This window comes from Paenibacillus glufosinatiresistens (genome assembly GCF_031470375.1).
In the GTDB taxonomy this organism is placed as follows: domain Bacteria; phylum Bacillota; class Bacilli; order Paenibacillales; family Paenibacillaceae; genus Paenibacillus_AQ; species Paenibacillus_AQ glufosinatiresistens.
The window spans coordinates 57,672-110,172 of the sequence record NZ_JAVFHT010000013.1; the positions used below are offsets into that span (position 1 = coordinate 57,672).

Genomic DNA, 52,501 nt, shown 5'->3' on the forward strand with positions numbered 1-52,501 from the left:
CCCGTGGTCCCGTTCTCTTCGCGGGTCGTGCAGACCCGCTCGGACTTGCCCTGGGTATTCGTCGCGGTTCGGCAGGTCTCATAGGTACGGATGTAGCCTCTGGAGACGGCTCCCGAGAAATTCACGGTCCCGCTCTTGGTCCGGGGAGTAAAGGCATTGCCCGGGTTCAGCCAGGCTCTTCCGAGCGGATTGTCTCCGAAGTCCGTCCGCAGCAGCTTCGCTTCAACCACCGGCCTACGCGTAATTGTTGAAGCCGCGTCGTTCACCGGCTGATTGTTCAGCACCGTGAAGCTCCGCAGCAGGCCGGGCGCTCCGTTGCCGACTTTCAGCGCGCCGGTGGCGTTGCCCGACCAGCGGGAACTTCCCGGCAGCATGAGAACCGCCTGAATGGCGGCGCCGTCAGCCAGCGGGAACCGGATTTCCTTTGACAGCACATTGTAGTCCAGATCAACTTTCTGCTTGGCGCCGGCCATAGGCCGGACCTCCTTCAACGTGGACTGGACGGTGTTGTTGGCATAAAGGGCTTCCTTCGGATTCTTGTCCGCATTGACCGTGAACTTGATCCGGACGCTGTCCTCCGGCATGACAAAGGACGCGTAGAGCATCCGCTCATGGTTGCCCGGAATCGTCAGGTCGCCGGATGCCGAGGAAGCATGTCCCCGGTAGTTGGCCTGAACCGCCCGGCCGGACGAGTCGGTAATCTGCCAGGCGTAATCGGTGGACCGCTCGCCGTCAAAGGTGGAACGGACACGGACGCCGACCGTTACCGAATCTCCGGCAAGCGCGCCGGACGGAAGGTTCTCGAAGTGCGGCGCCAGATCATCCGCCTGAAGAATGAACGGAGCGATCGGAATGTCCAGATAGGTGATGCTGCCGCTGGAATGATCGATAAAGATCCGGCCCGTCCCCCAGGACAGGTACGTCGGCGGCTGAATAATCTGGACATAATCGATCCACTGCCCGCCCTTGGAAGGCGCCGAATTGGCGTCATAGACGACACGGTCCGCATATTCGCGGTTCATGCCGTTATAGATGAATTCACTGTATTTCCTTCCGGCGTAAGCTTCGTTCAGTCCGTAGAGGATCGACTGTTCAAAGCTGCCGTCCGAATCGGCGAGGTACTTGTTCGACCGGTCCTTATACTGGTTGAATTTGTTCCGCTTCGCCCGGTCGCCCAACCGCTCGTCGTTCCACGGCGTCTTGATCAGATCGAAGTTCTGGATCTTCACGCCGCTCCAGCCGGCGTACCAAGGAACGCCTTCCGCCGATACGGACTCTCCGTAGAGGTTGTATCCGGCATACGGATACATATTGTTCTTGTGAACCAGCGGTTCACCGTGGCTCGATCCGTAGATCATTTCAAAGGTGACGTCGCCGGACTGAATCCGCTTCTTCAGCAGATCCTCGCGAAGCCTGCCCTTGCCAGTCTCCTGGGGGTAATAATTCGCGAGTCCGTACAGTTCCTTCATGTCGTTATTAATGTAAGCCCGCACCTCCGCCGGCGTCTTCGGGTAATCTTCCGGCACGCCGTCCTCGGCCTTCACCGGGAAGAACACGCCCGACAACAGCATGCCCGCCGCTACGGCCGGCAGCGCCAGGCACAGCGATCGCTTGATCCATTTTCTCCTCAACATCGGTTCCGTCCTCTTCGTGATATCGTTTAGCCTCTGCCGGAAGTTCTAGCGGGGGTACAGAATAATGGCAACATCTTCGTATTCCCGCGATCCTACCAGAATTTTGTAGTCCTTCGACTGGAACGTCTTGTCCGGCAAAATGTCGCTCCGCTGCTTCTTCGTGCGGGCATAATTCATAACCGCAGCCACCACATCGGCTTCCACCTTCTGCTTCAGGACGTTCTCGGCATCCTTCGCCCCCTGGACAGGGTCGGACCCGACATCGCCGAACACGATGGTCAGCTGCAGCAGAACCTGACCGGCCTTCCAGTCATCGTTCTCATAGACGGTCATCCGCGAAGCGGTAATATAGACGGGGTCCAGGTTCGGCCCCATCTCGACATAGTTCACCTTGAACCCGTGGACATCGGCGGTCTTGGTTCCCCCGGACGGCTGCGCGGGCTCGCCACCAGCTTCGCTTCCGCCGCTCTTGGTGCTGATGTAGACCGTCTTGACGGAATCGTCCCAGTTGACGCGGACGCCGAGCCCTTCATAGAGAAAACGCAGCGGCACAAAGGTACGGGACTGCTTGAACACCGCAGCGGTGTCCATGCGCTTCGTCTTCCCGTCCACGGTATAGCTCGACTTGCCGATATAGACCTCCATCGTCTTGCCGTTCAGAAGAATGCTCGCCTTCTTGGCCGGGCCGTTCCACAGCACCTTCGCGCCCAGCGCTTCAGTGACGAACCGCACCGGAAGCTGGACCCGCTGCTTGGAATCAATGAACGGCTGCGCGTCCGGGAAGTACACCTTGTCTCCATCCACCACGACCCGCAGAGGCAGGCTGGCGGCCGACGCCTGGAACGGAACAGCAAGCAGAGCGGCCATGAGAAGGACCGCCAGTATTTGTCGCAGCTTCGCTGCTTTAAGCATTTTCATGAATAAGAGCTCCTCTCGGAATGGGATTGTCTTCCGGGCCTAGGCACGGGCCATGGCCGACAGCTTCGCTTCGGTGCTGCGGTACGTATTTACCGAGTACTTGACGCCGTCCGACTGCTGCTTGAGCGTCTCGGAGACGCGGCGTTCCTGGGACCGGATCTCCTGCTGGGTCTGTTCCAGCTCCCGGAGCGCAGACTGCACATAAGATTCCGGGTAGGCTCCTCCGACGCTGGAGGATACCCCGGAGGCCACACTTCGGATTCGGGCGACCAGATCCGATATTCGCTCCTCCTTCTGCCTCAGGAGCTGATGAAGGGCTTCGATCCGGCTGACGGTCGCCTTGATCTGCGCCGACCGGACCGCTCCGGCCGCCGAGACAGCGTACTTCGCCACGGTCTTGATCTTGGCCTTCAAGCCCCCGATCAGCTTGTTCTTGAATGTGCGCACCCCGTCCACCACTTCGTCCTTCTTGCGGGTGATGGTTGACTTCACCGACTCGAAGATATCCCCAAGCTTGCGGGCCACCTGCTCCTTCATCCGGATGAACTTTTCCTTCTGGGCTTCCACGAACTGAATGGTATCCGCTACGAACTGCTTGAAGCCTTCCTTGAGCTCGTGGAAGAACTGGGTCACCGCGCTCTTCACCTGACGCGCGAACTCGGCGATCCGGCTTCCGATCAGCTTGGCGGCGTCCACCGCCTGGAAATACAGCCCGGTGATTACCTCCACCGCTTCGTTGAAGAAGGTCTCGACGAGCTCTGCGACATGCGCGACGCCTTCCTTGATCCAGGGAATGACTTTGTCGATGACAAAGCCGATGACATACAGCGCTGCCACAACTTTCAGCGCGCCTAACAGGACCGCCCACGGACCGGCAAGGGCGATTCCGGCTACGGCCGCGGCTCCGAACAGAACATGGTACCATTCGACGTCGCCGTCCCAGATTTTGAAAACCTCCGTAACCAGCGTCTCCTTCAGAAAACTGGGCACCGCTTCCAGTCCGACGGTCACATGGTGCACGAGATTCGGAATTACGGCGCGCATCTGCGAGTCCGACCGGTGGAAGGTGGAGCCGTCGTCCTGCGCGAACGAGAAGAGCGAATGATGCGAGAAGCCGGTCACCGCATCGGAAGTGGTATCAATGTAGATCCCGTCCGACGGGTTCAGGAACAGAGCCGGAACGAGATCATGCTTATTGCGGTACTCCAGAATCTGGCCTTTCCCGTTCATGGCATCAATCTGGCTCCGGTACTGGTCCAGCAGCGCCTTGTTGAAGCCGGGTGCATTGAAGGTGGATACGCTGATCAGCCGGCTGCGCTGGTCGTCCGTCATTACAAAGGAAGAGAAGAGGCTCAGATTGCCGCCAAGCGAGTGGCCGGTGATATACAGGTCCTCTCCGTGCAGGCCGAACTTCTGCATATAGGCTCTGGCCTCTCTCTGCTGAAGCGATTCCAGCTCGTAGGCCGTGGTGCCGTTGTTCTTCCAGTCGTTCCGGTAATACGGATCATTGATCGGCTCGCTCCCCCGGAAGGCAGCGACCTTGGCCCCGTTCTTCGTATCGACGGTAAAGGCGACGAAGCCGGACTGATCCAGCTTGTTGTGCGAGACCACGTCGGTGATCTCCCAGTTCCGGTATTTGTCCGTGTCCATGGACTCCAGAAGCTGAATCCACTGCTCGGATTCCTTCGTTCCGTTCAGCTTATCCGGATAACGGGCCTTGAGCTTATCCAGCCCCTCGCCTGCGGTATAGTAGTCAATCAACTGGCCGACGGTGATTTTCTTGCCGTTATCGAAATAGAGGTCTTCTAGCTCAGAGCCGACACCCTTGGAATCAATGACGTCCAGGTAGACGAGCTGGGAGATCTGCTTGAGTTCCACTTCGGTCAGTTTTTGGTCATCCGCCATGTACGCTCACCTCCAGTGATGCAGGCTCTCCAGCCTCTTCTCTCTCCATTGGTCCAGATACGCCTGAAGCTCCGCCTTGGTCTGCTTCACCCGGCCCGAAGCGTCGATCTCGCAGCCGACCCGGGTAATCATCCGGGGAACACCGGTCTCTTCCTCCTCATTGAAGAACGCATCCACAGAGCTCGCCGACTGTTTCGCCTCCTCCAACCGGCTGAACGCGTCAGGGGTCAGATAGACCCAGGAGATCCTGCTGCTGACATAGCCGCTTGCGGCCAGTTCTTCGGCAAAAGCCAGATACTTCGCAATCTCCGCCTCCTGGTCCATATTTCCCTTCGGATCCACATAGCCGCTGGCATCGAGGTACACCTTGACGAGCAGCGTATTCGACGGATTCTGCTTCAGAAACTCCGGGTAGGTCATGGAGGTGTCGCTGCTCTCCGGATAGGCCAGCCGGGTGTCGTTCACATTCACAATCCGGGCGTCCGGCCAATGCTTGCGGGCCAGCTCCTGAATCTTCGGTTCATTGCTGCGGGCCACGCGCTGATTCAGGTACTGGTCGTAGATCTGCTTCAAATCCTTCGTAATCTCCACCGGCACCTTAAGGGTGGGGTCGGCCTTGGGCCGGGCGATCGCCTTCAAGGTGTTGGGGTTCATCGTCCCCCAGCTTCCTCCGATGCCGTCCAGCACGAATTCTTCGCCGTATTTCTCCTGCAGGGCCTCGACAATCCGGTCCGCCGCCCGTTCGTCCCGGGACTTCCCGCAGCCAAACAGGCTGAGCAGTGTTATGAGAGCCATTGGTATACACACCGTCCTTCTGATTAATGGATTCAATCCGGTCCACTCTCCCTTAAGGCAATCTGGGTGCAAACTGAAGATCCGGCCATACGAACATTCTGCTCATGGATTGCTCCATCAAGCCGGCGAGCTCCTCAGGCATTTGCCGGGACAACAGCTTGAGTCTCGCCGTCATGCCTCCGGTGACCGTCTCCACCAGATCCTCGAGCCGGTCGGCCAGCCTGCCGTGCTCCGGTTCCAGGAGCACCAGTACGACCAGGAACGCCTCCGTTACCCGGATCAGATCCTCCAGCCGCTCGGACGCCTCGCGCATGGCGGCTTCGCTGCGGGACTCGAACAGCTCCGACAGCTCGGTCGGTCCGAGCTTCCTCGCGTCCTCCGACAGGTCCCGCTTCCAGGCGGTCCAGATCTGCTGCACCTCCCGGTCGTAGCCGGCGGCAATCTCCAGCAGTGCTTCCCGGATACCTTGGAGATCGGCCCGCTCGGTCAGCGGCACCAGCGCGTGAACCAGCTCGCGCGCCCCGCTGTTCGCAAGTCCCGCAGCCCGGATGAACGCCTCCGCCACCGCTCTGACGGCAGGCCCTTCCTCAAGCAGCACGCCCAAATGGGCCAGCAGCGCATAGGTCTCGTCCGGCCGGCCCGTCAGCACCCGGCCGGCATCATCGGTCCGGTAGGCGCTTTGGTCCGGCTGGCCGAGCAGCGCAGCCTCCGGCCCTGCCTTCCTGCCCGCTCCGCCTTCCGGCAGAGCGAATTCCAGCGTCTCGCCGTGTGTGCCCAGCGCTGTGCCGGCGCTGCCGGGCGCGGCGATGTTGCGAATGCCGGACAAAAGCGCCCCTTCTTCCGGCAGCAGGTGGGAGACGCCCGGCGCGTCGAAGACGACGCCGGCCGCCGCGCCGCCGGACGAACCGGCTGCGAACAGCGCAAGCGCGCCGCCGAGGCCGAAGCCGGTTACAGCGAGGCGTCCGCTGCCGCCGGCCGTATTCCGAAATTCCACGGACTGCTTCAGCAGAGCGTTCTCCCCGGAGAGGAGGCCTTTCAGGGCGTTCAGCGAGAATTCCGCTGTATATAAGAAGATAAGCCATCTATCGTCATTTTCATTCCTAAAAGCATAGCCTTCGGCTTCCGGCGCGATCCAGCGGTCAGCCAGCTTCAGCCCGTACATTCCGCCGCTACCGGCCGCCGCTCCGGCTTCCGCCGGTTCGCCGCCGAGCAGGTCCCGCACGGTCATCCCTGCCGTTCCCTCCCGAAGAACGGACGGTTCCATAAAGGCCAGCGTCAAATATTCCTTATCGGTCAGCTCCACTTCAAAGCTCCCCCCAGGTTGTGTATCGTCTTCGTCCGCCAGCCGTATACGGCAGGGCAAGCAGACCGTAACGCACCGGTCCGCTTGCCCCGCCAAGGTTGGCACTGTGCTTATTATCTGCTGCGCAGCTTGCTGGCCATTTCCTGCTCGGCCTGCTGCTTGATGTTCGCGATCTGAATCAGGTTCTTGCTGATGTTCTCCACGCATTTCACCAGCTCGTTGAAGCTTGGCATAAGTCCGTCGAACTGCTGAACGAAAGCCGTCTGGGATTCGCCCTGCCACCAGCCGCTTACGGCATGGATTTCTTTCTGCAGATTCTTGATCAAGGTGTCTGCATTGTTCGCTTTGTTGCTGATCGATTTGGCGACGCTTGTCGCCTGATCAGGACTGAATGTCAAATTGTTGCCCGCCATGTGTGTTCACCTCCTTTCAAGGAGTATCCCGGCTGAACGCGGTTACCGCTGCCTGCTCCGGGCTCTCTCTTCCTGTTCCTTGCGTTCCCGTTCTCTCTTCTCGGCCGCCAGCTTCTCCGCGAGCCGCTTCTTCTCGGCCCGCTCCTGCTCGGCCCGCTGCACCTGGGAGGCGACGCGCTCCACGCCGCTCTCCAGCCGCTCCAGACTGCGGATCAGCGCCTTGATCTCGCCGTCGAGCCCCGGGTACTCGCTCTGCAGCGTCTTCGAGGCCGTGCCCGTCCAGAACTCTCCGACCTGCCGGTACTGGGTTCCCAGCTCCCGCTGGACCTGCCGGACATCGCCGGTGAGTCCGCTGATCCTCGACGCATTGCGCCGGATTTCGGAAGGACTGATTGACACAGGCATACCTCCTTCAGGATAAGAAATTAAGTTATCGCAGCACGCCGCACCGAAGTCCGGTGTACCGGTTCTTCACAATCAGATATCCGTCGCCGAGCTCCATATTCCGCTCCTGGGAACCGTAAGGGAAAGAGACGTTATACAGGCTCTGCTCCTTGATTCTCCCGAGCAGCAGCCCGGTCTGTTCCTCCCGGATCACCTTGCCGAGCGTATCCCAGTTCGAGGCCAGCTCCGCGGTGTTGTCGGCGGCGATGACCGAGACCTTCAGCCCCCGGTCCTGCCGGATCATCCGCTCGAGCAGCTCATGCAGCGCATACATATCGTTGCCGGTCAGCTCGCCGAGCTTGTCGATCACGAACACGATCGGGCTCCAGCCCGCCGCGAGCGCGGCGGCGTCTCCTCCCGCCATCCGGCAGGCCAGCAGTTCCGAGCGGCGGGCGTCCAGCTTCTCCCGGAACGCCGAGCTGAAGTCGTAGAAGTCTTCCACGCCGGCCAGGTCGGTGACATAGGGGCGCTTCATCAGCTCGAACAGGCCCATGCCGGACGAATCCAGCGCATATACCTCCAGACCCGGCTCCTTCTCTGCGAGAAGGCTGATCCAGGATACCAGCAGCGTGCTCTTGCCTGACATCGCATCCCCGGCAACCATGAAGACCGGATGGGTCTGCAGGTCGAGGTGGACCGGCTGCAGATCATTGCTGGCCAGTCCGATTCCCAGCCGTGTCCCCTCGCCTTCCAGCGACCGGAGGTCGATCCAGGCCGGCATGACCGGAATCGGAACCGCCCGGCTGTCGAACCGGCCTTCCAGCCGTTCGATCAGCCCGTCCGTTCGCACCTCCCTGAATTCGGGGAGGGCCGTCTGGAATTCGAGCGGCGGCTTGCCCCGGACCAGACCGCGCCCGGCCGTTCTGGCCGGCTCCAGGCCTTCGGTCCGTCCGACAATGCCGTCGTACTCGCTTTTCTCCGTCATCTGGAGGCTGATCGCCATCGTGAAGTTGACCGAGAACTTGTAGCGGACCAGACCGCTGTTCGTCGCCGTGGCGACCAGGTAGATGCCGTACTTGAAGCCTTCCCGGGCCAGCACGACCATCTGCGCATCCATCTCTTCATACGTCTCCGACAGGGCAAAATAATTGTCGATGACCAGCATCACCGCCGGCAGAGTCCCGCCGCTCGCGCGGTAATCCGCGAAGCCCTCGCTGCCCGTCTCCCCGAAGAGCGTCCGGCGCTCCTCCATGATCCGGAACACGAACCGCATGAACTGGTCGATCTTCTCCTCCTGCTCCAGCGTCATGACGCCGCCGATATGCGGCAGCCGCTCCAGCGGTTTCAGCGAACCGCCGCCGAAATCCATAATATAGCCATGGAATTCATCCGGCGTGTAGAGCAGCGCAGCCGACAGCAGCAGCGTTCGCAGCAGCACCGTCTTCCCCGTTCCGGGAGCGCCGTAGACGAACAGATTCCCCTCTGCGGCAAAATCCAGCTCCAGCGCCTCCTGCCGCTGTCCTCTCGGGTCGTCCAGCAGTCCGGCCGGAATCCGAAGCAGCGCTTCCCGGCGCGCCCGGATGCCCTCCTCGCTCTCCGCCGGAAGGAGATCGTCCAGATAGACGGTCTCGGGCAGCGGCGGCAGCCAAGGACCCTTGACCGGCCGGATGCCGGACTGCTCGGCCGTCCGGATCATATGCTCCACCATCGCCTGAAGCTGGGACGGCAGTTCATGGCGGGCGATTTTCTCCTCTTCCAGGGGATAAATCTGTTCGCTTCGACCGGTGACGGACAGCTTGTACAGGCGCTTCGTCCGGTTCTCCACCTTCCGCAGCTCTCCTTCGGGATCATAATCCGCGCCGGAGTAAGCGGACTGGAAGAGCTCGAAGATCTCATCGTTGCCGACCTGAATGTATGCGCGTCCCGGCTCCTTGATCATGGCGGCGTCGGGCCGCTTGATGACATCCTTGCTGTCCGCCTCGTCCTGCACCTTGAGGCAGATCTTGAATTTCGAGTTGCTCCAGATCTGGTCGTCGACGACCCCCGCCGGCTTCTGGGTGGCGAGAATCAGGTGGACGCCCAGGCTTCGGCCGACCCGCGCCGTGCTGACCAGCTCCTTCATGAAGTCGGGCTGGTCCTGCTTCAGCTCCGCGAATTCGTCGGCAATCATAATCAGATGAGGGATCGCCGGCATGCCCGCATGATCGGAGCGGCTGTAGTACAGCTTCTGGTATTTATCAATGTTGTTGACTCCGTGCTCCGAGAACAGGCGCTGCCTTCGCATCAGCTCGCTCTTGATGGACAGCAGAGCCCGCGTCGTCTGGTTGCCTCCCAGGTTCGTAATCGTGCCCACGAGATGCGGCATTCCCCGGAAGGCGTCGGCCATCCCGCCGCCTTTGTAGTCAATCAGCACAAAGGCGATGTCATGCGGATGGTAGTGAGCCGCCTGCGACACGATAATGCTCTGGAGCAGCTCGCTCTTGCCGGAGCCGGTCGTTCCCGCCACCAGGCCGTGCGGGCCGAAGCCCGTCTCGTGCATATCAAGGTGAAGCGGCTCGCCGCCGGCGCGCACGCCGATCGGCACGCTCATGCCCCTGTAGGTCCGGTTCCGCGTCCAGTTCAGCAGCAGATCGGTATCCGTGACCTTCTCCGCTTCAAGCATGTCCAGCAGCGACACCGAGGTCGGAAGCGCGAAGCCCGCGTTCGTCTGCTTGATCCGAAGCGGGGCCAGCTTCCGCGCGGCCAGATCCAGCTCGCCGAGCTGCGTCTGATCCGGCGTGAATGCCGTCTTCCCGCCGGTAACCCGGTCGGCCATTTCTCCATGCTTGCCCTGCAGCGAGACTACAACCTTGCAGTTCATCGGCAGATAGGCGGCATTCGGCGCGACGAAGATCGTCGATACGCCGAGCTTCGAGCTGCCGTTGTACAGGTATCTGCCGATCGGTTCATTCTCCAGCAGGGTGACGTCCTCAACTACGAACAGGTAGTGCGGCAGAATGCCGCCGCCCGCCGCCCGAAGCTCGCGGTCCTTCAGCAGCGCATACATTTCGGAGAGCACCTGATGCGCAATCGCCTGCCCGCAGAGCAGGAAGCGGACATTCATACCGTCGTCCCACAGATGCGGAAGGAATTTCATCCAGCTCCAGCGCTCCATGCCATCGCCGCTTGTCAGAAGTACAATCCGGACATCGTCGTACCCTTGATGGGTAACGAGCTGGAGCATCATAGAGGTCAGCAGCGCCTGCGTCTTGGCCTCTTCCCCGGCCAGGCCGCAGATCTCCGATTCCAGCAGATTGACCGTTATCGGCACGCCCGGAACCTTGGCATAATCCATCGCCAGCCGCTGGGGCTCCATAATCAGCGGATCGCTCTCCAGGATGATCGCCTGCTTCGTATAGCGGATCTCCATTTCCAGCGGAGCGCTTCCGACCCCGATCCGCACCGCCAGGAAGTCGCCATGAACCGGCGTCTTCTCCCATAAGCGACGGTCCCCTTCCATAATCCGGCGCACGCATTCCCCCGGTTCGGGGAACATCCCGTTCATCGCCGCGCTCTGCTGTTCCCGGGCCACGGACAGCTCGCTGCGCGTGTCGGCGATGAATTGCAAGTATTTCTGCTCCCGCTCCTTCTTCTTGCGGGCATACTTGCGAATCTGCGAAATCGCCGTTCCCAGAGAGCCGATCAGCGTCATCACGGTCGTGGCGACCGAGATCAGCAGAAAGAGTGACTGGGAAGTCATTGCAATCAGCACCGTAATGACCAGCATCACAATCGGCGGGAGCAGAATGCCGAACCAGGAGATCTCCGGTTTCTCCTGCAGCATCGGCGGGTTAGGCACTTCAACTTCGCCGCGCGGGATTTCCGGAAGGAACCGCGGCTGACGGCTGAATTCAGTCTGCATCGGCATCCCCTCCCGGGGCCGGCAGCTTCTCCGCTTCTCCGCCCGTCAGCGGCAGCCGATACCACTCGCGGCCGCTGCTGAAGTAAATGTCATCCCCGTCCAGATGCAGATAATCGGCGCTGTCGCCGCTGATCCGAATGCCGGTTCCCGCCGCCGGGTCCACCCGGTACAGGCTGCTCCGGTTGCGCCGGTTGGCGCAGTACAGATAGCGTCCGTCCGTATTGATCGAGGCCGCCGCAATACCGCCTACCGCAGAGGTCTCCCCGCTGTCCAGATCGAGCAGCGTCAGCGCGAATTCCCGTTCCCTGTCCGCATAGGCCACCTTCCGGCCCGCCTGGATCATCCGCCCGGTGACGGCCGGGCTGACCGTCTCGGCCCGGCCTCCCCCGGCCAGAACCCGCTTGATTCCGAGCGGAGTCGAATAGAGCACCGACTCATCATCCAGCAGGAGGAACCCTCCGGCCCTGTCTTCGGACAGCCTGCGGTCATGCCGCCCGTCTTCGGAGCAGCACCAGAGACTTCCGTCCCGCTCATCGAGATAATAGATGAGTCCGCCGCGGACCACCGGCTGCGCGCACGGCTTGTCCAGCACCAGCACATCCCCGCGCGCGGCGGAGACGGAACGGTACAGCCGGTTCCCTCTGCGCTGGTCGCTGTACAGGATGCCGGATTCCCCTTCGTTCATGAACCACATCAGGCTGTCCGTGAACAGGTCGAAGCCGGTCCCGTTATGAATCAGATAAGTGCCGGAGTAGGTCTTGATATCGGTGACGAGCAGCTGGTCTCCGTCTCTGTGAACCAGTCCTCCGTTGTACAGGTTGCCGTTCATGCAATCGCTCCTTCATGAAATGACGGTCAGCAGGGCTCCGTGGCAGACGCCTTGTTCCCCCAGTGTCTTGGCGCTCTGCAGAATCCGTCCAAGCGGTTCGGCCTGCAGCCGCGTCTGCGGCCCCTTGCGGAGCTGAAGCGCTTCCTCCAGCATATCCAGCAGATCGCCGACCGGCACGAACGCCGGCACCTTCAGATCCGCCTGCCTGCCGTCCGCCGTCTGCAGAGTAATCATGATATAGTCCACGAATGACTCTCCCTTAAGTGATCTAGTTGCGGACCGAGAGCAGATAGGTCCGTTCGCTGACCAGCTTGTAGTCGCCGGGACTGCCTGCGGCTTCGGCCAGCTTCAGGTACTTGGTCTTGTACAGGTATTTGGACTCCGCGCGGACGTGAACCCGGGTGACGATCCGGTTCCGGGAATCCGTCGATTCGTCGAATTCAAACCGGACCGTGAACGGATGGAACCGTTCTTTCTCCGAACGGAACGTCACCTCGTCGCCGCTGCTGCCCGACACCCGCAGATGCAGCGCATCTCCGAAAGCTTCGGCAAAATACGCCTTGAACCGGTCCTCGTCCACCCGGGCATCCAGGTCCCGCATCAGCTCATCCTCGAGGCTCCGGTCCCTCGCCGCCCGCAGCGCGTTCGAGACTGCGGAGCTGACCGTCACCTTCTCCCTGAACACATTGGCGAATTCCACCAGCGGCTCAATGACAATGGACGCCATAACGACGACGAGAATAGCGATCGCAATATTTCTCACTGGCTCCCCTTCCCATCAGTCCCTATAGTAATCCAGATCCTTGTAATGCTTCAGGCCCGTGGTCGACATCTTGAAGGAGACGGGAAATTCCCGTTCCAGCTTCTTGCCCCACAAGGTGACCGTGAACGGATAGACCGCCCGGATCTCCACCTCCAGCGGCTCCCCCCGCTGCAGGTACGGCTTGTCGCTCTCGGCGCTGTCGTAATAGACCGTCTCGTCGTCATCCCCGATGGCGCTGCGTCCGTCCGCATTCGTAATCCGAATCTCGATGTCGTCCGCCTTGTCCCGGTAGACCGGACGTTCCTGAAGCTGGTCCAGCGCCTCTTCATAGTAGCTTTCCTTCATATAATTATCTCCGGCCACAACCTGGGAGACGTTATAGGTCTCGGTTATCAGCGTCAAATACCACGGGAAGAAATAGGCCAGATTCAGCAGCAGCAGAATCGCGACCGAGGATAGAATCACGCCGAGCACGCCTTTCGCAACACCACGCATCGCCAGCCTCCGGTCAGGTCGTCATATTCTCAATCTGCTTCATGAACAGATCCCAGACCTCGCTGATCCACGTATTCAAAAAGGTTCCGGTGATCAGGCTGATCGCCGCGCCGATGACCACAATGACCGCCACGGTAGCGGCGATCTCCTTCACTCCGACCGCTCCGCGCTCGTCGGCCAGGAATCTCTGCAATTTCGTATCCGCTGTCTTCTTCATTTCATTGTCCTCCTCATGCTATTGAAACATTTTGATGGAACCCAGAATCGTGAACAGGTAGTAGATCAGGATATAGGCGGCAAGCACCAGGATCAGCGCCATCTGGATGCGGGCCCCGCTTCTCTCCCGCCGCTCCAGCTCTTCTTCCAGCGCCCGCACCCGGAAGCCGTCCAGCTCGTTCTTGAGATAAGCCATCTGGGCGACGTTGTCATAGCCCTTCAGCCGGGTCTCCATAATGTCGCAGAACTTGATGACATAATGCAGAGGCACCCGCTTCTTGAGCTGCTTCAGCGCGAACTCCTCGCCGTACTCGGTGTTGTCGAGCATCACGCCCAGCTCCTCGCCGATGTCGGGATTGGCGTTCGGAATATAGTCTCTCAGCACATCCGCCAGATGGATATTGACCGACTTGATGTACTGGTAGTACACCATGCTGTAGAAGGCCGGAAAGTCGAGGGCGATGTTCTTGTTCTTGCGCTCGATTGCCCGTTCCAGCTCCGATACCGGATACAGCCAGCCCAGGATAACGAAGATGGCGGTCAGATAGCCGAGAACCGGATTCAGCTTGAGCATCAGGGCGGTCAGCAGCAGCGCTCCCAGCAGATAGAGAATCTGCTCCGTCCGGACCTCCTCCGGGCTTTTGTTCAGATCGAGCCGGTCGATCATCTTCTTGAAGCGGGCCCGTTCGGCCGCGCTCAGCAGCGCTCCGGCATATTTGCGGGCGAGACGGAGCTTGAAGCGTCTGACCCGCTGCCTGAACTTCTCGTTCTTGCGCTGCTTGACGTATTGGCGGGCCCGTTTCTTCTGGCTGCGGCTAACCGAGCGCATCATCGGATAGAACAGCACCCGCACCAGATAGAGAATCGACAGCATGGCGGCCAGCTTGGCGAGCAGAATCATTTCGTCCCGCCTCCGCCCATGCTTCCCTGGAGCACCTGGCTTCTGGCGAAGCTCAGGCACACGGCGCTGATCATGACCGTGTTGATCATTTTGCCGGCATCCGTATGAAGCATGAACGCCCGGAAGTCGGGCACGGTCAGCGCATACAGGAAGAACAGCACAATTACGGCCGTCTTCATCAGGAAGCTGCGGTTCATCTTCCGGAAGATCATCTCTTTCTTGAGATTAATCTCGCGCAGCACCGCGTTCTCGTCCACAATGTCCAGGAAAATATCCGCCATGCCCTTCCGCTCGTTGTATTCGAACACAATTGCCTTCTTCGCGAAGTTGTCGAACTTCGGGCCGAGCTGCCGGTTCAGCAGCTGGATCGCCTGCTTGAACGAATAGCCGTTGTTCTCGCAATTGTCGATGAACTGCTGGAAGTACGGCCGCAGGCCGGGGCTGATGTACTCGTCCGTCTCCATCACCTTCTTGATCGCCACCAGCACGCCTTCGCGGGCCAATGGACAGATGACATCCTCCGCATCCATGATCTGTTCGAGCCGCTGGGCCTGGATGGCCCGCGACTGCATCACGAAGAAGGTAAGCAGGCCGATAAAGACCGAGATCGTAATCAGCACCGACAGGGTCAGGCTCTTCATGAACAGCACAATCAGGAGCATGACGATCGCGAAGCAGATGCAGAGAATCGAAGTGAAGCTCTCCAGCGTGAACGGCATGTTGAAATCCAGAATCAGGCCCTCGACCATCCGGTTGTACTTGGCGTAGAGGTTCTCCTTGCGCTTGACGATCCGCTCCCGCTTGACCCGGTCCACATAGCGCTTCGTATTGTAACGGCCCAGATATTCGGCGAGCGTATCGACCTGCTCCAGAATATAGCCCCCCAGCCCCTGAAAGAACCTTACGCCGAACACGGCGTTGAACAGGAGGAAGCCGGCCAGGCCGAGCATCAGACTAATCGTAAGAGGCGTACTCACTGAGCGCATACACCTCCGTTTCATCATCCGCGGGATCGGCCGTGAAGAGCTCAAAGCGGCTCCGTTTGATCCCCGCCTTGATCATGAGCTGCTGCGCCTTCTGCGACAGCTTGCCCACCCGGCGGTGCCGTCCGGCGATCCGGATAATCTTCCGGTCTCCGTCCCACTCCTCAACCACGTCCTCGTACTCGAAGCGGTAGATCTGATTAATGAGCGGGTTCAGTCCGTCGGCTCCGGTGACTTCGGAGATGGACGTGACCTTGCGGGTGCCGTCGGCGAGCTTCTCCTGAAAAATCACGAACTTCACCGCGCTGCAAATATTGCGCAGCGCCAGCTCCGCCGGCTCGTTCGATGCCATCAGATAGGCCGTCAGGAAGCGGTAGATCGCTTCCCGGTCGCCTTCCGCATGCAGCGTCGAGAAGAAATAATGCCCGGTCTGCGCCGCGCGCAGCGCTGTGGCGAATTCCCCCGGCGTCCGCAGCTCCCCCGGACCGATCCAGTGCGGCGACTGCCGCATCGCGTTGATGAGCAGGTTCTCCATCGTCGCCGGGCTGGCATCGTCGTCCTCCGGCACCGATTCGTACTGGAGCACATCGTTCAGAATCCGTCCGTGCTCGCTTCCGCCTTCGCGGCGGATCAGCCGCATCTCCGACGGATTCTCGATTGTGATAATGCGCTGCATCGGATTGATCTCCTTGACCAGGATCTCGTTCAGCGTCGTCTTGCCGCTGCCGGTCGGTCCGACCGTAATCCAGGAGAGGTCCGACTTCGGAATGAGCGACAGCAATCGGTACATATTCGCCGAGAACGACCCGTTCTCGACCAGCATTTTCGGATTGATGCTCTTCTTGCTGAATTTCCGGATCACGAAGGCCGGCTGTCCGTACGGCGAAATATCGGCATGGGTGGCATTGACCCGGTACCCTTCAATCGTGCGGGCGTTGACCATCGGCATCTTCGGAATGAGCCGCATCTTCGATACGCCGATCAGCTTGGCGATAATCCGCTCCATATGCTCCCGGTCGGTAAAATGCTGCTCCCAGGGGATCGACTTGCCGCCGCTCTCCACGAAGATCTGATCCGGCCCGTTCGCCCGAATCTCGTCGATGGAGGGGTCCTCCATCGCCTCGGTAATCGGACCGTAGTGGGTGATCTCATTGATGAGCGCGCTCTTGAGCTGCGGCAGCTCATAATAGCCTTCGACCGAAGGCATCTGCGAATCGACAAATTCGTTGATGTAGGCCTTCGTCATCTCCCGCTTCCGGCCGGGGTCCGTCTCCCGGCGGTAGGCATGGGTCGTAATCTTGGTTATGTATTTCTGGCACAGCTCCAGCGCTTCCTCAAAGCTGATGGTCGTATATTTGGTGGCCAGATCCTCCAGGTTCTCCTTGGGATGGGCCTGGTGCAGCACCTTCTGCTGCATATCGCTGATTTTTCCGCGTGTCAGCAAGGCTGTCCTCTCCCTTATTGGTCCGCCAGCCGGTCGGCCAGTTTCTGAATGTCTCTCTTGAAGTATTTATTGACGATCGGACTGTCCTTGATATAGAGCCTGCCGTCATGGGCGCAGACGGTCGCCTCCTTGACCAGCGGCAGCGCCGCTGCGATCTGGAAGCCCATTTCCCGCATGACCTTATAGTCGAACTCGATATTCTGAAGGTTCATCATGACAACGCTCATGAACTTGGCGGTGCTGATGCCGACCGATTGGGCAAAATCCAGCAATTTGACCATATTGACCGCAGCTTCCATCCGTTCCGCGGCGGTGAAGAAGCCGATGTGGCAGAACTTCATCGCCCCGAGGCAGAATTCCAGCGGCGGGTTGTTCGGAATGTCGATCAGCACCAGGTCGAACATGCTCTTCAGCGTATCAATGACCCGCTCCAGATGGCCGAACTCGAAATCAAAATATTCCTCCATCAAATCCTGCTGGCTGGGCGAGAGCAGATACAGCCGCTCGTACTTCGTCTCTATCAACTCGTCGCGGAAATCGACCTTGTCGCTCTTGAGCAGCCGGAGCAGTCCGCTTCCTCTCTTGGGCGGCGCCGCGTCCAGATACTGATAGAGATTGGGGTAGAATACCTTGAGATCGACGACGCAGGTATTCAGTCCTTTTTGTGAGAGCAGGTAGGCCAGATTGCTGATGAGCAGCGCATTGTCCGTGCAGTCCGTCGCCGGCAGGAAGCCGACCACGCTGTAGATCAGACTGTTCTCCTGGAGCTCGGCTCCGACCAGGTCCTTCGACGAGATCTTCTGAAAGATGCTGTCCAGCCCTATTCGCCGCTTCCGATCCATGACTCCACCTCTTTCTCCAAGGTGGGCAGCTGATCGACAATGACGTCGCTGTCCTTCCGGCTAAGTATCGTAATCAGGAACGAATTCCCGTCCAGGCCCTTATACTTGGCGAACTTGTTGATCTGCTCCGTCGTCCCTTCCAGCAGCAGCGCCCGGGGCTGAATGTTCTTCAGGAACTCCTTGCTCTTCATGACTTCCTGCTTCTTGTTCTCGTCGAGCTTCTGGACTTCCTTATACACCTCGTAGATCGAGTGGCTGTTCGCGTTCAGCATATCTTTGACAATGATGCTGTCGAACAGCACCTCCGTCTTCTTCACCTTATTCGGCGATTGGGAATAAACCGCGTTCGGATTGCCGGTTCCGCCGGCCGAGTCGACGTCGTAGGTCACCCGGATTCGCACCCGGTCGCCCGGCATCAGAATGTCGCCCCCGACCTCCAGGAAGTTATAGGGCAGCGTCAGCACTTCGTTCTTGTCCTCCACCCGGTACAGCCATTCGTTCTTCTGCGGCTTCTCGTCAATCAGCTGATCCTTGTAGAGAACCGTGTTCTTCCGCAAAAAGTTGGCGGTCAGCTTGCCCTTGACCTCTTCCAGATCGTCGGCGAGCACCATGTCCTCGGTGTACTCCCTGCGGATGAGCTTGTACTTCTCAATCAGATGGTCGTTCAATTGAACAAAAGCGGGGATCCCCTCGCTCGGCTTCACCCGAAGCACAGTCACGACATCGCTCGCTTCCTTGCTCGCCTTCGTGATGGCCAGGTAGGAAGCCACAATGATGAACAGACTGAAGAGCAGCGCTGCTCCCCGTTTGAACAGCTGCCGGTTGGGAGCCGCATTTTTGAGACCGCTCAAATCCATTTATCCCGTTCCCTCCAGTAGTCGAAGAAGTATATTGCCGTAGGCGCGTTCGTAATGGGCGCTGGTATACACAAGCGGCACGTCGGACTCGATCTGGGAATCGAACTCGCTGCTGTAGGGAACATGGCCCGCCACCTTCATTTCATAGGTGAAGCCGTCCATCAGCCCCGAAGTCAGCACCCGGGCTACCGCATCCGGCGTGAACATTTCTCCCTGGAAGCGGGACCGGTCGTTGTACCTTGTCACGACCAGCTTCGATTTGGCGTTGAGGTAGGCGACTTGCTCCTTCGGGAGCTTGTTCTCCACATTGCGCAGCGTGCTGAGCACCGAATACAGGTCATTCGGAACGCATAATCCAAAACTGTCGATATGTATCATGATTTCGGTGTACTTCCCCAGCAGATCGAGCGGCAGGTCCAGTACGATCAGGTTAAAACGATTGCGCATCAGCGACAGAAGGGCGGTAAGCCGGGCTTCGGTCACGAACTGCCCGATCAATCTCGCATCGTCGAACCCGTACCCGAGTCCGGTCAGCCAGACATTCTCTTTGATCGGATAGGCGGTCGCCGCAAAATCCTGGGGTCTTGCCAGAGTCCGGATCAGCGAGGCGTTGATGTCGTCGTCCCGCTTTGTCGTTTCGTGGAAGCTTCCGAAGTACATATTCGTGCTCCGGTAATCCATGTCGAGATCCACGATCAGCGCGCTCAGCCCCCGTCTGCCCGCCTCGCTTGCCAGGTTGACGGCCGTGCTCGTCACTCCGCTGCCGCGGTGTCCCGTTACAGCTACGACGCGGCTGATTCCCCGGCTGATCCGGTTAAGCTCCCGGGTCAACGCATCGGTCGGCTCCAGCGTATGGCGTTCCTTGCTCTTTGAACGGAACCGGTCCAGGAACGATTTCCGCGGAGCTGCCGGCTCCCCGGTCGGCCGGGAACCCGCATGCTGCGCGGCATTCAGCGGCAGTGCAGGCTCCGAAGTGGAGTTCTTGCCCTTGGCCGCAGACCGCTGCGGCGTTGAGGCGGCAAGCTCGATTCCACGGGCGAGCAGCCCGGGAGTCATCCGTATGTAATCCCCCGCCTCCACCCGGATCTGCGGGCAGCGGGCAAGCAGCCCCTCCCATTCCCGGGGTCTCCAGCCGTCGCCGGTGAGGACCACGACCGGCACCGGCGCCGGAAGAATGGCGGCCAGCCCGGCGACGAGGCTCTCCAGATCGCGCCTGTCGCGTTCTGCGGCCAGCGTCAGCGCCTCTTCGGTAATCAGAACGCCGTCCGGCCGGAGAGGGGACTCCGCTATGTAACCGATGGCTTCGGCGAGGGTCAACGGTTCTTCGTTAATCAATTCGGTGGAACTGGTTATGTACTGGCGTGCGACGGATCCGTATCCGCCGGCAATCAATAGCAGTCTCACGGGTCCCTCCTTATGTATCCAATCCTTATGTATCCAATCCTGATGCATTCAACTGTGGAACCAAAGCTGGTCCGTCCGTAGGAGCCTTTCTATGGCTCAAGACGGAGAATAAAAAATAAATAACAGAAATAATTGGAAGTTTCTGAATTTTATAATTGTATATTAAACCGCTGATTAATAAATGAAACTGATACTTAAGAACCAATTGATTTCTTTTTTCGGCATTTTCGTGATTCATCTCATAGAAACCCCAAAAAAAGCCACAGTTCGCGAACTGCGAACTGCGGCTTTACACCCAGGAAATATAAATTATCGGTCCAGCCAGGTGCGCATCATGGACAGCAGCTGGGCACTGTTAACCGGCTTCGTAATATAATCCGAGCATCCGGCTTCCAGGCACAGCTCCCGGTCTCCCTTCATCGCCTTGGCTGTCAGAGCGATGATCGGCAGCTCTTCGAAGCGTCCGTTCTCCCGGATGGAGCGGGTCGTTTCATAGCCGTCCATTCCCGGCATCATGATATCCATCAGCACAATTTCGATGTCCGGGGTCTGTTCCAGAAGACTGATTGCATCCTGGCCGTTCTCCGCCGGAATCACCTTCATGTGATGCCGTTCCAGAATCGACGTCAGCGCAAAGATATTCCGGATGTCGTCGTCCACTACAAGCACTTTCTTGTACTCGATCATATCGTCGGAGTTATGCAGTTTGACCAGTCTCTCCTTCGATTCGGCCGGGAGATTCTCTGCCTGCAGGTGCAGGAAGAGCGAGGACTCGTCCAGCAGTTGAACATTGGACTTCACCTCTTTGAGCACGGCCATCCGGGTCAGCTCATCCCACTCATTCTCCTCGTCCGGCGTCAGCTTCCGGCTCAGACGCACCAGAACCGGTACCCGCTTGTTCTTGGCATTCTTGTGCATATCCCGGACGAAGCGGATCAGGTCCATGTCCGGAAGCGCATTGTCGAGAATAACACAGTCAAAATCCTTGGCGTTGATCTGGTTCAGCGCCTTGCGTCCCGTGTCCACGGATGTGATCTTGAGATCGGGATTGTTCAGAAGATCGGCAATCCCCTTGCGCTCTTCCTCGTTGCGGACCGCAACGAGCAGGCTCCGCCCCTTCTTGTCCGCGAATTCGTTCAGCCGGTCCAGCGCATTCTCCAGTTCTTCGTTCGTCACCGGCTTGCGGAAATAATCATGGACTCCCTTCTGCAGCAGCAGCACTTCGTCTTCATCGACGGTCATGACGCAGATCGGAATATGCCGGACATGAATGTCATTCTTCAGCTGGTCGATGACCAGCCATCCGTTGGTGTCCCCGCCCAGATGAAGATCCAGCGTAATGGCGATCGGCTTGTACCGGTGCGCCAGCTCCAGGGCATCCCATCCGCCGGCGGTTATGACGGCTTTGATCCCCTTCTTGTGCAGAAGGTCCAGAATAATCTCGTTGAATTTCTGGTCGTCCTCAATGATAAGGAACACCCGGTCTCCCGGTTCGATCCGGTCGCGGTCGTCCTCCAGCGTCTCCTCCGCCGGCTTGACCAGACTGCTTCTGCGCTTGGACGGCGTAATATCAATCACTTCCGGCATATGCGGTTTCTTGGGTTCCGGCTCCGTGAACTCCGCTTCCGTCGGAAGGTACAGGTTAAATACGCTTCCCTTGCCGACTTCGCTGTAGAGCGTAATTTCTCCGCCCAGCATTTCGGCGATCTCGCGGGAGATGGCGAGTCCCAGCCCCGTTCCTCCGTATTCCCGGTTCGTGCTGCCGTCCGCCTGCTGGAAGGCCTCGAAGATGATCTGCTGCTTCTCGTGCGGAATGCCGATTCCCGTATCGCTGACCGAGAAGCACAGCACAGTTCTGGCCCGGTTCAGCGATTCGCGCTCCGGATTCCAGCCTTCCTCCGCCTTGCGGATCTGCACCATGATCTGGCCTTCTTCCGTGAATTTGAAGGCATTGGACAGCAGGTTCTTCAGGATTTGCTGCAGCCTCTTCGGATCGGTCATGATCCGGGGCGGAACCCCGGGATCGACACTGATCCGATAATCGAGCTTCTTGGCGTTCACCATGTGCCGGAAGGTCCGGTCCAGACCGCCCGTCAGTTCCGCGAGCGGAACCTCGCTGTAGTCCGGCGTCACGGTGCCGGATTCGATTTTGGACAGATCGAGAATGTCATTGATCAGATTGAGCAGCTCCAGACCCGAGTCCTGAATCGTCTTCGCGAACTTCACCTGAATGTCATTCAGATTGTCGTCCGGATTCTCGGCCAGCTGTTCGGCCAGCAGCAGCAGGGAATTCAGCGGCGTCCGCAGCTCATGCGACATATTCGCCAAGAACTCCGATTTGTACTTGGACGTCAGGGCCAGCTGCTCGGCCTTCTCCTCCAGATAACGCTTGGCCACTTCCACCTCGTGGTTCTTGCTCTCGACCTCCGCCTTCTGGAGTACCAGCAGCTTCGCCTTGTCTTCCAGCTCGTCGTTCGTATTGCGCAGTTCCATCTGCTGCTTCTGCAGCTCCTCGGTGAGCGACTGCGACTGGATCAGCAGCTCCTCCGTCCGCTGGTTCGCCTGCATCGTATTAATCACAATCCCGATCGACTCCGTCAGCTGATCCAAGAAGGCGATGTCAATATCGCTGTAGGAACGGAAGGTCGCCAGCTCCAGAATGGCCAGCACCTGATCCTCGAATATGATCGGCAGCAGAATGATATTCAGCGGCGTCGCTTCGCCGAGCCCCGAAGAGATCACCACATAATCGTGCGGAACATTGGTGAGCAGAATGCGCTGCTTCTCGATAAGGCACTGTCCCACCAGTCCCTGTCCGGCCCGGAACTCGTTCGCCAGATGCTTGCGGTTCTGATAGGCGTAGCTGGCGAACAGCTTCAGCACCGGTTCCCCGTTCACCGGCTCGTTGATATACAGAACGCCGTGCTGCATGGACACGAGCGGAGCCAGTTCGGAGAGGATCATGCGGCTCACCGCGTACAGATCGCGCTGGCCCTGCAGCAGCCGGGAGAATTTGGCCAGATTCGTCTTCAGCCAGTCCTGCTCCGTATTGATGCGAGTCGTTTCTTTCAGATTGCGGATCATCTCGTTGATGTTGTCCTTCAGCGTCGCCACTTCTCCGGAAGCGGAGACGTCAATCGTCCGGGACAGATCGCCGTTGGTTACGGCGGTGGCGACGTTCGTGATGGCGCGGACCTGGGTGGTCAGCGTGCTCGCCATATAGTTAACGTTGTCCGTGAGATCGCGCCACGTGCCTGCCGCGCCCGGCACATTGGCCTGTCCGCCCAGCTTGCCCTCCGCGCCGACCTCGCGGGCCACGGTGGTTACCTGGTCCGCGAAGGTCGCCAGCGTCTCGATCATGTTGTTGATCGTATCGGTCAGCTCGGCGATCTCGCCCTTGGCGTCCACGGTCAGCTTCTGCTTCAGGTTCCCGTTCGCGACTGCGGTTACGACCTTGGCGATGCCCCGCACCTGATCGGTCAGATTGGTCGCCATGATATTCACGTTGTCCGTGAGGTCCTTCCAGATACCGCCGACGCCCCGCACCTGGGCCTGAACGCCGAGTTTGCCGTCCGTACCGACCTCGCGCGCCACGCGCGTCACTTCGGATGCGAACGAATTGAGCTGATCCACCATCGTATTGATCGTGTTCTTCAGCTCCAGCAGTTCGCCCTTCACGTCGACGGTGATCTTCTTCGACAGGTCCCCGTTCGCGACCGCCGTCGTGACTCCGGCAATATTGCGCATCTGGATGGTCAGATTGCTGGCCATGTAGTTCACCGTATCGGTCAAGTCCTTCCAGGTGCCCGACACATCTTTTACTTCCGCCTGAGCGCCGAGCTTGCCGTCCGTGCCGACCTCTCGCGCCACGCGCGTCACTTCGGAGGCGAACGTCGAGAGCTGGTCCACCATCGTATTGATGGTAATCTTCAGCTCCAGAATTTCGCCTTTGACGTCTACCGTAATCTTCTTCGACAGATCGCCCTTCGCCACCGCCGTCGTGACGTCCGCGATGTTGCGCACCTGGTCGGTCAGATTCCGGGCCATGTTATTAACGCCTTCCGTCAAGTCCTTCCAGGTGCCGCCGACGCCCTTCACCTGCGCCTGGCCGCCGAGCTTGCCGTCCGTGCCGACCTCTCGCGCCACGCGCGTCACTTCGGAGGCGAACGTCGAGAGCTGGTCCACCATCGTATTGATCGTGTTCTTCAGCTCCAGAATCTCGCCCTGTACATCCGCCGTGATCTTCTTCGACAGGTCGCCGTTCGCAACCGCCGTCGTAACCACGGCGATGTTGCGCACCTGGTTCGTCAGGTTCGAGGCCATGTAGTTCACGCTCTCGGTCAAATCCCGCCACGTGCCGGCGACGCCCTTCACCTGCGCCTGTCCGCCCAGCATCCCTTCGGTGCCGACCTCTCGGGCCACGCGCGTTACTTCGGAGGCGAACGTCGAGAGCTGGTCCACCATCGTATTGATCGTGTTCTTCAGCTCCAGAATCTCGCCTTTGGCGTTGACCGTGATCTGCTTCGAGAGGTCTCCCTTCGCTACCGCCGTCGTCACTTCGGCGATATTGCGCACCTGATCGGTCAGCGTGCCCGCCATGAAATTCACGCTGTCGGTCAGGTCCTTCCAGGTGCCCGACACGCCCTTCACGTCCGCCTGGCCGCCGAGAATGCCTTCCGTCGAGACCTCGCGCGCGACGCGCGTTACTTCAGAGGCGAAATTGCTAAGCTGATCGACCATGATATTGATCGTACTCTTCAGCTGGAGAATCTCGCCTTTGGCATCGACGGTGATCTTCTTGGACAGGTCGCCCTTGGCGACCGCCGTCGTCACCTCGGCGATATTGCGCACCTGGTTCGTCAGATTCGAGGCCATGTAATTGACGCTCTCGGTCAAATCCCGCCAGGTGCCCGATACGCCTTTCACATCCGCCTGTCCGCCGAGAATGCCTTCCGTACCGACTTCGCGCGCCATCCGGGTAACCTCAGAGGCGAAGGTCGATAACTGATCCACCATCGTATTGATCGTAATCTTCAATTCCAGAATTTCGCCCTGCACGTCGGCCGTAATCTTCTTCGACAGATCGCCGTTGGCGACGGCCGTCGTGACTACGGCGATGTTGCGCACCTGATTGGTCAGATTGGTCGCCATGTAGTTCACGCTTTCGGTCAAATCCCGCCACGTGCCGGACACATCCTTCACGTCGGCCTGCCCGCCGAGCTTGCCTTCCGTCCCGACTTCGCGCGCCACCCGCGTGACCTCGGATGAGAACATCAAGAGCTGGTCCACCATCGTGTTGATCGTATTCTTCAATTCCAGAATTTCGCCGCGCGCATTGACCGTAATCTTCTTCGAGAGGTCGCCCTTCGCAACGGCGGTCGTGACCGCCGCGATATTGCGCACCTGGTCCGTAAGATTGGTCGCCATGTAATTCACGCTGTCGGTCAGATCCTTCCAGGTTCCCGACACGCCCTTCACGTCGGCTTGGCCGCCGAGAATGCCTTCCGTACCGACTTCACGCGCCACGCGCGTCACCTCGGAGGCAAACGTGCTGAGCTGGTTGACCATCATGTTGATGTTGCTGGCCGTCCGCTGGAACTCGCCGGTCAGCGCCCGGCCTTCAATCTCCAGTTCCACCTTCTGGGACAGATCGCCCTTGGCCACTGCGTTGATGACGCGAACCATCTCGCTGGTCGGCTGAATCAGATCCATGACCAGTCCGTTCAGCGAATCCGTAATCGTGTCCCAGGAGCCGCCCAGATTCTTCTGGACGAAGCGCTTCGACAGGTTCCCTTCCTTGCCGACCACCTTCGCCACCGTCTCAACCTCGTTGACCATGCCTTCCTGAATCTCCATGATCTCGTTGAATGTATCCGCCACTTTGCCGGCGATTCCCGTCCGGTCATAAGGCATTCTATAGGTGAAATTCCCCTTCTTCATTGCCATCAAGGCGTTCAGCAGCTCCCCGATATCCACTTGGTCGGCGCCGGCTGCTCCGGCTGGATTCTGATCCTTCATCTTCTAGACCTGCCCCTTTGTTGTCGCATAGTAGCTGACGTTTATCCTGCAAAATATAGCTTATATACCCACATTTCGAGCTATTGAAACATAGCCCGGACAACAAAAAAGAGCGCCCAGGAGATTATCGCGTCTCCCTCATGGGGGACCAGCGCTAAAGCGCATACTCTTCCAGAAGCAATCCGTATATCTCCAAATCCACAATACCTTGCCCGGACCAGAGAGCCGCTTGTCTCAACGTTCCCTCATACTTGAAACCATTTCTCAGCAGCACCCGCTTCGACGCGCCGTTTCCCGGCATGACCTCGGCTTGAATCCGGTTCACCTTCACTTGCTGAAACAGAAAGCGCACGACGAGTCCTACCGCTTCCGAAGCTATGCCCTGCCCCCAGCGGGATTCCGACAAGTAGTAGCCCAGGGTTAAAGCGTTCACTTTCTGATGGATCTCAAAAACCTCTATAATTCCTAATAAAGAATCCGGATCATCTGAGAAGAAGATTCCCCATTTCACTCTTGATTTCTTCTGAAAATCACGGCTGAAGTGCCCGATCATCGTCTTCAGCGTCGCTCTGTTGTTCTTGGGAAGAATGCCGCAGTATTCAAATACCTTCTCATTGCTGTAGAGCTCATACACCCCATCCAGATGTCTGTCTTCGATTTCGCGAAGCGCAAGACGCCCGGATTCGATTTCAGGAAAAGCACAGAATAAACGGTCGATTACCACGCTGGATTTCTCCCCTTTTCACTTTCTCGCCCTATAGAAGGAACGATCCTATGACCGATCCGGCGTGGGCCTTCAATTGTTCCGGAGTTCCAGTTGCGACGATTTCCCCCCCGCGGTCCCCCGAACCCGGTCCGAGCTCGATCAGATAATCACAATAGGACAGGACATAAGGATCATGCTCAATCAGAAGAACAGAATGGCGGTTGCCTGCCAATCGGCTCAATATCATCAGCAATTTCTCGGCGTCGTAATAGCTCAGACCGACCGTAGGCTCATCCAGAATATACAGACAGCGTCCGTCTTTGCTCTCTTTCCCCAGCTCTCTTGCAAGCTTCAGCCGCTGGGCCTCTCCTCCGCTCAAGGTAGTCAGACTCTGCTCCAGAACGATGTACCCCATCCCCAGTTCTTCGATGACGGCAAGCAGGTTCCGCACTTTGGACTGATCTTCAAAAAAGGCATGGGCCTCGGCAACCGACATTCCCAGGATGTCGGAAATGCTGCGCTCCTTGTATTTCACCTGGAGCACTTCCGCCTTGAAGCGGGTTCCCTCGCAACCCGGGCATTCTTCATTGAAGGCCAGGGGTCCCATGGCTCTCTTGATATACCCGTATCCGTTGCATACCGGGCAGGAGCCTGCCGAATTGAAAGAGAAGGACCCTTTGGTGAAATCCCGGCGGATTGCTTCTTCCTGCATGGCAAAAAGCTGGCGGATCGGTTCCCATATGCCGAGGAACGTCGCAACGATTGAATTCTCATGTCTGCGGGCCAGCTGCTGGGTCACGATGATCCAGCTTTCCACATTCTCGGCGCCTTCCAGCACAGCCTCCGAATTCGGCTCATTTGTCTCCCTTTCGCCATAGATTTCATCCTCGCCGTCCGGCTGCCGCTTGTCCGCCTGCTTCTCTCTGAAGTGCGACTGCAGCTTCGGAATGAGCGTGCCCATCATAAGGGAGCTTTTGCCGCTCCCGGACATCCCGCAGATTCCGACGATTCCCTCGAGCGGAATATCCACATCGACGCTCTTCAGATTATGGATTTGCGCATTCCGGATGGAGAGCTTCGGACCCGGCGTCTGGGTCTGAAAGACATAATCCTTGGGCGGCATCGGCTTGTGACGCAGATATCGCGACGTTATCGACTCCGAACTCCCAAGGAACCCGGCCAAGTCGCCTTGATAGACAATCGAACCGCCCAAGCTTCCCGCCTCCGGCCCGAAATCCAGAATATAATCGGCTTCGCGGATGACGCTCTCATCATGCTCTACGACAATCACGGTATTGCCTTGCTGCTGCAAGGAACGAAAGCTCTCGATCAGTTTGCCTTTCTCCCTTTCATGCAGGCCGGCCGTCGGTTCATCGAAGATATAGATGATGGAGTCGATTTGAGCGGAGAGATGGGACATCATGTGCAGCCGCTGAATTTCCCCGCCGCTTAACGAAGGCAGCTCCCGGTATAAATCCAGGTAAGACAATCCGACCCTTTCCATACAATCCAGTTTCCTCAGAATCTCTTTCAGGAGATGAGCTACAAAGGCGTTGTGCGGTCTGGAGTCCAGGTAATGCCGAAAGAAAGCGCCCAGTCCGGACAGATTCATCCGGCACAGCTCTCCGATATGCTTCCCTTCTATTTGGATCGAAAGAGCTCTTCCCCCGAGCCGGTAGCCATGGCAGGCCGGACAGGTCCGGGTCGTATGAAGATCCGGCAGCTGCTGCAGGTTTACCTTCTTCAATTTCTCCTCGATGACGATTTTCACACCGTAGAAGATGAGATGTCCTTTGCTCTGGGAACGTTTGGGCCGGTAGTGCAGAAACACCTCTCTGGCTTCATCGGTTAGCTGCGAGAATGGCGTATCCGCGGCCACTTCGTACTGCTTGATAAAGTTATCGAACCGCTTGGACACATATTCCTTCTCTTCTTTCTTGCGCTGAGGAAATTGATAGGCCCGCTCATGCCAGACCTCGATGGTCTCCTTCTCCGAAGGAAGAATGCGGGCAATGTTCACTTCGCTGATGGTCCCTCTGCCGCTGCAGGTCGGACAGGCGCCGTGAGGAGAGTTGAACATGAACATTCCGGGAATATAACCAGGGGACGAACTTCGTTCTTCCCCTTCCCTGGTCCCTTCGTTGACATAGATCAGCGCCATCAGATTCAGGAGCCGGGTGACCGTTCCTACAACGGACCTTGGATTCAAATTGCTGACTGTCCTCTGCTGCACGGCAATGGTCGGACTCAGTCCCTGGATCATGTCGAACGAATCGTAGTTGACTACTTCATGCGCCATGCCTAGCGCCTCCAGGTAGAGCCGCTGCCCTTCCTGATGGAGCGTATCGAAGATAAAGCTGGATTTGCCCGATCCGCTCACCCCGGTGACGACGATAAATTGATTCTTCGGAATCGACGTTGTGATGTTCCGGAGATTGTGCAGTCTGGCATTGTACACTTCAAGATCTTTCATTCTCTTCGTCCCTTCTCTCAGGATTGGAAATGCAGGGCATCATTCTCCTCAAGAATCCTTTGCAATTCTTCCCTGTGCAGGTCCGGATCCTCCAGACAGACCGCAATTTCATCCAGCAGCTGCAGCTCTTCGAAATCCAGGTCTTCCATATCCCTCTGACAGATCGGGGGATAGTCCCAGTAACGCAGTTCCCGTCCCAGAACCGCATGCAGGTCATAGCAGAGATTGTTGCGGATATAGGCCATCCCCCAGGACTTCTTCACCCCGAACAGCTTCGGGTTGATCTCTTTATCCCTGGCCATCAGCCAAGCCTCGCCCGCCAGCAAATAATCGTCTCCCCGGAGATCGACAATCTGCATATCGGGATCGACCCGGATCCACCGCTCCTCTTTCTCCCCCCACACCTCGCAGATCCAGTGGTCGATATACTTCAGTTCATTCTCCGAAAGATACCGCGCGAATCCTACCCTTAAGCGCGCCGGTATCCCTTTGGAACGGGCGATGGACAGAAGCAGAATCGAATGGAACCGGCAGGAGAGGATCAGCCTTTCCCGGGGAAGCCGTTCATCGATCAGGCCGTTCGCGTTGCGGTCCAACAGCGCTTCCAGCATGTCATGGACCGTATAGAAATGCTCGTCCTCATTCTTCCTATGGGAAGCGAGCAAGTGCCGGACTTTCTTGACCGCCGCCGGGTGAATCAACTGGCACTTAATCAAGCGGCACAGCTCGCTCCAGTCCTCCGGCATGCCTTCGTACAAATAAGCAAGTTCATGCGGGTTCGTGTTGGGCGTATAGGATTGATAGAACTGCAGCAACTGAAGTTGATTCATCCGAGTATCCCCTTTTATTGGCGCTTCTCCGTTTCATCCGTGACCGGTCCTGGCTCCGGGTATGCGCTTGCTCACCTGTCGTCAGGATTAATAATCGCCAGCACCAGATGGTCCTCCCACCGGCCGTTGATCCGGACGTTCTGCCGGGCAAGACCTTCCTGATGGAAGCCGGATTTCATCAGCACCCGGATGGAGGCGACATTATGCGGCATGACCCCCGCTTCGATCCGGTGCAGCCCCAACTGGCGGAAGCCGTAGTTGACCAGAAGCCGGACGGCTTCTGTCGTATAGCCTTTGCCGTTATAGGCGCGGGACAGGTCATAGCCGATCAGCGCGCTTTGAAGCGGACCTCTTCTTATTTGAAAAAGACTGATCGTCCCGATCAGCCTGCCGTCGGTGTTCGCGAAGATTCCGAACTCGTAGGCCTGGTCCTGCTTTCTGGCTTCCTCCTGCTTCCGGATATGTTGCAGCTGATGCTCCAGCGTGTAGAAGCCCGGAGTTCGCACCGGAGAGAAGCGTTCAAACCAGTCGCGGTTCTCCAGCTGCAGCTCAAGCAGCATGGGCGCTTCGTCCGGTGTGATCTCCCTAATCTCGATGTGGGGTCCTTGAATGGTCATCGCCTCCCTGTTGCCTAATAGAATAACACGGCTGCTCCCTTCCTTCCATCAGCAATAAAAAGGCCCGTTCCCCGTTGGAACGAGCCCCCTTCAATCTTCGATTTATCCCTTATTTGGCCTCTTTATGCCCCGTTTCGCAAGGAGAGGGCATTAGCTGAAGTAGGATAAAGCTCCGGTCTACTTTCTCTTCGCGTCTGCCGACTGCAGCCTGAACCAGACGCTCTCATAATCATTCTGCTTCATGTCCAGGGGCAAGCCCAGCTCCATCAGTCGGTCCCCCCCGTAGACGCAGCAGGCTCCGTCATCTCCGGACCTGACTTCATAGTCCCAATCCGGCTCAAGGCCGACCAGACGAACGGTGCGCCGGGGCGCATTGGGCACCGCCATAACCTGGAAGCAGTAGACCAAGGCTTCTTCCTTATCCTCCGATACAAACATCCAAGCCGCCTCGTTTCCTTCGAACGGACTCTTCAGCCGGTACAAATCGCCCTTCTGCACCAGACCGCGAATTTCTTTGTAATCCGCAACTTGACGCCGGACCGCCGTCTTCTCCTCTTCGGTAAACGCCGTCAGATCCAGCTCGTATCCGAAGTTCCCGGACATCGCGACATGGCCGCGGAAATCCAGCGGCGTCACTCTGCCGACCTGGTGGTTCGGCACAGCGGATACATGCGCTCCCATAGCGCTTGCCGGGTAGATCAGGCTGGTACCGTATTGAATCTTCAGCCGCTCTGCGGCGTCCGTATTGTCGCTGGTCCAGGTCTGCGGCATATAGTAGAGCATACCGGGATCGAAGCGTCCGCCCCCGCTTGCGCAGCTCTCGAACAGAATGTCCGGGAAGGCCTTCGTTATCCGCTCCAGCAGTTCATACAGCCCCAGTACATAACGGTGGGCGGTCTCGGCTTGGCGTTCGGGCGGCAGATCGGCCGAGCCGATCTCCGTCAGGCAGCGGTTCATATCCCATTTGATATAAGCAACCGGCACGGTGGAGAAAATAGCCGAGAGCGAATCGAAGATATAATCGCGCACCTCGCGGCGGGTATAATCCAGCACCAGCTGCCATCTGGCTTCGCTGCGTCTGCGGCCCGGGACATGCAGGCACCAGTCGGGATGCTTGCGGTAGAGCTCGCTGTCCGGAGAGACCATCTCCGGCTCCACCCAGAGCCCGAACTTTAATCCAAGCCCGTTGATCCGCTTCGCCACATCCGCCAATCCGCCAGGAAGCTTCCGCCGGTCCTCGAACCAGTCGCCGAGAGAGGAATTGTCGGAATCGCGCTGACCGAACCAGCCGTCATCCAGCACGAACAGTTCGATGCCAAGCTTGGCCCCCTCTTCCGCAATCGCTACGAGCTTATCCGCACGGAAATCAAAGTAAGTGGCCTCCCAGTTATTGACCAGAACCGGACGTTCCCGGTCCCGGTACTGTCCCCGGCACAGCCGGGTACGGTACAGGCGGTGATAGGTCCGGGACATTTCCCCCAATCCCTGCTTAGAGTAGACCATTACGGTCTCCGGTGTCTGGAAGCTCTCGCCGGGGTCCAGCAGCCAGGCGAAGTCAAAAGCGTTCATTCCGATGCTCATGCGCACAGAGCCGAAGGAGTCCAGTTCGGCGTCCGCTTCAAACCCGCCGCTGTAGACCAGGCTGAAGCCGTATGCTTCTCCCTGGGTCTCCGTCGTTCCTTGAGCCACCAGAGCGGCGAACGGGTTGAACTGATGGCTGCTCATCCCTCTTTTGCTGTCGATGCGGATTTCTCCCTGATGCAGCGGCTTGCGGGTCAGGTTGCCTTCTCGGGCCCAGGCGCCGGACAGATACACCATTTCATAATCGCTTTTTCCGGCAAAATCGACGCTTGCGCTCAGAGCGCGGCGCAGCCGCAGCTTCTTCTGCCCTTCATTGCAGAAGCGGACAGAGCGGGCGATCACATTCCGTTCCGCAAATATCGTGTAGGACAGCTTCACCCGCAGACCGGAGTAAGCATCCTCCAATTCCAGTTCCAGCGTCTCCGCTTCCGTCTCGTCCTCGGTATAGACAGCGGGAAGACCGGGCAGAGCCGGCTTTCCCGGATTCACCCGGTATCCCTTGTAGGTAAGCTCCGTAATCCGGGTTCCGTCCTCCAGCTCAACCTGATAGGCCGGATTCCGGAAATCCCCGCTCCCGTATTGCGGATATTCCTGCGGAAGACGGTCCAGTCCGGCTTGGTTCGGGGTATGGATCAGCAGATCCGTCAGCGATTCCCGGTGCTTCAGCCGGCTGCCCCAATATATATGCGCCGGATACCCGTTTATAATCTGTAAAATATAACTCATGCCTGTAGACGTCAGGTGGAACAGGCCGGTCTGTTCCTGAACGATGATGCCCATGACCGCAACTCCCTTTATGGTTTAATACTTGCAAGGATAAACCACCTTCAAGCATCAAGTACATAGCAAGATGATCACTAAATATGGCATAATACTAGATATGTTCAAGAGAGGAGCCTTGCAGTGATTGAATATTTGCCCGGCAGCCAACAGCATTCGGAGCTGCACCTGACGCAGTTCGGCAGGGAGGATTGCATTCCGGGCCACTTCTTTGGACCGGCCATAAGAACGCATTATTTGCTCCATTATGTGCTGGACGGAGAGGGGTTCTACGAGGTAGGCGGCGCACGTTATCCGCTGCGCCAAGGACAGGGATTTCTCATTTGTCCGGGGGTCATTACCTATTATCAGGCTTCCACGTCGAATCCCTGGTCCTATTGCTGGTTCGGGTTCGCCGGGACCTCTTCCGAGCTGCTGCTGAAGCAGGCGGGCTTATCCCGGAATTCCCCGGTCTTCCGCTACGGGAAGGACAACCGGATCGAGCAGTATTTGCAGTGGATGCAGGATTCCAAGGGGTTAGGCCAAGCGCGGGAAGCTGCGCTGACCGGTCTGATCTATCTGCTGCTCTCCCTGCTCATTGAGTCCAGCCCGGCACCGTCGGCTTCCGCCGAGCCCGCGGGATCAAGGGGCGAGCTTTACGCCGAGAGAGTCCGAAGCTTTATCGAAATGAATTATCCCTACAAAATTACCGTAGAGGATATTGCCCAATCCATCGGCCTCAACCGAAGCTACCTCTGCACCTTGTTCAAGCAGAGCATGCATCTCAGCATTCAGGAGTATCTGATCCGCCACCGAATCCGCAAAGCATGCGAAATGATGGGGAACGCCGAGCTCTCGATTGCCGACATTTCCCGATCCGTCGGGTATAACGACGCTCTGCTGTTCTCCAAGATGTTCAAGAAGGTCAAAGGCGCCTCGCCCCGGCACTACCGAGCCGAACTGCTGGAACAGGCTACCAAAAGGATCTAGTCTGCATATTCGTGAATGAGTATATATTCAATTCTACTAATAGATAGGGATTATCTCCATTAATCTCATCTCCTTAGTCCAATCTATCTATTTACAAATTAAGGAAGCCAACGTAGTGTTGACGTAGGATTGTAAAGGATGATAAAGGAGGAACCACTATGGTAGAGGACCACACGCTTGAAGCCTTACGAGGGGAACTGGACAAGATCGACGTACAATTGTTGAATACGATAAAAGCCCGTCTGGATTGTTGCGTTCAGATTGCGCTGCATAAGCGCGAACATCACATCCCGATGATGCAGCCGAACCGGATTCATTTTGTTCATGAACGAGCGGCACAATTTGCTGAAGCCTCTCATATTCGAGCAGACTTTCTAAGGCAATTGTACGAACTTATCATTTCAGAGACCTGCCGGGTTGAAGATATCATCATCGGCCATACAGGAGTTGGAGGACAACCGTAATGCCTAACCAGATTCATACCCTTCTGATCGACAACTACGATTCATTCACTTACAATTTGTACCAAATTATCAGCGAAGTGAATGGCACGCCCCCCGTTGTTGTTCGCAATGATGCGGACTGGAGGACCATTCCGCTTGAGAATATAGACAACATTGTCATTTCTCCGGGTCCGGGCAGACCGGACAGGGAGGATGATTTTGGAATCAGCGCAACGGCCATACTCCATTCCGGACTACCCGTTCTGGGGGTCTGTCTGGGCCATCAAGGGATTGCGCATCTGTTCGGAGGCCGCATTCATCACGCTCCCGAACCTATGCACGGACGTATCTCACCGGTGTTCCATAAGGGTACAGACATTTTCTCCGGCCTGCCCTCTCCGTTCTCCGTGGTACGCTATCATTCCTTGGTTGCGACAGAGCTAAGCGAAGACCTGGAGGCTATCGCGTGGAGTCCGGATGGCTTAGTGATGGGCCTTCGGCATCGCTCTCTTCCCATTTGGGGCGTACAGTTTCACCCGGAATCAATCTGCAGTGAATTCGGGAGAGAACTATTAACCAATTTCCGCGATCTGACCCCTTCTCGCACCGAGCGGGTACGCTCTCAGCAAGCGGTCGATCCAGCTGCAGCCTCCGGTTCTGCGAAGTACCGGATTCAATACCGCAGACTCGACGTCTTTCCGGATGCCGAGACAACATTCCAGGAACTCTTCTTAACTTCCGAACACGGCTTTTGGCTGGACAGCAGCCATGTTGTCGAAGGTCTCTCGCGTTTCTCCTACATGGGCGACGGCAGCGGCGTACACGCAGAGTACATGACCTATCGAGTTGCCGAAGGCGTAGTCCGAATTCATCGTAACGGCCAAGAAACCTTGTCCGTTCACCAGCCGTTCTTTGATTACCTCGATGAACAAATCCAGCTTCGCCATACGCCTGCGCCGGAAGGTCTTCCTTTTGCCTTTAATCTCGGCTATGTAGGGTATATTGGCTACGAACTGAAAGCCGAGACATGCGGAAGGAATCGGAACGATTCCGCCACCCCGGATGCGGCCCTGCTGTTTGCCGACCGGTTCATGGTTCTGGATCACCTGGAGAAGATCACGTATTTGGTATGCCTCTCGGTCGATGCGGATGATCGCGAAGCGATCGCCTGGTTCGATTCCATGGAGCGGCGCCTGGCCCGGCTCCCGCGCCAGTTGAACACGCAAGATCCGTCCCCGGCGCTTACGGCGGTCCCCGAGCATAATTTGAACCTCAAATTCCGTCATGACCGTGAATCCTACCTGAAATTAATTGACGCGTGTAAGGAGGAGATACGGAATGGGGAATCTTACGAAATTTGTCTGACTAACATGGCCACCCTACCTACCACTATTGACCCATGGACTACGTATACTCATTTGCGTCGCATAAGTCCGGTCCCTTATGGCGCGTTCCTGCATTACCCTGACCTCTCGGTGCTCAGCGCCTCGCCCGAGAGATTTCTGACCATTAATGAGGAACGCGTGGTGGAATCCAAGCCCATTAAAGGCACGCGCAAACGCGGCATCACTCCTTCAGAGGATGAACAATTACGCAATGAGTTGCTTAGCCAGGAGAAAGACCGCGCAGAGAATCTGATGATTGTTGATCTGGTCCGGAATGATTTCAACACCGTATGTACGGTCAACTCCGTCCATGTCCCCAGAATTTTCTATGTCGAAACCTACAAACCTGTGCATCAGCTCATCTCAACGATTCGAGGCACGCTGCGTCCAGATAAATCGACGGTGGATTGTATACGGGCAGCTTTTCCGGGGGGATCCATGACGGGCGCTCCGAAGATCCGCACCATGGAGATCATTGACCGGCTGGAGGACGGGCCGCGCGGGATCTATTCGGGAGGAATTGGCTGGTTCGCACTAAGCGGCCTCGCCGATCTCAGTATCGTTATACGAACGATTGTCGTCGGTGCAGATAGCGTTACTTTTGGAGTCGGGGGCGCCATAACGGCTTTGTCGGACCCCGAAGAAGAGTATGAGGAGACCCAAGTGAAGGCTCGGGCTATGATCTCGGCCATTACCATGTCGAGTCAGGACGCGGCAAGTCTGGCTTGGTCGGGTGACTTCACATGACCCGGCTCCTTCGTCGATGCGTCATAGCGGGGGGAACCGGCAGTGTCGGCAGCATGTTCGCCGCTCTTCTGGCCAAAGCCGGAGCGGAAGTCTCTCTGATCGACCTTCACTTCTCCGCTGTCAAATATAAACTGGTTCAATGTGATATCACCTCGCCGACTCCCGAAGCCGCAGCAGCGATCCAATCGGCAGATTTGGTGATGCTGTCCCTGCCGGAAGAAGCGGCTCTGCACGCGGTGTTCCTGGTAAGCCGTCTGATGAAGAGCGACTCGCTGCTCGTTCATACGCTTTCGGTACAGAAGCCTATGGCCCTGGAGATTGAAGCTTTGGGCATCTCACAGGAGGTCGTGGGGCTGAATCCGATGTTCGCACCGGATCTAGGCATCGCAGGCCGTCCGGTCGCAGCCATTATCCGGAACGAGGGGCCTCGTGCGGCGGAACTGCTCGACTTATTATCGGGTCTGGGGGGACGCGTAGAACGGCTGGAAGCCGAAGAACATGATGGGCTGGTGGCGGCCATGCAGGCGCTTACCCATGCCAGTATCCTATCTTTTGGACTGGCGCTCTCTGCTCTCCATGTCGATATCGCCAAATTAAGCGCTCTTGCGCCGCCTCCCCATTCCACCCTGCTTGCCTTGCTGGCCCGGATCAGTTCGGGCACTCCGGAGGTCTATTGGGATGTACAAACGGCGAATCCGAATGCGTCGACAGCGCGCAGCATGTTGATTGCCGCTGCCGATCGACTGCATGTGCTGACGACGGCCGAATCCGCCTTCCATGATTTTACCGATGTATTGAATAACATCCGTGAGATGTTTGGAGACGAGCTCGCCTCGTATCAGGCGCTTTGTTCCTCGATATTCAAGGGATCGTCTAGAATCCTATAAATTCGCTCAATGCCGCCCGATTGAGGATAATGACCTTCTTATACTGCAAATCAATCCATCCTCGCTGCTTGAAGTCATTCAGCACCTTCGTAACCGTAACTCGGTTCAATCCCAGGCATACAGCCAGTTCCTCATGAGAATACGGAATGCAGTTCTCCCGGATTCCCTTGTCTTTATTCGGGTATACCGTTTCATCCAGCAGGAAACTGGCTACTTTCTCATAGCGATTATACAAGTTCGAACGCTTGAGCTGATGAGACAAATGACTGCATGTGCTGGATAAGAGTTGGAACAGAATGAAGGTAAGCTCCTTCGATTGATTCAGATAAGGAGAGAGACTTTCCAGGGTACACGATACCAATTCCACCTCATTCACGGCATCTACGGTTGTTTGCCTTGTCGCTTCGTAGAGAAAGGAGGACTCCCCGAAGATACGTCCCTTCTCCACGATTTCAATCGTCAGTTCCTCCCCTTCCTTAGATATGCAGTAGACTCTCACTCGTCCTTTGGTAATCAGATACAGGCGGTTGGCTTGATCCCCCTGCATATAGATTCGTTCCCCGGGGCGGACTCCCATGCTGTTTCCGGCCTGCTGGAAATAGGGATATAACGACTCCGGTACCTTTATTGTTACCATTCTACCCTCCCGACAAGATTCACTGGATTGTAGCCTATACTACAGGTAAGCTGAACAATCCATGTTATTTTTTGGTATATATTATATTGAAATACCGGAGGAGATGGAATGCAAGACAGTAAAAAAGTAGGGCGTCTGTTCGCGATATTAGGAGGCGCGTGCTGGGCGCTATCCGGGGTATGCGGTCAATACCTTTTTCAGTATCAGCAGTTAACTTCCGAATGGCTCGTATCGGTCAGACTTCTAAGCGCGGGCGCTCTTCTGCTTATCCTGCTTATCCTCAAAGGCCAACCCGTATTGGCTGTCTGGAAAGAGAGAAACAACAGGATAGATATGCTGATTTTCGCAACATTAGGAACCGCTCTATGCCAATACTCGTATTTCTCGTCGGTCGCCACTTCGAATGCCGCTACGGCCACATTTATCAGCTACACCAGCCCTATATTTATTATTCTCTACACTTTGATTGGAACCAAACGGAGACCAGCCAAATTGGAAATGATCGCGGTAGGCCTGATATTGGCAGGGATTTTTGTTGTGGCTACGCATGGGAATATCCATTCCTTATCCATCTCTCGGGAGTCTTTAATCTGGGGATTGGTAAGCGCCGCCTCCTTTGGCATCTATAGCACTCAGCCGCAGCGGTTAATGAACAAGATGGGGACTCTGGTAGTGTCGGCCTGGGGAATGCTGATAGGCGGCGCGGTTCTTTTTTTGATTTTCAGACCCTGGCACTCAAGCGGCATCCATAGTACACAAGCCTACCTGGCCATGGGTGCGATTATATTCATCGGAACTCTCTTATCCTACACCCTGTATTTGGAAGGGGTGAAGCGGATCGGAGCGACCCAAGGAAGCCTTCTCTCTTCTGTAGAACCGGTAATCGCTACCGTCCTTTCCGCGGTATGGCTCCATGAAACCTTTGAGATCATCGACTTGGTAGGATTTGGGCTGATTCTATCGACAGTGATCGTCCTTGCCAAGGCGCCGCATGGAAAGGCGGGATCAAGAACGCGCCGATCCAAGAGACGAAGTGAGCCGGCAAGAGGCATTGCGGGGAAAGCCGAGTTGTAGGTCTTAGGCCGTCTGAGATGATCGAAACCCTTTTAATAGCGACGAATAACCATAGAGACCTGCCTCCCGGCAGGTCTCTTGTTCTCACTCTCATTTCTTCGCCTTATAAAACTCCCGCTAGAGTAGTTTCCACAGTAAAGTCCCACTTATTTCGGATACATTCTCTTGCTATTCTTATAGCTTCTTTACCAGCAGAAACTTTGCTTTGTTCAGGATGCTCCGCATTTATTTTGCGAGCAAGCGTATCCGGATCAATATTCACACTTACCCCTAGCCGGTCAACAATCAGGTTACGGATAGTGCTCTTGCCACACTTCCATTATTACCAGCAAACACAAACATCGTTGCAACCGTTTCATTCATGGGTAAAATCCAGTTTATTCATTTTCTCGATCTTACCCGTACTATATTCTTTCACTATATGCCCTTCGGCTGTTTTATATACAATATATGTCCCGTTAGCTTTAGCATCCAACTTCGCGCGATCCCCCGTTAATCGAATCCATTTAGCAAGGTCCTGTGTATTGATCATTATATACACCTCATTTCCACGTATAATTCAAGTATAACACAGAGCTACTGTGTTCTTTAATATCCGAACTCTCTCTGACCGTCCAAGGACATTAACATAAAAAGACCCGCCAGCGGCAGGTCTGTCTCCTCTCATTTCTTCGCCTTATAAAACTCATGATACAACTTCATGAGCGCCCTTTTTTCTATTCTTGAGACATAACTCCGCGAAATCCCCAGCTCCTTCGCAATCTCCCGCTGCGTCCGCTCCTCCCCGCCGGTGTCCAGGCCGAAGCGGCCGACCACGACCTCTTTTTCCCGGTCATCTAGAATGTCGAGGTTGCGGTAAATCTTGCTCTTCTCGATCTTAAGATCGACTTCCTTCACGATGTCGTCCGCGTCCGAGCCGAGAATATCAATTAACGTAATTTCGTTGCCTTCCTTGTCCGTTCCAATCGGGTCGTGCAGGGAGACGTCCTTCTTGGTCTTCTTCAGCGAGCGCAGATGCATCAGAATCTCGTTCTCGATACACCGCGCCGCGAACGTCGCCAGCTTCGTCCCTTTGTTCGGTCGGTAGCTCTCAATCGCCTTGATGAGCCCGATCGTGCCGATGGAGATAAGGTCCTCCATGTCTTCACCGGTGTTGTCGAATTTCTTGACGATGTGCGCGACCAGCCGCAGGTTATGTTCAATCAGCAAATTACGGGCCTTGGCGTCTCCCTCGGCCATCATTCCTAAGTATTTGGCTTCATCCTGCTCCGAGAGAGGCTGGGGGAACGCATTGTTCCTCACGTACGATACCAGCAGCGTCAGTTCTCGAATCAGCAGCGCAATGGTGCTGAGCAATCCCGGCACTTTAAGCGACACCTCCCGCACATGTACCCGTGACTCCGTCTCGCTTCGGCTTCATGGTCAGTTCATTCTATGTAGGCGGGTGCCCGGAAGTGCCTGTACCGGGGAAAAACAGCGATCTGCCCGGGAATTCTAATAAAGATAATTTAGTAAATCAACTAGTAAAATTAGTCATACGGGGTTAAATCAAGCTGTATAACGTCAATATACTAAACCAGCAAACGTAAATCTTAATCATTTGCCGATGGATGAATTTGAATTTTTTATATTTTATACATATGATTATATTGTAATTTATGCAAAAAAAGAGGAAAAATCATGAAGTTATGTACTACGTTGAAAGCAAACCTAATAACCCTCCTCCCTTTTGTTGAAAGGACGAACAAACGATGAATTGGTTAAAAAGGTCCTCTCTTTTTACTTTCTTATTGCTCCTCTCTCTCCCCATCCCTTGCAGCGCGTTGGGAAAATCAGCAGCCACTCCTGTTCATCTTCGCATAAATCAATACTATGTCCTTTACACCGCTCCTGCTTCCCCCTATGTGGACAACGGCCGGTTGTATTTGCCGCTGCGTTCACTGAGCGAATTGCTGGGTGCCCAGGTGACCTACGATTCAGATACTGCAACTGCAAATATCTTGTTCAAATCCAATCGGCTTCAGATCCATATCCATAACCAAGCAGACCAGGTTCAGATTCGGCAACAAAGCATTTACGTCCCCGTCCGCATCCTCCTGAACGGGCTTGGGCTTAACGGCGTTTGGGATCAACAAACGAAGATGCTGAGGATCCAGGAGGAGCGCGCACAAACACTGGAACGATTTCAATTGGCATCCGAACTGGATCAGACATCCATCCTATCCAGCGAAGCGTTTCTGCCTCTCTCCTTCACTTGGAAGCAGGTGACCTCCAGCGGCCACCATAAGATGAGACTATCGGTAACCGCCAAAAATATATCCGGACACCTGATTCCCGAAGGGCAGGAAGATCTGCATCCGACTTATTTCTTCAAAGGCGGGGTCACCCTGGAGTCGCTCACTCGTCCGCGGCCCGCGATAAAGAGCAATGAAATCTTCACACGTGAATGGGAACGCACTCTAAATCAGACCCCCCAGTATATCCTGCTGGAAGGGAGAACGATCCAGTAGCCTTTAAGACTGCCGGTTCATCCTTGTTTCTCCGTCTTGGAGCTCCGTCCCGGAGTTCTGTCCGGCGAGTCCGCTGTTCGCCTTCATGAGCAGAAGATAGACGCCGGCAAGCAGACAGCCGCAGAGGAAGATCCACAGCCCCGACTGGAGTATCCCTTGAACATCCGGCACATCCTTCTGAAGAGCATTCATCAGCCGGGGCAGCGGCGGCAGCAAGTCGCTCAAAGCGTTTGGAAGCGACAACTGCTTCACCACCTCTTCATGTGCAAGGAACAGCAGCAGGACCAGGAGCATCCCTCCGAGAGATACGCTTTTGGAGCGAACCAGCAGCGGGTTGAACAAGGCTCCTACAACAAGGGCAAGGGCACCAAGAAGGAGATGGACCAGAAAGCTGCAGACAATCCAGACGAAGGGTTTCGGCCCAACGATACGCTGAGTTGCAAGCGGATAAACAATGGAGAAGAGGCTCAATAAGGCGACCGCCACGAGAGCAACCGTCAGCTTGGCCAGAAAGTAATGAGCAGGGCTTTTGGCATTCAGGCTGGTAATGATCTGCTGCGTACCATCCTCAGCGGCAAACACGGTGAAGGTAATCCACCCCGAAATCGCATATAAATACAGCGCCGTCATCGAATAGGTATCCACCATACGGTCGGTCGTATAGCTGTACTGCGCAACTATAAATACAGCAAACAGCAGAAAAGGCGCAAAGTAGTTGGAGGAGCGGAAATAGTCCTTGAGCAAAAAACGGACAAGGGCAACCATGTTCACGCCTCCTCTCTCTTTTGGGCGGAAATCCCCGAAATATAGTCGACCGCGAGCGGCTGAAGCTGCAGCAGCCTCCCCGCTTCGCGGGCGATAATCTCATGCAGGACCCTGTTCTGATTCGGTAAGCTGCATGACAGCCGTACCAGGCTGCCCTCCCGGTGAATCAGATGAACGTCCGCAAGTTGAAGTATGGGCTCCAGCCGTTCCTCGTGTTCCAGCTGCAGCACCATCTCCGTTAACGGAAGGCTCTGCTTCGTTCTGACCGCCCGCCCGGTTCCGTACTGAACCACCAGGACTTTATCGGCGATCTCCTGAATCAAGGATTGCTCATGGCTGGAGAAGAGCATGGCGACTCCCCTCTGCTTTAGACCGGACATGATGGAGGAGAAATCCTTCTGGAATATAACGTCCAGCCCGGAGTACGGCTCGTCCATCAGCAGCAGATCCGGCTGACGAAGAAGAGCCTGCATTACAACCGCCTTCTGCAGCATTCCCTTCGAATACGTCTGCAATCTCGCATCGGCCTGCGCCGCCAGTCCAAAATCCTTAATGAGCTGCGGCAGCAGCGCATTGACCTCATTTGCCGTCAAGCCTTGAATCCGTCCCATCGCGGTTAAATATTCAGTCAAGGTGAATCTCAATCTGGGAAGCGTATCCGGCAAATAAGCCATCCGCCGGCCCCGAAAGACGATTCGGCCGTTGTCCGGCTTCATCAGACCGGCAATCAGCTTAAGGAGCGTGCTTTTGCCCGACCCGTTCTTGCCGACGATCGCCAGCACTTCTCCTCTGTTCACATCCAGGGACAGGTCCGACAGGATGGGTCTTCCATTGAATTGCTTGCTGATGCCGGAGATGGATAGAAGCGTGCTCATTGCGCCCTCCTCATGGGACCCCATACTAGAAATATCCAAATTATAACATTCCCTGCTCCATCCTTCTATCTCCACTCGCCAGATATGTCTCTTACCGCCGGACAGCCGCCGGTGTACAATGATTCTAATAGAGAAGAATCTGAATAGAGAAGGAGAGATGGATTCTATGGACAATGCCCTGCTCGCAGCAAGCCTGCTGCTCAATCTGGCCGTGATCGGCCTGCTGCTGTTCCGGCGCACCGACTCAGGCGCTGCGCAGCTGCGCTCCGAGATTCAGCAGCAGTTCAAGCTTACCCGGGACGAGCTGAACGCCCGGCTGGAATCTGCGGGAAGCGCCCAGCTCAATCTGATGACCCGGCTGTCGGAGATGCAGAAGCGGGAGCTTTCGGCTGCGCTGAAGACGTCGAGCGATGCGGTCACGGGCCGGATCGGGGAACTGTCGGTTCTCCTAAAGAACGACATGAGACACAACGAGGAGCGGATCGACAAGCTGCGGGAGCGGGTCGAGGAGCAGCTGCGGCTGCTGCGGGAAGACAACCGCGGCCAGCTCGAGCAGATGCGCGCCACCGTCGACGAGAAGCTCCAGCACACGCTGGAGACGCGGCTCGGAGAATCGTTCAAGCTGGTCAGCGACCGGCTGGAGCAGGTGCACAAGGGCTTGGGGGAAATGCAGACGCTGGCGACCGGAGTCGGCGATCTGAAGAAGGTGCTGACCAATGTGAAGACCCGGGGCACCTGGGGAGAAGTGCAGCTGGGCAGCCTGCTGGAGCAGACGCTGACCAGCGAGCAGTACGAAGCGAACGTTGTCACGCGTCCGGGTTCGGCGGACCGCGTGGAATACGCCATCAAGCTGCCGTCCAAAAGCGGCGATGCGCCGTTCATCTGGCTGCCCATTGACTCCAAATTTCCGCTGGAAGACTACCAGCGGCTTCTGGAGGCGCAGGAGGCCGGGGATGCGGCCCTTGCGGCCGAGTCCGTCGGCAAGCTGGAGCAGCGCATCAAGCTGGAGGCCAAGACGATTACGGCCAAGTATATCGACCCTCCGCATACGACGGATTTTGCCGTTATGTTCCTGCCGACGGAGGGCCTCTATGCCGAAGTGCTGCGCCGCCCCGGCCTGGCGGACACGCTCCAGCGCGAATACCGCGTGACGCCGGCCGGACCGACGACGCTGGCCGCCCTGCTGAACAGTCTCCAAATGGGCTTTCGCACCCTTGCCATCGAGAAGCGTTCGAGCGACGTATGGCAGCTTCTCGGCGCGGTCAAGACCGAGTTCGGCACCTTCGGCGGCATTCTGGACAAGACCTACAAGAAGCTGCAGGAAGCCAGCAATACCATCGAGACCGCTTCGCGCAAAACGCGGACGATCGAGCGGAAGCTCCGCTCTGTCCAGGAGCTCCCGTCCGCCGAAGCCGGCCCGCTGATCGGGCTGGCGGAACCGGAGGAAGAACTGGTATAACGCGTCGGCCTGATATCCTCCTGCAACCGGCGGCTGCTTGCCGCCGGTTATATTGTTCAGGCGCGGTCCGCTCCCCCGGCGAAGAGCTGCAGCTCGACCGGATACCCGCCGCGCTCCAGACTGGCATCATAGAGGTCCACATCTACAGCCCACAAGCCTTCCAGCTCCTCCCCGGCGCATCCGAACCGCCCGGCGGTCCCTTCGATTCCGCTGACGTCCAGCCGCAGGCACCGGTACTCGCCTCCCGGCAGCGTAATCCGGCCGGGCGCCTCCGGACCCGGCTCCAGCACCTCAATGAATACATATTTGTCCGTCCGCCCCAGCCGGTAAAAATAAACCAGGCCCTGCTGATAGACGCTCGTCAGTCCCATTTCTTCGGCGCGCAGGAACAAGCCGCTCGCGGTGCGCATGAACAGCCGGGCATCGTCCGGAGCTCCGTTCCAGGGCTCGGTGAGCAGGTTCCGTTCACCGATGAAGCGGCGGTACTCGCCCTTCCGGTCTTTATAGCGCCGATAAGCTTCAATGCTGTCCGCCAGCCGGCGCATCCGGGCAAGCGTTGCCTGAATCCTGGCCGCCTGGCGCCTGGCAATCTCCTGCCCGTCCTCCAGGATGCGGTCCAGCCGGAGCGCCCCGCTCTCATCCTGATACCTTCCGAAGCGCTTCAACGGGATATTCAGCTCCACGCACATCATAATGACATCCAGTGTGACGAGCTGTTCCTGGGTATAATAGCGGTAGCCGGTGTCAGGGTTGACATAAGCCGGCTTCAGAATGTGCATCTCATCATAGTAGCGCAGCGATTTGACGCTGACTCCCTTCAGCTTCGAGACTTCGCCGATCGACAGATATTCTCTCATGATTTTCCTTTCTTCGGACAGTTGACTCTACCCTTATAGGATACTTTATAGTGTGAAGAGTTCCAAGCGATTGGAATGTAACATCTAACCGCAAGGAGAGATCATCATGAATCGCAACTGGCTCTATGTTCTGGTCGGCGGCCTGGTGGAAGTGTTCTGGGTGTCCGGATTGAAGCACGCTTCCACCGCCGCCGAATGGGCGCTCACGGCAGCCGCCATCGCCGCCAGCTTCTGGCTGATTATCCGGGCGTCCTCCCGTCTGCCCGTAGGCACGGTGTATGCCGTCTTCACGGGACTCGGAACGGCCGGTTCCGCCGTCGCCGAGGTCTGGTTCTTCGGAGAGCCCTTCCGTCTTTCCAAAATGCTGCTGACCGCCGTCCTGCTGGCCGGCATCATCGGTCTGAAGCTGTTGACCGACCAACCGGCCGGAGAAGGGGGGCGCTCCTGATGGAATGGATCCCTCTGATCCTGGCGGGATGCTGTGAAATCGCCGGCGTTGCCGGCATCAAGCGGATGACGAGAAAGCCGGGCCTCCTCTCGGCCCTTATGCTGCTGGCCGCCTTCGGATGCAGCTTCTCGCTGCTCTCGCTGGCCATGCGGAGCATCCCGATGGCTACCGCCTACGCCATCTGGACGGGCATCGGAACCGCCGGGGCCGCGTTTCTCGGCATGGTCCGCTTCGGCGAATCCCGCGACTGGCGGCGGCTGGTCTGCATAGCGGCCATCGTCGGCTCCGCCATCGGACTGAAGCTGCTGGGCTAACGGCCCGCTTCGCCGGGTATCCGCCCGTCTTAAACGCGACCGCCCGCTTTAGCGGGGACCGATTACCCTGCGGTCCGGTTCCCGCTCGCCGGCGGCGGCTGTCCGAAGCACTTCCTCCATCTCCTCCGCACTCAACGGGCGATAATAATAATAGCCCTGCACTTCATCGCACATGCGGCTCTCCAGGAAGTCGAGCTGGGCCTGCGTCTCCACCCCTTCGGCAACCACCTTCAGCCCGAGATTCCGGGCCAGCGAGATCATTCCTCTCGTAATCGCCTGATCCTTCGGGCTCTCTTCAATACCGTGCACGAATTCCATATCCAGTTTGACCTTGTCTACCGGCAGCTGCTTCAGCCGGCTCAGCGACGAATATTCCGTTCCGAAATCGTCGATGGAGATCGATACGCCCTTCTGCTTGATCTCCCCCAGCACCTGTACGATTTGATCCTGTTCCCGAATGGCTCCGCTCTCCGTCACCTCCAGCTCCAGGTCTTCGGGATCAAGCCCCGTCGCAGCCAGCGTCCCGGTCACCTTGGAAGCGAATCCCGGGTCCCGGAGCTGATGCACCGAGATGTTCACGGCCATGCGGACCCGGGGCAGCCCCAGATCCTGCCACGTTTTGTTCTGCTCGCATGCGGTACGCAGCACCCAATCGCCGATTGCGCTGATCAGTCCGGTACTCTCGGCAATCGGAATGAAGAGCTGCGGCGGCACGCTGCCGATCCCCGGCCGCTTCCAGCGGATCAGCGCTTCCATGCCGATGATCCGCCCGCTATGCAGGCTGAGCTGCGGCTGATAGAGCAGCCGCAGCTCTCCCCGCTCCAGCGCCCCCGCAAGGCTGTTGGCCACACTCAGCCGTTCGGACACTTCCTCCTTCATCGCCGCCGAGCAGAACCGGTACTGGTTCTTGCCGCTCTCCTTCGCCCTGAACATGGCGATGTCGGCATTCTTCACCAGCGTCTCGGCATCTCTGCCGTCCGCAGGATACAGCGCTACTCCGGCGCTGGCCGTAATATAGAATTTCTGTTCCTGGAGCCGGACCGGCCGCCGAAAAGCGGCCATGAGCCGCTCCGCTGCGCCGATCGCCTCGCCTTTATCCCGGATTCCGTGCGCAAGCACCAGAAATTCGTCTCCCCCGAACCGGGAGAGCATGCAGGATCGGCCAAGCGCCGCCTGCATCTCCCGGGCCACGCAGACCAGCAGCTCATCTCCCGCTTCATGTCCGAGCGTATCATTGATATTCTTGAACGAATCCAGATCGACGAACAGGACAGCCGCCATTCCGCCGCGCGCCTGTTCCCGGCTCAGGACCTCCTCGGCTCTGCGCCGGAACAGAATCCGGTTCGGCAGGCCGGTCAAATAATCGTAGAAGGCCAGCTGGTCCGCCTCTTCCTCGCTGTCCATCCGCTTCAGCGCCCCCGAGAAGAGATTTGCCATGATGGTCAGGAAGTCGGACAGCGAGTCCCGGAGGATGCCCGGCTTCCCGGCGGCGAGCCCCATACAGCCCAGCCATTCCTTCTGCCCGGGGATCGGAAGCATGGCGACGGAAGCCGTTCCTTCCGCATGAAGCTTGTCCTTCTGAACCGGCGGCTCGTCAGGCAAGTCATGAACGTCGATGATCGCTGCTCCGCCGTCCTTCATCCGCTCGAACCACCACTCCAGCCGGCTGCGCGTCAGATGCGGCAGAAACGGCCGGAGCGGAACCAGATCGCGGCGGTGCCATTCCCATAGGCTGGTGGCTCCTCCGTCTTCCCGGTCCTTGCGGAAGATGACGACCCGGTCCAGTTCAAAATGCCGTCCCAGCGCCTCCAGCGTCCGATGTGCCGCTTGCTCGATCCCGCCTCGGCCGGCGGCTGCGAAATCAGAGGAAATCTCCGTCATCAGCTTCTGAAGCTGAAGCTGGCGCTCGTTATGGCGAAGCCGGTATACATAGGTTCTATGTACGTAGTAGGCGATAACGAAGCACATGGCGAAGATACCGATCCGGGCCAGATAATCGCCTGCCCCCACTTCCACGGCAGTGCGGGGGACCCACAGCCAGAGGGCGCTCTGGGTCAGTACCGCCGTCAGGGTGAGTGCGACCAGCAGCAGCCGGCGTCTGAAGACAAGGGCGAACAGCATCAAGGCAAGCGGGAATGCCCAGACATTCAAGGCCGCTTCCCGCTGGAAATTCAGGGTAACGGCCGGAATGACCAGAACGAACAGAGCCAGGCTCATGTAGAGCTTGGCCGCCGAGTTGAAGCGGAGCTGGCCGATCAGACGGATCAGCGCTCCGAGCAGCAGCAGCAGAGCGCTGAAGCGAAGCGCAGCCGGCGCAGGCCCGGGGCCGCTTACGAAATAGGGAACGACCGCGTGCAGGATACCGGCGGCGACCGCAAGCAGGGCGAGTCGGTTATAGAGTCCGAGCGTGCCCGCTCCCGACAGAATCTCCTCGTCTTCGGGTTCCGTCTGCCGCAGCATGCCGTTCCGGCGAACGGCGGCCAGGACCAGAAGGTAGGGGAGCATCGGAACAAGCCCTGCGAGCCTCGCCATCGGGCCAGGAGGCGCAAGCCGGAGCAGCTCATCCGTCAGGAGAGCGAGTCCAAGCGCAGGAGCTGCGGCCAGAAGCAGCAGCCTGCGCTCCCGCTGCGCAGTCACCCGGGAACGGCGAAGCCGGATCATCAGCAGCGAGGCAAGCGTATAACAGACCCCCAGTCCCAGAATGGACAGAACGCGCCGGAAGTGAACGGACCCGAACTCGAGGGCCGGCAGTCCCGCTGCGCAGGCGAACGCCCATATGCAGAGCGACAACGACAGAACAAGGCACAAGAACCCGAGCATCCGGTTCACGCTGGCGGCGAACGTATAGATGCCCAGAAACAGGCAGAACGCATAAGCGACCACGTACAGAGTAGACATCACCTCGGGAAGCTGCTCCATCTTGCATCCTCCTCGCTCACGAATCAAATCGACAGACTGGAATTTAATCGGATATTAGTAGCTTAACCGTTTTGAAGGCGCTTACCTCATTCCCAGAGTTATCCACTCACAAATTCTTTAAGTATAAGATCTTTCAGGCCGATAAAAGAAAGAGAGGGGACTTCCCCAAGCATCAAGACTACTCCGAATAAGGCGGGATTGCCATGACTCAATTTCAACACATGTATCGAAGACTTGTGATTAAGCAGGAACTTAGCACCTATCTGCTGCCGGTTCCGGTTCTCCTCTATTTCATTCTGGTTCATATGGAGATCGGCCAGAAGCATTGGGGATATATCCTGATTGCCGCTACCGCAGCCGTTCTTGTCACGCTTGCTGCGGGCCTTGCCGTCAAGTCCTACTACATGCGGCCGATTCTGTCGGCAGTTCGTTTGATTGAACGCGGGGAGCGGGACGAAGACCTGTTTCGCACCGCCAAAATCAATGCCGCCCGGCTGCCAGTGGCGGAAGCACTGACCATCCTGCTGCGCTGGTTAGTCCTAGCCGGCAGCCTTATGAATGTGCCCGCTCTGACGCTGGGCTACGCCACCGGGCAGGAGTTCGCAGTGATGATGGCCTTCTTCGCCCTGACCGGCCTGGTCTCCATGCCGCTCTATTATTTTCTCACGGGGAAAGAAGTGTCGCGCTTTCTGGGACTGCCCGAGATCCGCGCCACCGAAGCCGTTCTTCCCTACCAATCCATCGGCATCGTGCATCGCATCGGACTGACGCTGCTGCTCTCCGTGATCTACCCGGTCGGCATGCTGCTCATTCTCATCTGGCTGGGCGCGTCCGGCTATCTCGCTCTGGAATCGGCGGTACCCGGCATTGCGCTGCTGCTCGTCATCTCCCTGGTCATGTCGGGCATCGCGACCGTGCTGCTTACCGGCCAGATCCGGCTGGCCTTCCGCAAGATTACGGACTGCTCGGAGCAGGTGCTGGTCAACGATTTCACCGGACGGATCGATCTGGTCCAGGACGGGGAGATCGGCCGGGTGATCGACGGCTTCAACGTGCTGATGGAGCACTTCCGGTCCATGCTGTCGACGCTGAAGCGGACGGTTGCCACACTGCATGACTCTACCTTCAGCGTCTCGGCCGTTGCCGAACAGACGAGCGCCACGACCCAGGAATTGTCGGCCAGCTCCGAGCAGATGCAAGGCAACGCCCGTACAGTGGCCGAGCGGATTCAGGAGATTGTCGCGCAGAGCGGGCATATCTCGGATATCGCCGGTCAGGTCAGCGCCTTCTCGGGAGACATTCGCGAACGTTCCGGTCTCGTAGCCGACTCTGTGGGCAGAGGCACCGAAGCGGCGCATGCGATGTCGGAGGCTATCGAAGAAGCCGTGAAGCAGTCCCACGATACCCGGGAGACGGTCAGCATCCTGTATGAGAAGACCCGGAGTATTCAGGAGATCGTGGCGGTTATCGCCGACATTGCCGAACAGACGAATCTGCTCGCGCTCAATTCCGCCATCGAAGCCGCCCGGGCCGGAGAGGCCGGCCGCGGCTTCGCCGTAGTGGCCGGCGAAGTCCGCAAGCTGGCCGAGAAGAGCAACGAGCAGACCCGACGCATCGCGGGCGAGCTTCAGGATATTTACCGCCAGACGGACCGGGCCATGCTCGGTTCCAGCGCCGTCTTCGAGCAGATGACCGGCGTCCAGGCCGAAGCTTCTACCATCCTGGAGCAGTTCGACCAATTGTCCAGGGATGCGGCCGAATTCGGCACCATGTCCGGGCAGATGTATGAAGATGCCGCCCGGCAGAAAGTCGCGGGCGGAGAAATGAATCAGTCCATGCAGATCGCCGGCGGTCTGATTCAGGAAATCTCCGGCCAGATCAGCGAAGCCGCCGCAGCAATCGGTGAACAAGCGCAGGCCGCTCAAGGCATTGCCGACGAGATGGAGGAGTTAAGCACGCTCGTCGATGAACTCGAGACCTATGTGGGACAATTCAAGATCAGCTAGGGGCGCCTTCTGCTCCAGCGCCAACAAGCCAACCGGATTTCCGGTTGGCTTGTTGGCTGACTCCCCTGCCGGGAGCTGTTCAGAGTTTTTGACGGTAGATCGCCTTGTTCTCCAGACCCCGGATGAACGGCGTCCACTCCTCGGCGTCGGGTGTCGTATCCAGCGCATCTTCCACCATCTGCAGCTTCGCATCCATAGCGTCAATATGATGAAGCGCGACCGCCTCGGCGGTCTGCGGCTGAACGGGGCTGCCCCACTCGCCGAGGTTGTGGTGGGAGAGCACCAGATGCTGGAGAGCGACCACCTTCGGCGATTCAGGCGCAATATCCAGCCGGATGGCTGCCTCCGTAATCCAGTTCGACGCCATCGAGATATGGCCGATCAGCTTGCCGGTCACGCTGTAATCGGAGACGATGCCTAGCTCGGCCGTCATCTCCTCCGTCTTGGCGATGTCATGCAGAATAATGCCCGCTTTCAGCAGATCGGGATTCAGGAACGGTCGCTGCCGGCACAGGAAGTCGCCGATCTCCAGCATCCGGGTCATGTGATACGCCAAGCCTGCGTAGTAATTGTGGTGATGGCTCTTCGCAGCAGGATAGTGCATCAGCTTATCCTCCACCTTCCGGATGCAGAATTCAACGATGCTCCGCAGCTGCGGATCGGCGATGCCTGCCGCCGCCTGCCGGATCGCATGGACCAGGTCAACCGGACGGACAGGAGCCGCACGGATGAAATCCGTCAGCGATACTCCGTCCTCCTCGTTGGCCAGCCGCATTTTCATAATCTTCACCTGCAGCCGGTCGCGGTACGTATGAGCCAGTCCCTGTACCTTGACCAGTCCCATGGGGAAGAACGTCTCCTTGTCGGTCTTGCTGACATCCCAGAACTTCGCATTGAGCTGGCCGCTGGAATCGCTGAGCGTAATATCGAAATAATCCTTGGGGGGATTGCCGTTCGTCTGTTTGACCGTCAGCTCGCGGATCAGATAAAAGCCGATGAATTCATCCTGCGCGGTCAGTTGATTAATCAAAGTCATGTAGAAGTCCTCCTGAATATTCACCAAAGTCTCTTCTTACAATTAGACACCGCCGGCTCCGTTCCTGTCCAGGACCCAAAAAAAGAAGTCCCTTCTCCGATTGAACTGTGACCCACAAGAAGGACACTTTGAAAAAAGTGACCCCTCTTGTGGGTCATTTGTGTTTTAATCAAGGTAC

Annotated in this window: 43 protein-coding genes (1 of these 43 running past the window's edge); 10 read left to right on the top strand and 33 right to left on the bottom strand. The window is 57.5% G+C overall.

Annotation, left to right across the window (positions count from 1 at the left end; translation table 11 throughout):
- The 25 genes from RBI05_RS13965 to RBI05_RS14085 all read right to left on the bottom strand — a co-directional run.
- Nucleotides 1-1,634, bottom strand: the 5' portion of a protein-coding gene (locus RBI05_RS13965; RefSeq protein WP_310551558.1) for a hypothetical protein. It extends 1,126 nt beyond the left edge of the window; 1,634 of the gene's 2,760 nt are visible here — the first part of the coding sequence; it begins with the start codon at nucleotides 1,632-1,634; its stop codon lies beyond the left edge, outside the window.
- A 45-nt stretch (nucleotides 1,635-1,679) separates the two neighbouring features.
- Nucleotides 1,680-2,552, bottom strand: a complete 873-nt coding sequence (locus RBI05_RS13970) for a copper amine oxidase N-terminal domain-containing protein (RefSeq protein WP_310551559.1) — start codon at nucleotides 2,550-2,552, stop codon at nucleotides 1,680-1,682.
- Nucleotides 2,553-2,591: 39 nt separating this feature from the next.
- A complete protein-coding gene (locus tag RBI05_RS13975; RefSeq protein WP_310551560.1) occupies nucleotides 2,592-4,457 on the bottom strand; it encodes an Mbeg1-like protein in 1,866 nt (621 codons plus the stop codon).
- A gap of 6 nt (nucleotides 4,458-4,463) precedes the next feature.
- Nucleotides 4,464-5,252 (bottom strand): hypothetical protein, encoded by a 789-nt coding sequence (locus RBI05_RS13980; protein WP_310551561.1) that lies wholly within the window; start codon nucleotides 5,250-5,252, stop codon nucleotides 4,464-4,466.
- Between the two features lie 52 nt (nucleotides 5,253-5,304).
- A complete protein-coding gene (locus RBI05_RS13985; protein ID WP_310551562.1) occupies nucleotides 5,305-6,555 on the bottom strand; it encodes a hypothetical protein in 1,251 nt (416 codons plus the stop codon).
- A 113-nt stretch (nucleotides 6,556-6,668) separates the two neighbouring features.
- Nucleotides 6,669-6,968: a WXG100 family type VII secretion target gene (locus tag RBI05_RS13990; RefSeq protein WP_150457763.1), complete on the bottom strand. Its 300-nt coding sequence runs from the start codon at nucleotides 6,966-6,968 to the stop codon at nucleotides 6,669-6,671.
- A 42-nt stretch (nucleotides 6,969-7,010) separates the two neighbouring features.
- The gene (locus tag RBI05_RS13995; RefSeq protein WP_191089523.1) at nucleotides 7,011-7,367 is read right to left on the bottom strand and encodes a WXG100 family type VII secretion target; all 357 of its coding nucleotides are present in this window, start codon (nucleotides 7,365-7,367) and stop codon (nucleotides 7,011-7,013) included.
- 31 nt (nucleotides 7,368-7,398) lie between these two features.
- Nucleotides 7,399-11,253 carry a type VII secretion protein EssC gene (gene essC, locus RBI05_RS14000; RefSeq protein ID WP_310551563.1) on the bottom strand — a complete coding sequence of 1,285 codons (3,855 nt, stop codon included), beginning with the start codon at nucleotides 11,251-11,253 and terminating at the stop codon, nucleotides 7,399-7,401.
- Nucleotides 11,243-12,082 (bottom strand): DUF5050 domain-containing protein, encoded by an 840-nt coding sequence (locus RBI05_RS14005; protein ID WP_310551564.1) that lies wholly within the window; start codon nucleotides 12,080-12,082, stop codon nucleotides 11,243-11,245. Before RBI05_RS14005 ends, essC begins: the two co-directional genes overlap by 11 nt.
- A 12-nt stretch (nucleotides 12,083-12,094) precedes the next feature.
- On the bottom strand, nucleotides 12,095-12,328 hold the full coding sequence (locus tag RBI05_RS14010) for an EsaB/YukD family protein (protein ID WP_150457767.1): 234 nt from the start codon (nucleotides 12,326-12,328) through the stop codon (nucleotides 12,095-12,097).
- A 22-nt stretch (nucleotides 12,329-12,350) separates the two neighbouring features.
- Complete coding sequence (locus RBI05_RS14015; RefSeq protein ID WP_310551565.1) at nucleotides 12,351-12,845, bottom strand: hypothetical protein; 495 nt, start codon at nucleotides 12,843-12,845, stop codon at nucleotides 12,351-12,353.
- A gap of 15 nt (nucleotides 12,846-12,860) precedes the next feature.
- Nucleotides 12,861-13,340 carry a hypothetical protein gene (locus RBI05_RS14020; RefSeq protein WP_310551566.1) on the bottom strand — a complete coding sequence of 160 codons (480 nt, stop codon included), beginning with the start codon at nucleotides 13,338-13,340 and terminating at the stop codon, nucleotides 12,861-12,863.
- A gap of 13 nt (nucleotides 13,341-13,353) precedes the next feature.
- A complete protein-coding gene (locus tag RBI05_RS14025) occupies nucleotides 13,354-13,557 on the bottom strand; it encodes a hypothetical protein (RefSeq protein WP_150457770.1) in 204 nt (67 codons plus the stop codon).
- Between the two features lie 18 nt (nucleotides 13,558-13,575).
- A complete protein-coding gene (locus tag RBI05_RS14030; RefSeq protein ID WP_150457771.1) occupies nucleotides 13,576-14,457 on the bottom strand; it encodes a hypothetical protein in 882 nt (293 codons plus the stop codon).
- A complete protein-coding gene (locus tag RBI05_RS14035; protein ID WP_150457772.1) occupies nucleotides 14,454-15,434 on the bottom strand; it encodes a hypothetical protein in 981 nt (326 codons plus the stop codon). The genes RBI05_RS14030 and RBI05_RS14035 overlap by 4 nt, the downstream gene beginning before the upstream one ends.
- On the bottom strand, nucleotides 15,412-16,884 hold the full coding sequence (locus tag RBI05_RS14040; RefSeq protein ID WP_310551567.1) for a CpaF family protein: 1,473 nt from the start codon (nucleotides 16,882-16,884) through the stop codon (nucleotides 15,412-15,414). Before RBI05_RS14040 ends, RBI05_RS14035 begins: the two co-directional genes overlap by 23 nt.
- A gap of 14 nt (nucleotides 16,885-16,898) precedes the next feature.
- Entirely contained in the window at nucleotides 16,899-17,726 is an 828-nt protein-coding gene (locus RBI05_RS14045; protein WP_310551568.1) for a hypothetical protein, read from the bottom strand.
- Nucleotides 17,705-18,583 carry a CpaB family protein gene (locus RBI05_RS14050; RefSeq protein WP_310551569.1) on the bottom strand — a complete coding sequence of 293 codons (879 nt, stop codon included), beginning with the start codon at nucleotides 18,581-18,583 and terminating at the stop codon, nucleotides 17,705-17,707. The genes RBI05_RS14045 and RBI05_RS14050 overlap by 22 nt, the downstream gene beginning before the upstream one ends.
- Nucleotides 18,584-19,987 (bottom strand): AAA family ATPase, encoded by a 1,404-nt coding sequence (locus RBI05_RS14055; protein ID WP_310551570.1) that lies wholly within the window; start codon nucleotides 19,985-19,987, stop codon nucleotides 18,584-18,586. It abuts the gene before it with no gap.
- A 309-nt stretch (nucleotides 19,988-20,296) separates the two neighbouring features.
- Entirely contained in the window at nucleotides 20,297-26,005 is a 5,709-nt protein-coding gene (locus RBI05_RS14060; RefSeq protein ID WP_310551571.1) for a HAMP domain-containing protein, read from the bottom strand.
- A gap of 154 nt (nucleotides 26,006-26,159) precedes the next feature.
- Nucleotides 26,160-26,729, bottom strand: coding sequence for a GNAT family N-acetyltransferase (locus RBI05_RS14065; protein WP_310551572.1), 570 nt, complete (start codon nucleotides 26,727-26,729; stop codon nucleotides 26,160-26,162).
- Nucleotides 26,730-26,760: 31 nt separating this feature from the next.
- Nucleotides 26,761-29,184: an excinuclease ABC subunit UvrA gene (locus tag RBI05_RS14070; protein ID WP_310551573.1), complete on the bottom strand. Its 2,424-nt coding sequence runs from the start codon at nucleotides 29,182-29,184 to the stop codon at nucleotides 26,761-26,763.
- A 17-nt stretch (nucleotides 29,185-29,201) separates the two neighbouring features.
- Nucleotides 29,202-30,014: a transglutaminase domain-containing protein gene (locus RBI05_RS14075; RefSeq protein WP_310551574.1), complete on the bottom strand. Its 813-nt coding sequence runs from the start codon at nucleotides 30,012-30,014 to the stop codon at nucleotides 29,202-29,204.
- Between the two features lie 71 nt (nucleotides 30,015-30,085).
- Nucleotides 30,086-30,631, bottom strand: a complete 546-nt coding sequence (locus RBI05_RS14080) for a GNAT family N-acetyltransferase (RefSeq protein ID WP_310551575.1) — start codon at nucleotides 30,629-30,631, stop codon at nucleotides 30,086-30,088.
- A gap of 177 nt (nucleotides 30,632-30,808) precedes the next feature.
- Nucleotides 30,809-32,992 carry an alpha-galactosidase gene (locus RBI05_RS14085; RefSeq protein WP_310551576.1) on the bottom strand — a complete coding sequence of 728 codons (2,184 nt, stop codon included), beginning with the start codon at nucleotides 32,990-32,992 and terminating at the stop codon, nucleotides 30,809-30,811.
- Between the two features lie 123 nt (nucleotides 32,993-33,115).
- On the opposite strand from RBI05_RS14085, the gene RBI05_RS14090 reads away from it, so the two are divergent.
- From RBI05_RS14090 to RBI05_RS14105, 4 genes are all read left to right on the top strand, one after another.
- The gene (locus RBI05_RS14090) at nucleotides 33,116-33,961 is read left to right on the top strand and encodes an AraC family transcriptional regulator (RefSeq protein ID WP_310551577.1); all 846 of its coding nucleotides are present in this window, start codon (nucleotides 33,116-33,118) and stop codon (nucleotides 33,959-33,961) included.
- Between the two features lie 158 nt (nucleotides 33,962-34,119).
- Nucleotides 34,120-34,425 carry a chorismate mutase family protein gene (locus tag RBI05_RS14095; protein WP_150457784.1) on the top strand — a complete coding sequence of 102 codons (306 nt, stop codon included), beginning with the start codon at nucleotides 34,120-34,122 and terminating at the stop codon, nucleotides 34,423-34,425.
- Entirely contained in the window at nucleotides 34,425-36,536 is a 2,112-nt protein-coding gene (pabB, locus tag RBI05_RS14100) for an aminodeoxychorismate synthase component I (RefSeq protein WP_310551578.1), read from the top strand. The genes RBI05_RS14095 and pabB overlap by 1 nt, the downstream gene beginning before the upstream one ends.
- Nucleotides 36,533-37,423 carry a prephenate dehydrogenase dimerization domain-containing protein gene (locus RBI05_RS14105; RefSeq protein WP_310551579.1) on the top strand — a complete coding sequence of 297 codons (891 nt, stop codon included), beginning with the start codon at nucleotides 36,533-36,535 and terminating at the stop codon, nucleotides 37,421-37,423. Before pabB ends, RBI05_RS14105 begins: the two co-directional genes overlap by 4 nt.
- On the opposite strand, the gene RBI05_RS14110 is transcribed toward RBI05_RS14105, so the two are convergent.
- Nucleotides 37,410-38,060, bottom strand: coding sequence for a Crp/Fnr family transcriptional regulator (locus tag RBI05_RS14110; protein ID WP_150457787.1), 651 nt, complete (start codon nucleotides 38,058-38,060; stop codon nucleotides 37,410-37,412). The two genes, RBI05_RS14105 and RBI05_RS14110, sit on opposite strands and share 14 nt — an antisense overlap.
- A 108-nt stretch (nucleotides 38,061-38,168) precedes the next feature.
- Between RBI05_RS14110 and RBI05_RS14115 the strand changes: the two genes are divergently transcribed.
- The gene (locus RBI05_RS14115; protein ID WP_310551580.1) at nucleotides 38,169-39,134 is read left to right on the top strand and encodes a DMT family transporter; all 966 of its coding nucleotides are present in this window, start codon (nucleotides 38,169-38,171) and stop codon (nucleotides 39,132-39,134) included.
- A 355-nt stretch (nucleotides 39,135-39,489) separates the two neighbouring features.
- Here RBI05_RS14115 and RBI05_RS14125 read toward each other — a convergent pair whose 3' ends face one another.
- Complete coding sequence (locus RBI05_RS14125) at nucleotides 39,490-39,666, bottom strand: hypothetical protein (RefSeq protein ID WP_310551581.1); 177 nt, start codon at nucleotides 39,664-39,666, stop codon at nucleotides 39,490-39,492.
- Nucleotides 39,667-39,797: 131 nt separating this feature from the next.
- Nucleotides 39,798-40,499 (bottom strand): RNA polymerase sporulation sigma factor SigK, encoded by a 702-nt coding sequence (sigK, locus tag RBI05_RS14130; protein WP_310551582.1) that lies wholly within the window; start codon nucleotides 40,497-40,499, stop codon nucleotides 39,798-39,800.
- A 386-nt stretch (nucleotides 40,500-40,885) separates the two neighbouring features.
- Here sigK and RBI05_RS14135 point away from each other — a divergent pair, with 386 nt between their 5' ends.
- A complete protein-coding gene (locus RBI05_RS14135; RefSeq protein ID WP_310551583.1) occupies nucleotides 40,886-41,644 on the top strand; it encodes a copper amine oxidase N-terminal domain-containing protein in 759 nt (252 codons plus the stop codon).
- A gap of 3 nt (nucleotides 41,645-41,647) precedes the next feature.
- Here the strand turns inward: RBI05_RS14135 and RBI05_RS14140 are convergent, their stop codons facing one another.
- Nucleotides 41,648-42,409: a hypothetical protein gene (locus tag RBI05_RS14140; protein ID WP_310551584.1), complete on the bottom strand. Its 762-nt coding sequence runs from the start codon at nucleotides 42,407-42,409 to the stop codon at nucleotides 41,648-41,650.
- Nucleotides 42,410-42,411: 2 nt separating this feature from the next.
- Nucleotides 42,412-43,284, bottom strand: coding sequence for an ABC transporter ATP-binding protein (locus RBI05_RS14145; RefSeq protein ID WP_310551585.1), 873 nt, complete (start codon nucleotides 43,282-43,284; stop codon nucleotides 42,412-42,414).
- A gap of 166 nt (nucleotides 43,285-43,450) precedes the next feature.
- On the opposite strand from RBI05_RS14145, the gene RBI05_RS14150 reads away from it, so the two are divergent.
- A complete protein-coding gene (locus tag RBI05_RS14150) occupies nucleotides 43,451-44,743 on the top strand; it encodes a DNA recombination protein RmuC (protein WP_310551586.1) in 1,293 nt (430 codons plus the stop codon).
- Between the two features lie 56 nt (nucleotides 44,744-44,799).
- Here the strand turns inward: RBI05_RS14150 and RBI05_RS14155 are convergent, their stop codons facing one another.
- On the bottom strand, nucleotides 44,800-45,600 hold the full coding sequence (locus tag RBI05_RS14155; RefSeq protein WP_310551587.1) for a MerR family transcriptional regulator: 801 nt from the start codon (nucleotides 45,598-45,600) through the stop codon (nucleotides 44,800-44,802).
- A gap of 106 nt (nucleotides 45,601-45,706) precedes the next feature.
- Between RBI05_RS14155 and RBI05_RS14160 the strand changes: the two genes are divergently transcribed.
- Together RBI05_RS14160 and RBI05_RS14165 are read left to right on the top strand one after the other, a co-directional pair.
- Nucleotides 45,707-46,048, top strand: coding sequence for a DMT family transporter (locus RBI05_RS14160; protein ID WP_150457801.1), 342 nt, complete (start codon nucleotides 45,707-45,709; stop codon nucleotides 46,046-46,048).
- Entirely contained in the window at nucleotides 46,048-46,362 is a 315-nt protein-coding gene (locus tag RBI05_RS14165) for a DMT family transporter (RefSeq protein WP_310551588.1), read from the top strand. The genes RBI05_RS14160 and RBI05_RS14165 overlap by 1 nt, the downstream gene beginning before the upstream one ends.
- A 48-nt stretch (nucleotides 46,363-46,410) precedes the next feature.
- On the opposite strand, the gene RBI05_RS14170 is transcribed toward RBI05_RS14165, so the two are convergent.
- The gene (locus RBI05_RS14170) at nucleotides 46,411-49,281 is read right to left on the bottom strand and encodes a putative bifunctional diguanylate cyclase/phosphodiesterase (protein WP_310551589.1); all 2,871 of its coding nucleotides are present in this window, start codon (nucleotides 49,279-49,281) and stop codon (nucleotides 46,411-46,413) included.
- Between the two features lie 203 nt (nucleotides 49,282-49,484).
- Between RBI05_RS14170 and RBI05_RS14175 the strand changes: the two genes are divergently transcribed.
- Nucleotides 49,485-51,287, top strand: coding sequence for a methyl-accepting chemotaxis protein (locus tag RBI05_RS14175; protein ID WP_310551590.1), 1,803 nt, complete (start codon nucleotides 49,485-49,487; stop codon nucleotides 51,285-51,287).
- A gap of 79 nt (nucleotides 51,288-51,366) precedes the next feature.
- Here RBI05_RS14175 and RBI05_RS14180 read toward each other — a convergent pair whose 3' ends face one another.
- Nucleotides 51,367-52,323 (bottom strand): 3'-5' exoribonuclease YhaM family protein, encoded by a 957-nt coding sequence (locus RBI05_RS14180; RefSeq protein WP_310551591.1) that lies wholly within the window; start codon nucleotides 52,321-52,323, stop codon nucleotides 51,367-51,369.
- Between the last annotated feature and the right edge of the window lie 178 nt (nucleotides 52,324-52,501).

Coding starts and splice junctions, on each gene's coding strand:
- RBI05_RS14005 (WP_310551564.1), bottom strand. CDS start 12,082: ATGAACGGCAACCTGTACAACGGAGGACTGGTTCACAGAGACGGAGAC.
- RBI05_RS14050 (WP_310551569.1), bottom strand. CDS start 18,583: ATGGATTTGAGCGGTCTCAAAAATGCGGCTCCCAACCGGCAGCTGTTC.
- RBI05_RS13975 (WP_310551560.1), bottom strand. CDS start 4,457: ATGGCGGATGACCAAAAACTGACCGAAGTGGAACTCAAGCAGATCTCC.
- RBI05_RS14175 (WP_310551590.1), top strand. CDS start 49,485: ATGACTCAATTTCAACACATGTATCGAAGACTTGTGATTAAGCAGGAA.
- RBI05_RS14135 (WP_310551583.1), top strand. CDS start 40,886: ATGAATTGGTTAAAAAGGTCCTCTCTTTTTACTTTCTTATTGCTCCTC.
- RBI05_RS14145 (WP_310551585.1), bottom strand. CDS start 43,284: ATGAGCACGCTTCTATCCATCTCCGGCATCAGCAAGCAATTCAATGGA.
- RBI05_RS14115 (WP_310551580.1), top strand. CDS start 38,169: ATGCAAGACAGTAAAAAAGTAGGGCGTCTGTTCGCGATATTAGGAGGC.
- RBI05_RS14095 (WP_150457784.1), top strand. CDS start 34,120: ATGGTAGAGGACCACACGCTTGAAGCCTTACGAGGGGAACTGGACAAG.
- RBI05_RS13990 (WP_150457763.1), bottom strand. CDS start 6,968: ATGGCGGGCAACAATTTGACATTCAGTCCTGATCAGGCGACAAGCGTC.
- RBI05_RS14160 (WP_150457801.1), top strand. CDS start 45,707: ATGAATCGCAACTGGCTCTATGTTCTGGTCGGCGGCCTGGTGGAAGTG.
- RBI05_RS14045 (WP_310551568.1), bottom strand. CDS start 17,726: ATGGATCGGAAGCGGCGAATAGGGCTGGACAGCATCTTTCAGAAGATC.
- essC (WP_310551563.1), bottom strand. CDS start 11,253: ATGCAGACTGAATTCAGCCGTCAGCCGCGGTTCCTTCCGGAAATCCCG.
- RBI05_RS14030 (WP_150457771.1), bottom strand. CDS start 14,457: ATGATTCTGCTCGCCAAGCTGGCCGCCATGCTGTCGATTCTCTATCTG.
- RBI05_RS14110 (WP_150457787.1), bottom strand. CDS start 38,060: ATGGTAACAATAAAGGTACCGGAGTCGTTATATCCCTATTTCCAGCAG.
- RBI05_RS14085 (WP_310551576.1), bottom strand. CDS start 32,992: ATGGGCATCATCGTTCAGGAACAGACCGGCCTGTTCCACCTGACGTCT.
- RBI05_RS14070 (WP_310551573.1), bottom strand. CDS start 29,184: ATGAAAGATCTTGAAGTGTACAATGCCAGACTGCACAATCTCCGGAAC.
- RBI05_RS14075 (WP_310551574.1), bottom strand. CDS start 30,014: ATGAATCAACTTCAGTTGCTGCAGTTCTATCAATCCTATACGCCCAAC.
- RBI05_RS14170 (WP_310551589.1), bottom strand. CDS start 49,281: ATGGAGCAGCTTCCCGAGGTGATGTCTACTCTGTACGTGGTCGCTTAT.
- RBI05_RS13970 (WP_310551559.1), bottom strand. CDS start 2,552: ATGAAAATGCTTAAAGCAGCGAAGCTGCGACAAATACTGGCGGTCCTT.
- RBI05_RS14155 (WP_310551587.1), bottom strand. CDS start 45,600: ATGAGAGAATATCTGTCGATCGGCGAAGTCTCGAAGCTGAAGGGAGTC.
- RBI05_RS14140 (WP_310551584.1), bottom strand. CDS start 42,409: ATGGTTGCCCTTGTCCGTTTTTTGCTCAAGGACTATTTCCGCTCCTCC.
- pabB (WP_310551578.1), top strand. CDS start 34,425: ATGCCTAACCAGATTCATACCCTTCTGATCGACAACTACGATTCATTC.
- RBI05_RS14080 (WP_310551575.1), bottom strand. CDS start 30,631: ATGACCATTCAAGGACCCCACATCGAGATTAGGGAGATCACACCGGAC.
- RBI05_RS14125 (WP_310551581.1), bottom strand. CDS start 39,666: ATGATCAATACACAGGACCTTGCTAAATGGATTCGATTAACGGGGGAT.
- RBI05_RS14165 (WP_310551588.1), top strand. CDS start 46,048: ATGGAATGGATCCCTCTGATCCTGGCGGGATGCTGTGAAATCGCCGGC.
- RBI05_RS14180 (WP_310551591.1), bottom strand. CDS start 52,323: ATGACTTTGATTAATCAACTGACCGCGCAGGATGAATTCATCGGCTTT.
- RBI05_RS14150 (WP_310551586.1), top strand. CDS start 43,451: ATGGACAATGCCCTGCTCGCAGCAAGCCTGCTGCTCAATCTGGCCGTG.
- RBI05_RS14020 (WP_310551566.1), bottom strand. CDS start 13,340: ATGCGTGGTGTTGCGAAAGGCGTGCTCGGCGTGATTCTATCCTCGGTC.
- RBI05_RS14060 (WP_310551571.1), bottom strand. CDS start 26,005: ATGAAGGATCAGAATCCAGCCGGAGCAGCCGGCGCCGACCAAGTGGAT.
- RBI05_RS14105 (WP_310551579.1), top strand. CDS start 36,533: ATGACCCGGCTCCTTCGTCGATGCGTCATAGCGGGGGGAACCGGCAGT.
- RBI05_RS14025 (WP_150457770.1), bottom strand. CDS start 13,557: ATGAAGAAGACAGCGGATACGAAATTGCAGAGATTCCTGGCCGACGAG.
- RBI05_RS13980 (WP_310551561.1), bottom strand. CDS start 5,252: ATGGCTCTCATAACACTGCTCAGCCTGTTTGGCTGCGGGAAGTCCCGG.